Here is a 55,404-nt window from a genome sequence, read left to right as displayed (position 1 = left end):
CCGCACCCATCGTGCTCGCCGCGACCCCGCTCACTGGTCACATCCGGCCGGTCCTGAAACTCGCCCGCCACCTCGTCGCCGCCGGACGGCGCGTCACGGTCGTCAGCGGCAGCCGGTTCGCGCCGCAGGCTGCAGCGGCGGGGGCGGCGTTCGTCCCGCTGGCCGGACCGGCAGACTTCGACGACCGCCACCTCAATGAGCTGCAGCCGTGGCTGCACGAGCTGGCACCGGGTCCGGAGTTCCTGCAGGCCATGTTCGGCTGGTTCACCGACATGGCGCCGACGCAGAACGCGGTGCTGCAGGAGGTGTTGGCGGAGCAGCCGGACGCCGCAGTCGTCCACGAGGCCGCTTTCTACGGGACGTGGCCGCAGCTACTGGGTGCTCCCGGGATCCGACCGCGGCGCACCGTCGGCCTCGGAGTGTTCCCCCTGACCCTCAGCGGCGCTGAGCTGACGATGATGGGGCCTCCTCCGCCGCGCGCCGGGCTCGACGTGCGGGGAGCGGCTGCGGCCTTCAACGCCGAACTCGCCGCGCAACTCGCCAGCGCCACCGCGCACGCCCAGCAGGTCATGTCGGTCCTGGGCGCAACCGCCACGCTGCCGGTGATCAGCGACGCTCAGGTCCTACTCCCCGACGTGTTCGCTCAGCTCACCGTGCCATCCTTCGAGTACCCCCGAGTCGACGCACCCCCGACGCTGCGGCTGGTCGGGGCCCTGCCGCCCGAACCGCTCACCGCATGGGAGCCGCCCTCATGGTGGCCTGAGCTGTCGCAGCGCCGGGTCGTCGCGCTCACTCAGGGCACGGTCGCCAACCACGACCTGACCGACCTCGTCCAACCGACGCTCGACGCGCTGGCCGACGAGGACGTGCTCGTCGTGGCAGCGCTCGGCGGCCGCGAGATCGTCCACAGTGACCTGCGCGTGCCGCCGAACGCGTACATCGAGTCCTTCATCCCGTTCGACGCGCTGTTCCCGCTGGCCGACGCCGTGGTCACCAACGGTGGGTACGGCGGCGTACAGCTCGCTCTCCACCACGGCGTGCCGCTCGTCGTGGCAGGCGGCAGCGAGGACAAGCCCGCGGTGGCCGCCCGGGTTGCGGACTTCGGCGTCGGTGTCGACCTGCGCACCGGCCGACCGGAGACCGCCGCGGTCGGGCAGGCCGTCCGGCGGGTGCTGGACGAGGCGGCGTTCCGACGCCGGGCACGGGAATTGAGCGCGGACTACCAGGCAGCCGAACCGGTGCGCGCCATCCTCGACATCATCGACGGCGCGTGACATCTCCGATCATCCCGGTCTGCCGTGGCTCGTCCGACCTCGTCGACGGTGACTCGCATACCGCTCGCCACGGTCCCGGCAGTGTGGACGCGGGCGCGCACCGCGTAACGGGGCTCTGGCTTCTGAGCACCCTGGGGACCCTGGCTGTCCCATGTCCTTGATCGTTCCCCGGCCGTGCCAAACCACGTTGCCTGGAGCGCTGTCGCGGGAGAGGCACAGTGCGTGGGAGTTCCCCGCGTACATCCCCTGCCCTGCCGCCCAGCAGTGCACTCGATCGCGGAGGACAAAAGTGAGGTCTCCCAAACGAGCTCGTGGATGGTCGGCGTGGCGCGTCGAGACCATGATCGTGATCACAGCGGGGCTGTTGGCGCAGAGCACCGAAACGGTGCTGGATGTCCTGTGTGAGCGCGGCAGTCGTGGTCTGCCATGTGAGGAACGGTAGCGACAGATGTTCAACTCGCAGTCATGTCTGCTGGCCTACGGCCGCATCGCCACGGTCGAGCAGCCGCAGCGCGAGCAGCCCACCGACGCCCGGCACGAGGGCTGCGATGTCGACGGCCGGGGCAGGCTTGAGGCGCCATGTTGCGATCACTACGAACAGGTACGCGCAGCCGTGTGTGGGGCCCATCACGGACGAGATGGGCTTGAGATGGACGGTGAACACGTTGGCCAGCATCACGATCAGGGAGATCAGCTCGGCGTGAGCTGCGATGCGCAGGTGGCGCGGTGAACGCGGATGCATGGTCACGCTCCTGTGGTCGAGCCGGGGCGGATGATCATCAGGACGGTGACAGTCGCCCAGAGGAGGTTGAAGATGCCGGTGGCCAGGGCGAGACGGCCCGCGTCTGCGTGCGCCAGCGACGGCGTCTCGGCCGTGCTCACCGTGTCGGTCAGGGCACGGTCCTGACCGGGCAGGATGAGCAGGATCAGGACGCCGGCGGCCGCTGCGGTCAGCACGATCGAGGTGATCAGCCAGGCGTCGCCGAGGACACCGAGGCTGCTGGCTGTGGCAAGGCCGAACATGGGGACCGCGATGCCGATGCCTGCGTAGACCCTGCAGATGCGGTGCAGCGTCTGCAGGGTCGTGCGGGTGCCGTCCCGGTCGCTGGCCGTACGGCGCAGCGTCCCGGGGAACATGCTGGCAGCAACGGTGACGGGGCCGACGGCCAGGATGGCGGCCAGGACGTGCAGGGACAGCAGAATCTCGGTCACGCCTGGTGCTCCACGGCCGCCCGGCGCTCGCCGGTGACCATCGAGGCCGGGAGGCGACCGGCCTTGGAGGTGCCGTTGAGCGTGTCGCCGTCCACGGTCACGTCGAAGGCCAGGTTGAGCCGCATGGGCATGATGATGGCCTGCTTCCAGGTGAGCCGGCCGCCGTCGAAGGCGATGTCGCTGAGTGGTACCTCCTCGCCGGTTCCGTGAGCGACGCCGGTCAGGGTGCCGTCGTTTTGCCTGCGCAGTTCCACCACGGTCTCGATCTTGCCGATGGGGGTGGAGATGGACAGGTTCCAGGTGCCTTCAACGGGCATGGTGATGCTCTTTCTCGTGATGCGATACAGGCGTGAGGGGCGGGCCCGCGGCGGTGGGTGCGGGCCGGGGGCTCAGAAGGTGGCGGGAGTGGGGCCCTTGGCGCGCCAGATGGTGCCGCGTCGCTCGTAGGCGAAGAGTTCCTCGACGGCGTGCGCGATACGTGGGCCGACCTCGCGTTCCAGCAGGTACAGGCCGAGATCGAGTCCAGAGGTGACGCCGGCGCCGGTGATCAGGTCGCCGTCGTCGACGACACGGGCGCGTACCGCGTGCGCTCCGGTGGCGTCCAGCATGTCCAGGCCCGTGTGGTGCGTGGTGGCGTGTCGCCCCTCCAGCAAGCCGGCCATGGCCAGGACGAGCGAGCCGCCGCAGACGGTGGCGACGGTCACGTCCGGGGCGTCCATCGCCTGCTTCAGGAGCGCGGGCAGCTCGGTGGTCAGCGTGCGGCCGAGCAGCACGGGGATGAACTCGCTCTGCTTCCACTCACCGGTCCCCGCTTCCTCCTCCGGGACCTCGCCGGGTTCGCCGACGCGGCCGGAGGCGCCGGGCACCAGGATCATGTCCGCACGTTCCGGGTCGAGTGCGGCGGTGGCGCGCAGTACCAGCCCCCCGGTACCGCTGATCACCTCGCGAGGCCCCTCCGCGGAGGCCAGTTCCACGGTCACCGCTCCCTCCGAGGCTGTGCCGCCGGCGTACAGCACCTCGTAGGGGGCGATGACATCGAGCGGGTCGAAGCCGTCGAACAGGCTGATCTGGACGTGCATGGGGTCGTTCCTCCGGGATCGGGTTTGCTGCGTCGTGGTGAAGCCAACCGGCTGCGGACTCGATCGCCCAGAGGCAGGAGTGACATGTTTCAACGGAAAATTGCCATACCCTTCTACGGGCATCAAACCTGGTGTCACATGGGCGTACTGGCATCTTGGCCCGGGATTCGTCGTGCTTCGAACAGATAGGTTCCCGCCATGCACACCATCGCCGTTCTCGCGCTGGACCAGGTGATCCCGTTCGACTTGTCCACGCCTATCGAGGTTTTTACCCGGACCCGCCTGCCCGACGGGCGGCCCGGCTACCAGCTGCGGGTCTGCGCAGAACGCAACGAGATCGACGCCGGCGCCTTCACCCTGCGCGCGCCGTGGAACCTGGAGGGCTTGAAGAACGCGGACACGATCGTCGTGCCGGGAATCGCCGACCCCACGGCCCCGCTCCCTCCTGCCGTACGCGACGCTCTGAGGTCGGCCGCCGCGTCCGGGACACGGATCGCCTCGCTGTGCGTGGGCACGTTTCCCCTCGCGGCCACCGGTCTTCTCGACGGGCTGCGCGTCACGACCCACTGGCGTGCGGCAGACCTACTGGCCGCCCTGCACCCCGACGTCACCGTCGACGCGGACGTGCTCTATGTCGACAACGGCCAGTTCCTCACCTCGGCAGGCGCCGCCGCCGGCATGGACCTGTGCCTGCACATGATCCGTCGTGACTACGGCTCGGCCGTCGCCGCCGATGCCGCCCGTCTTTCCGTGATGCCACTCGAACGCGAGGGCGGACAGGCTCAGTTCATCGTCTACGACCATGCCCTCCCCCCGCAGGGGTCCGAGTTGGAGACGCTGCTGACCTGGCTGCGCGAGAACCTCGCCCGCGACCTCACCCTGGGCGACATCGCCGCGCACTGCGGAACCAGCACCCGCACCCTGATCCGACGCTTCCGCACCCAGACGGGCACCACCCCGCTCCAGTGGCTCCACCGGGCCCGCATCCGCCAGGCACAACACCTGCTGGAGACCACCGAGCACTCCGTCGAACGCATCGGCCACCAGGTCGGATTCGGCTCGCCCACCGCCTTCCGCGACCGCTTCAAACGCACCACCGGCGTCAGCCCGCAAACCTACCGACGCACCTTCAGCTGACTCGTGATCATTCTCCTGAATGGTCATCTGTGAGAATCCTTCCGCGGCTTGGGGCGCGCTGTTACCGGGTGGTGGCGCGGAGTGCGGCGTGGGAGGCGGTGGTGCAGATACCCAGGGCCGTGGTGCTGATGTTGGTGAGGGTGTCGCCGGGGGCGTGGTACTGGGGGTCGAAGGGCTGGCCGGCGACGCCGCCGAAGACGGCGGCCTCGTGGTCGTCCTTGAGGCGCGCGGGGGCACTGTTGACGGTGTCGATCCCGGCGACCGGGATGCCGGCGTCCAGGAAGGGTACTTGGTCGGACATGCCGTCGATCGGGCCCTCCAGCCAGGGTCGGCCGACGGCAGCGAGGTGGTCGGTGTAGTGGCGCTGCGGGCCGTCGCCGTAGACACTGATGACGTAGTTGGGGGCAGCGACCATGTCGGTATTGAAGTAGCCGCGGACGAGTCCGAGCGGTTCGGTGGCGACGAAGTGCCGAGAGCCGCGCATCCCGTCCTCCTCGCCGCCCCACCAGCAGAACTGGGCACGGCGTCCGGCGCGGGCGGCCAGGGAGAGGGCGAGGTCGAGCAGGAGCGCGGAGCCGGAGGCATTGTCGTCGATGCCGGGGCCCGCTGGGACACTGTCGAGGTGGGCTCCGAAGAGATGGCGGGGGGCGGTGATGTCGGGCGGCACGGTCAGGACGTTGAAAGTGTCGACCTGGCGCTCTCGCAGTTCGAGATCGACACGCACTGTCGCGCCCCCGGCATCCATGTCCTGCCGCAGTGCGGTGGCGGCACTGGAGTAGACGGCGGCAGCCGGGGGCAGGCTGATGTCCCCGGGGGCGTCGAAGGACAGGCCGATGAGAAAGTCGAATTGGTCGAGGTAGAACAGCACCGCCGAGACGCCGGCGGCGCGGGCGTAGACCAAGGCTTGGCGGGCCATGGCGGTCTGGTCGTCCGCGATCCGCTGGTGGACGGACGGTCCGCCTCCTGTGTGGCAGCCAGTGCGGCGTTCCTGCCGGGCTCCGCGCAGCGTGTTCGGGCGCAGTTGCAGAAGCGCCACCTTCGCGCGGGCGTCGATCCCCTCCCAGCTGTCTGCGGCGTCGCCGAACGGGTTGCGCGGGACGACGAGTTCACCGATGTGTCCGCCGTCGGGCGACGCCGCCAAGCCATGCGCCGGGAAGTGGATCACGTCGCGCCGCCGCGGGCGGATCTGCTCGACGGTGTCGCGTACGAAGTCCGTACGGACGTAGCCGAAGTGCTGACGCCGGGTGCGCAGGCCGGCCGCGTGGAGCCGGTGCTCCACGTAGCGGGCGGAGTACTCGAAGCCGGGCCGGCCGGCCGCCCGGTCGCCGCCGTGCCGGGCGGCGACGGCGTCCAGTACGCGCAGGTGCTGCCGCACCCGCTTGCCCGCGCTCTCCACAGGCGGGCAGGTGGGTGTGGCACCGTACGCCTGCCCGCCGAGGGCCGTCGAGGCCACGAAGCCCGTGGCTATCGCGCCCAGCGCCCCTCTCCGGGATATCCCCTGTGGCTGCTGATGCGAGTGCATCGATGTCATCGGGCGTTCCTTCCGGTCACTGATGGTTCGCTGAGGGATCGGGCGAGGACGGGGGACGCCGGGCGGGCTCCGGGGAACGGGAGTTCCCGGTGAGCCTGCTCGGGGGCAGGAAAGGGGAGGGCCGTGGCGTGTGCCGGGATCAGGCCCCGGACAGCGCCTCGGTCGGGGGCAGTCGGGAGGCCCGTACGGCCGGGTAGAGCCCGGCCAGGGCGCCGATCGCGAGGGTGGCGACAAGGCCGCCGGCCATCGCCCAGACTGGGACGACGGCCGGCCAGCCCTGAGAGAAGGCGTAGACAGCGGTGACGGCCGCCCCGATGACGACTCCGGCGATCCCGCCGATGCCCGCCAGCAGCTGGGACTCCGCGAGGAACTGTGTGCGAATATTGCCGCGCCGTGCGCCGAGAGCGCGGCGTAGGCCGATCTCACCGCGGCGTTCCAGGACGGAGATGACCATGGTGTTGGCCACGCCGACCCCGCCGACGAGGAGGGCGACCCCGCCGAGGCCGAGCATCAGGCCGGTGAAGGCCGCATCGGTGGCGCCCTTGGCGGCGAGAGCGTCCGAGGGGCGGCTGACGAGCACTTCGGTGGGTGCCTCGGGGTTGACGGTGGCGGCGAGGACCTCGCGCACCGCGGTGACGGCGCTGTCGGTGGTGCGGACGTAGAGCGTGGTGGGGTGTCCGTCGAAGGCGAGATGTCGCTTGGCGATGTCCCAGCCGACGAGTGCGCTGTCGTCGAGCTCGGGTGCCAGGGCCACCTCGTCGAGGACGCCGACGACGCTGAACCACTGGCCGCCCAGCCATACCTGGGAGTCGGGGCTGATGCTGCCGATGCCCAGCCGGTCGGCGGCGCCTGCGCCAAGCACAGCGGCCGGATACCTGGAGGTGGCGGAGTTGAGCCAGCTGCCGCGGGCGAGGGTGCCTCCAACGGTGTCCAGGAGGTCGAGGCGGGCGGCCCGGACGCTGATGCTGCCGTTCTCGGCGGCCGGGATGCGGTCGTTGCGGTAGACGTACGCCTTGACCTTGCCGGTGCCGGTCGCGGATTCGACCGGGGCGATACGGCCGACCATGTCGATGGAGCGTTCGGGGAGCTTGGCCTCGCCGCCGCTGAAGGTCCGGCCGGGGGTCGCGGTGAGGAGGTTGGTGCCGAGGCGGTCGAGGGTGCGCTGCAGTTCGGCGTGGCTGGAGGTGGAGATTCCCACGACGCCGATCATCGCCGCGATGCCGATGGCGATGCCGAGCGCGGACAGGAAGACCCGCAGCGGGCGGGCTCGCAGTCCGAAGGCTCCGACGCGGACGATGTCGCGCGTGTTCATGCGAGAGACCTTCAGCACGGCGACACCGCCTGGGCGTCGGCCGCGCCGGTCTGCGTGGCACCGGGCGCGGAGTCGTGCACGATGCGGCCGTCGCGCACGTGGACCTGGCGGGGCAGGGAGGCGGCGATCTCCCGGTCGTGGGTGATGATCACCACAGTGGTGCCCTCGGCGTTCAGGGCACGCAGCAGGTTCATCACGGTGGTTCCTGAACGGGAGTCCAGGGCCCCGGTCGGCTCGTCCGCGAGGAGCAGGCTCGGCTCACCCACCAGGGCGCGGGCGATGGCAACACGCTGCTTCTCGCCGCCGGACAGCTCGTGGGGCCGGTGGTAGACGCGGTGGCCGAGGCCGACCCGTTCCAGGGCTGCCCGGGCGGCGACGCGACGCTGAGCGAGCGGGATGCCCGCGTACAGCAGGCCCTCGGCGACGTTGTCGAGGGCGCGGACACCGGCGGTGAGATGGAAGTGCTGGAAGACGAAGCCGATGTGCAGCGCGCGCAGCGCGGACAGCTCCCGGTCGCCGAGGGTGGCGACGTCGTGGCCGTCTACGGTGACGGTGCCGTGGTCGGGCCGGTCCAGGCTGCCGATCATGTTGAGGAGGGTCGATTTGCCTGACCCGGAGGGGCCGACGATGGCGACCAGTTCGCCGTGGCGGATGTCGAGGCTGACGCCGTCGAGGGCGGTGACGCCCCCGGGGTAGGAGCGGGTGATGCGGTCAAGGCGCACGACGGTGGAGGTCATCGCGGCACCCCGACCTTGTCGCCCGCCTTCAGTCCGTCGCCGGTGATCTCGACCCGGCCGTTGGCGAACATGCCGGTCTTCACCGCGACGGTGGTGGTGACGGAGCCCTTGACGACTTGGACGCCGTAGCCGCCCTCCGACAGGGCGAGGAGTGCGGAGATGGGCACGGTCAGCACGTCCTTCTTCTTCTCGGAGGTGATCTCCACGTCGACGGGCGCGCCGTCGTAGCTGCCGAGCTTGTCCTTGTCCTTGTCGTCGATCCGGACGGTGACCTTGATGACCGTCTTGCCGTCGTCCCCTCCCGGCCCTCCCCCGCCGTTCTCGGTGCTTGCCACCTTGCCGACGGAGGAGACGGTGCCGGCCGCGCGCGCCCCGTCGGGCAGGATGACGGCGACCGCGTCGCCGCGGCGCACGAGGTTCTGCTTCTTGGCGTCGAGGTCGATGACGACCAGCCGGCCGGTGCTGGTGTACGTCAGGACGGGTGAGCCGGGCCGGAGGGGCTCGCCCGGCTTCACCTCGTGTCCGGTGACGCGTATCTTGCCGCCGGCGACGACCAGGTCGGCGGGCTCGACCGTGCCCGTCTGCGGCACGCCGAGGCTCTTCTGCCAGCGCTTGACCGCTGCCGCGGTCTTGTCGGAGTACTCCTCGTCGGCAGTGAAGCCGGTGTAGCCGAGGGCGGCCAGCGCACGCTCCACCTCGGCAACGTCGGGGCCTTTCGCTCCGGGGCGCAGTGCGCGGTAGAGCGGGGTGTCGCCGTAGATGAGAGGGACGGGCTGCCCGTCGACCTTGAAGGCGTTCTGACCCTGCGCAATGGTGGTGCCGGGTTTCGGCATCCAGGTCAGGGTGCCCGATGCGCCGCTCAGCAGTGGCTGCTTGTCGCCGTAGCCGAGGCTGCCGGTGACGGTGTCCTCGCGGGCGAGGTCGGAGCGGGTCACGGTGGCGGTCGCCGGTGGCAGGCCGCTGCCCTTGTCAGTTTTCCCGCCTTCGTCGCCGGCGCCGTACGCCACCACCCCGACGGTCCCCAGGACGACCGCGACGGCAACCGCGACGAGGGCGACGACGGTGCGGGGGCGGCGGGTGCGTGGCGGCCCCTGCCGGGTGTCGTCGAGAGGCGTGTCCGGCGGGTTGTGTGCGGGTGTCTGTGCTGGGTCCGCCGGAGTGGGGAGGTGGTCGGTGCGCTTGGGCCTATCGTCCGCGGTGCCGGTGTCGGGTGTGTGTGTCATGGCGTCGCCGCCCGTCACCGCTGGGAGGCGGGGTTGACGTCCTTGCACTTCTCCGCGGCGGCCCGGAGCTTGTCCATGTCCTTCATGGCGTCCTGGTCGACCGGCATACCACCTGTCTCCGGGTCGGGGTCCGGGGCGTCGTAGCCGTTGGCGCGCAGGCACTTGACGTACTCGCGCATCTGGGCGAGTTGCTTCGCGTCGGGCTTGTCCTGCATGTCCTGCGCGGTGGGTGCGAACTCCTTGCACGCCGCGAGCGCGGCCTCCACTTCCTCGGGCGAGGCGATTTGCTCGGGCGCGTCCTCGCCGGCCTTTCCGCCGGGTGGCGCCACGCCTCGCTCGGAGAGGCAGGCGGTGTACTTCTTGCTCTTCTCGGCGGCGGTGAGTTGCTGTTCGCCCTTCTGCTTGTCACCGCCCGCGGAGGCGACACTGTCGTCGCCGCCGTTGTCGCCCCCGCAGGCGGCGAGCAGGAGGCTCATCAGCGGTATGGCGGCCAGCAGGCCCCAGCGAGTGCGCGATTTGGTACGCATGCGCTCGACAATCCCTTCCGTGCCGGGCGTCTCCCGGCGTCGGGGACCAGTAGAGGTGGGGCCCGGTATCACCGGCGTAACCGGAAGTGTTTACGTTCCGGTTATCCGCGCCTCTGCCATCCTGTGCGGCATGAGAGTGCTGATCGCCGAGGATGAGCGCATGCTGGCCTTCGCCCTCGCCGAGGGGTTGCGCGAGGAGGCGTTCGCCGTCGACCTGGTGCACGACGGCGACTCCGCCCTGGAACACCTCTCCGTGCACGACTACGACGTGCTCCTGCTGGACCGCGATCTGCCGGTGGTGCACGGCGATGAGGTGTGCCGGGCCGTCGTGGAGTCCGGCGGCAGCACCCGGGTGCTGATGATCACCGCAGCCTCCGACGTTCCCTCCCGCATCGACGGTCTCGCCCTGGGCGCCGACGACTACCTCCCCAAGCCGTTCGCCTTCGAGGAACTCGTCGCCCGCGTGCACGCCTTGGCCCGCCGTGCTCGGCCTGCGGGCCCGCCCTCCTACGAGCGAGCAGGTCTGCGAATGGAGACCGCTCGCCGCGAGGTCTACCGCGACGGTCACCACGTGTCCCTGGCACGCAAGGAGTTCGCCGTCCTTCTGGAACTGCTCCGGGCGGACGGCGCGGTCGTCTCGGCCGAGGAGTTATTGGAGCGGGCATGGGACGAGAACATCGACCCCTTCACCAACGTCGTCCGCGTGACGGTGATGAAACTGCGCAAGAAGCTCGGCCAGCCGCAGGTCATCCTGACCGTCCCGGGCGCGGGGTACCGAATCCTGTGAGGCGCCTCGCGCGGTCGATGCGACTGCCGCAGCCGCCCATCCGCATCCGGCTCACGCTCCTGTACGGCACCTTGTTCATGGCCTGCGGGGTGATTCTGCTCGGCGTGACCTACCTGCTGCTCGAAGCAGGGCTGGCCGACCGGTTCCAGGCGGCGGGGGCCCTGTTCGTCACCAGGGAGGACGGGATCACTTGGGTGTCCGAAGCCTCACATGCCCCCCTCGCGCAGGACCTCCGGGCCAGCCCGGCAGCCAGCAGTCCCGGACTGCGTGAGCTGGAGGAGAGCTACCGGGCCGTGGCCCTGCAGTCCCTGCTGCGCCAGGGCGCCCTCGCGCTGGGCGGACTCACGGTCGTGGCGACGTTCTTCGGCTACGTGATGGCCGGCCGGGTGCTGCGTCCCCTGGACCGGATCGCGCAGACCGCGCAGCGCATCGCCTCCCGCGGCGACCTCGCCGAGCGGCTGGCATTCACCGGTTCCCGCGACGAGGTCACCCGGCTCGCCGACACCTTCGACACAATGATGGGTCGCCTGGAGAAGACCTTCCAGGACCAGCAGCGCTTCATCGCCGACGCCTCCCACGAACTGCGCACGCCTCTTGCCATCAACCGCACCCTCATCGAGGTGGCCCTACGCCGCAGGACGGCCACCGAAGACACCCGGCGCCTGGGTCTCTCCCTGCTCACCGTCAACGAACGCAACGAACGCCTGATCAACGGCCTCCTTGCCCTGGCCAAGGGGGAGGCGGGGATCGCCGACTACACGCCCGTCGACCTCGCCGCGCTCGCCCGTCACACCGCCGAATTGCACCAGCCGCAAGCGGACGCGGCAGGCATCGGCCTGCGGCTGGAGATCCGACCGGTCATCGCCTCGGGCAACGCCGTGATGGTGGAACGCATCATCCACAACCTGCTGGAGAATGCCGTCCGCTACAACGGGCCGCATGGCTGGGTACGCCTCACCACCGGCACCGCCCCGGACGGCGGCGCCGCCCTGACGGTTGAGAACACCGGCCCCGTGGTCGCGGGCGACGACGTCGAGGCGCTCTTCCAGCCCTTCCGTCGCCTGGCAGCGGACCGCACCGAATCCGAGCGGGGATCGGGCCTCGGCCTGGCCATCGTCCGGGCCATCGCACGCTCCCACGGCGGCGAGGTCTCGGCGCATCCTCGCAAGCACGGCGGACTCATCGTCACCGCAACCCTCCCCCGTTGGGTCCCGCCCCGCTCCCACGGCGGCCATCGCGGGGCGAGAAGGGGAGACGCAGACGGCGCCCGGTGAAACCGGGCGACGGGCGCGGACGGGGCCACGCACCGCCTACACCGCGGTGGTAGGGCGTGGCCCCCCACGAGCCCAGCGAGATCCGAACCAGAAGTGCCAGGCGGCACAGCACAGTCCCTCTGAGATCGGGCCGGACAGCGCAGCGGCCCTGTCGATCGTAGTCGGCGACACCCCGGAGCGACTGGGCAGCGATGCTTCCTTCGCCGCCCTCTGCTGCGTCAGTCTCGTCGAGCAGTCCTCTCGGGCCAGAGCCGGCATCGACCGCTCAACCGGAGTGGGGACAGACAGACCAACGCCGCCTTGCACCGCATCGCGTCACCCGCATGCGACTGGACGAAGCCACCCGCATCAATGGGGAGCGGCGCGCCACCGAAGGAAAAGGGAAGCGCGAGGCAATGCGCCGCCTGAAACGCTACACGGGGTGAGCATGGAGGTCGTCGCCGATCCGTTCGGTCGGCCACCGTGGCCTTCCCCTCCCCTGCCCGGGGCCCTCCACGACGTCCGCCCGGCCCGCGAGCACCGTGTCATCGACGCTCTCTCAGGGGCCCGCATCGTCTGCTGGGCCGACACGGGATACCAAGGAACCGGGGGCACGGTCCGTGTTCCTCACCCCGGCCGGTGGGAGACGCTGTCCGCAGACCAGCAGGCCGTCAACCGGTCCCGCGCGAAGATCCTGGCGCTGGTCGAGCAGGCCGTCACCACTCTCAAGTCTGGCGGCTTCACCGTAGACTCCGACTCCTCAACATCCCGGATCACAAGCTTCGTCCAAGCTGTCCGGTCCTCCATTCGCCGCCTCAGCCATTGATCCGAAACGGTTTGGGTTCTGGTTCCTTGGTGGGGTGTGAGCGATCCGGTGGGGAGCGCGCGGCATCCGTCGCCGTCGGCACAGGAGGCCCTGCGGCTGCGGGCGGTGGCCGCGTTGGTGGCGGGGCACGACCGTGAGGACGTGGCGGCGGTCTTCGGGGTGTCGCTGAAGGCGGTCGACACCTGGTGGGCGAAGTCGCAGGCCGGCGGCCGTGAGGCGCTCGTCATGCGCCCGCGGGGTGAGCCGGGTCGGGGTGCACCAGGTGCTCGGGGAGGCCGAGCAGGCCGCTGTGCGGCAGGCGGTCCTCGATCACCGGCCCTGTGACGCGGGCTTGAGCGGGCAGTTGTGGACGCGGCGGCTGATCGGTGACCTGATCGCGAAGCTGTACCGGGTACGGCTGACCGACCCGGGGGTGGGCAAGTACCTGCGACGCTTGGGGCTGTTCTTCCAGCGCCCGGACAAACGGACCGTCGAGCAGCCCGAGGCCGTGCGTCGCTGGCACCAGGAGACCTGGCCGAAGATCCACGCGAAGGCGAAGGCCGACGGCGGTGAGATCCTCTTCGCCGACCAGGTCGGCATCCGCTCCGATCAGGTCACCAGCCGCACCTGGGGAGAGAAGGGGAAGACGCCCGTGGTGCGGCGGAGCGGGAACCGTTTCTCCGTGAACGCGATGTCCGCCATCAGCGCCAAGGGCCGGATGCACTTCATGGTCTTCACCGAGAGCTTCACCGCCGAGGTGATGTGCCGCTTCCTGGACCGGCTCGCCGGCCACTTCGACCACAAGATCCACCTCGTTGTCGACGGGCACTCCGCCCACCGTTCCTGGAAGGTCCGCGACTGGCTCGCCGCCCACCCCGAGGCTGTCGAGCTGCACTTCCTGCCGCCGTACTCGCCCGAGCCGAACCCCGACGAGCTGGTCAACGCCGACCTCGAGCACAGCCTGCCCCGGCAGCACCGAGCCCGGGATCAAGCCGAACTCGCTGGCCGAAACCCGCCGCTTCTTCCGCCGACGCCAGCCAGAGCCGATGTGGCAACTGCCGGACATCCATGGGCCCGCACACTCCGAAGCACCATGCGGCCTCCGGCCCCATCACCAGGCTCGGGCCCCACCTCCGGATGTGGCCGTCAGGGGGTGGGCGCGAGGCCAACCTGGAGGATGCCGAGGTAGTTGTCGATCGCTGCACCCTGCCGCTCCGCAGGGTGCTCACTGACAGCGTGAATCAGTCCGCACAGGAGCTTGAGCAGGTTCTCGCCGGTGAGGGCAGCGACCGGGTTGATACGAGCGAGCAGGTGAGAGGTGACTTCCACCAGCTCCGTCTTGGCCCGGTGCAAAGAGTCCGTCTCGTCGGACCCGGTGATCAGAACGTCAGTGAGGCCCGGTTGGGCCATGGCTGCCAGGAGTGCCGTGCGGAGGAAGTCAACAAGGGCCTTGGTGGGGTCGGGGTGTCTGCCGACTGCGTTCGCGGCATCGATGAGTTCTCGGACCGCCTCGGTCAGGACGGACTCCAGCATGGCCCGCTGCGTGGGGAAGACCCGGTAGACCGTCCCCACGCCTACTCCCGCCTTGCGTGCGAGCTCGTTGAGGGTGAGCGTGGTCTCCCCGCGCATGACGGCGCTGTGGGCCTCCTCGAAGATCCTCTGCCTGTTGCGTGCGGCGTCGGCTCTCATGGCCCTCCTCGAAATCAATATGGATAGCCTATCAGGCGGGTGCTAGAGTGAAGTGGATAGATAATCCACTTCACTCTGTCAGGAGCGGTCATGACCGTCGTGTTGATCCATGGAGTGCCCGAGACGCCCTCTGTCTGGAACGAGCTCCGGGAGCGGATCGACCGCCCCACCACAACCGTGCGACTGCCCGGATTCGGCAGCCCTCGCCCGGCTCGCCTGGATGGCAAGGAGGCATACGCCGCCTGGCTGGCGAACGAGCTGCGAGCCCTCGGTGAGCCCGTCGACCTTGTCGGCCACGACTGGGGTGCGCACCTGGTGATGCGGATCGTCTCCGCCTACGAGGTTCCGGTGCGCAGTTGGGTGTCCGACGTCGCCCACGGCTGGCACCCCGACTATCAGTGGCACGAAGCGGCGACCCTCTTCCAGAAGAGCCCGGACGGTGAGGAGTTGCTCGCCTCGTTGCGCACGCAGACTCCTGGCAGTCCCAGCTTCGGCGACTTCCTCCGCCCCCGAGGGATGAGCGCCGATCTGGCCGCAGAGGTCGACAGCGTCCACGACGAGGAGATGAGCACGGCCATCCTGACGCTCTACCGTTCGGCCTGGCCCAACTTCCACACCGACTGGGGCCAGAGCTTCGACCGCCCCGCTCCGGCGCCGGGGCTCGTCCTGATCCCGACTGGCGACCCCATGGCCCAGCCTGCAATGGACCTGGACGTGGCCAGGCGAATCGGGGCGCAGGCAGTGGAACTGGACCACCTCACCCACTACTGGATGCAGCAGGACCCCGATCGGGGCGCGGAGGTGCTGAACCGGTTCTGGGGGACCGCATGACATCCGGGTGGCGTGCGACGTCCCTGCGATGGCAAGGCCGCTCGCACGTGAGGGCGGGACCGTGATGGCGGTGACTCAGTCCGGTCCCAGGCCGAACGGTGGGCCGGCGAGATTGAGGGGGCTCGGCCCCACCCTCCAACTCCTCAGTGCCAGGAAGGATGGCCACCTCCGCAAGGGACGTCCACTCATCGATCTCGCCCTACCCAAGACTGCACGGTCAGTCACCGGTGCCGGGCTGAGACAGCACCAGGAACAGCAACTCAGCCGTGGTCCGGATTCCTGATGGTTCGGAACCGCAGGACCTGTCTCCGCGCGGGCGTCGCCGCCCTTCCCGGCCCTGACCCCGACGCGGGGCCGCGCGCCGCAGACCGCCTCTTCCCTCGCTCTGCAACTCAATGAGCATTCTCAGCGTTGACGCTCCGGAGCAGGGACGGCAACGACGATGACCGTCATGCGGTTGAGGCTGCAGCGAGCTCCGTGGAAGACGCGCCAGGACCCCAGTCTCGCCACGCCTCGTTCGGCCGGTGCTCGTGCCGCTGACAGGGCCCGGTTGAGCGTCCGCTGGCTCGCGGTGAGGCTCTGGTGCGGAGTACGCCTGATCGGCGTGGTCACCCAGGAGCCGGCCCCGATGCACGCGCAGCCGGCGAGGACGGACACGCCCTGGCGTTCGCAGATCCGGATGATGCGGTGGGTGCGGGCCGCAGTGAGATCGTGAGTGCGGCCGGGCAGTGCGGACGAGACCCACAGCCGGCTTGCCCGCGAGGTCGGCAACGACCTGCATGTTCACGCCGTTTGCGGCGCTCGCCGGGATCCGTCTCCGTCACGTTCCTGTACGGTCGCCGCCCTGGCGGGCTGCGCGAGGGGTGTGACGCGGCTCACGGGAACTCGTCCGCTTCGACCGTCAGTTGTAGATGTGACCACAGATATGCGAACCCGGGTGCGAGACGGGAATCCGGATGCCTTCGCGGAGCTCTTCGACGAGTGCGCCCGCGCGGTGTACAACCATGCCTTCCGGCTGACCGCCGACTGGTCGCTGGCCGAGGACGTCATGTCGACGACCTTCATGGAGGCGTGGCGGCGCCGTGCCTCGGTCGAGGCCGAAGGAGGCTCACTGCGGCCGTGGCTGCTGGGTATCGCCACCAACGTCGCCCGCTCCCACTACCGCAGCAACCGCCGTTACCTCAAGGCGGCAAGCGCCGCAGCCGCCGCGAACGCCACCGAGGAACAGGTCGAGGACCACGCCGAGGAGACCGTCGGACGCCTGGACGACCAGCGTCGTATCAACGCCACACTGGCCGCGCTCAGTCTGCTCAACCGTCCTGAGCGCGAGGTCCTGACGCTGTGCATGTGGGAGGGGATGGAGTACGCCGACGCGGCCCGTGCCCTCGGCATTCCGATCGGCACCGTCCGCTCCCGCCTCTCCCGTGCCCGCGCAAAGCTGCGCAGACTCGCCGACACACAACTGCTCGAAGGAAAACGGGAACTCAACCGCGCGAACCGGCAGATAACAGGTGACCGCGGATACGCGGTCCGGTCCGCGCAGGAAGGAAACCGATGAACGCCAGCCCCTCCCACCAGCCTCACCCGGCTGAGTGGACGGAGACGCAGAGCCTTCTGCCCGCCACCGAGCGGGATCTGCCGGCGGGCCGCCACCAGTTCCACAAGGAGCAGATGATGACCCAGATCCAGGAAGACCTCCGCACCGCCGCTGCCGCCCGCGTCGCACCTGCGAAGCGGTCCAACCCGTTCCTGCGACGCACGGTCCTGATGCCCACCGCGGCGCTCGCCCTGGCCGGCGCAGTCGTGGGCGGCCTCGCCTTCACCGGCGGCAAGACGGACGGGAAGACCGCGCTGGCCACCGGCCCCGCACTGACCACCCGGATCGGCGTCGCCAACGCCAAGGGAGCCCCCGAACTCCTCGACCGCATCTCCCTGGCCGCCGCCGGCACCTCCGCGCCCGCCCCGCACGCCGGCCAGTACGTCTACATCGCCTCGAAGGTAGCCGACACCTACGTCAAGACCGTCGACGACAAGTCCCGGGTGGTCAGCGACGAACTGCACTCCCGCCAGGCCTGGAGCTCCCTCGACGGCAAGGACGGCTGGCTGATCGAGGCCGGCCAGACGAGCGACAACGGCATGACCCTGGCGAGCGACGTCCCCCACAGTGGGGCCTACAACGCCCTGGCCAAGCTGCCGACCGACCCCGACGCACTGCTGCGGAAGATCTACAGCGAGTCGGAGACCTACCGGGACCCCGAAGTCCCGCGCGACCAGGCGGCGTTCGTTGCCATCGGTGACCTGCTGACCGAAAGCTACCCGCCCGCCGACGTCAGCGCCGCCCTGTACAAAGCCGCAGCCAGGATCCCGGGGGTCACCGCGGTGGACGACGCGGCCGACGCCACGGGCCGGCACGGAATCGCGATCGCCCGGGAGAACGACGCCGACGGCCAGCGCACCGAGTGGATCTTCGACAAGAAGACCCTGCAGTTCCTCGGCGAGCGTGTCGTGGTGGTCAAGCCCGTGAAGGACAGCGAGTTCACGGTTGGCACGGTCACGCATACCAGCGCGATCACCCAGCGCGCAGTCGTCGACGCCAACAAGCAGGTCCCCGGGCAGACCGGCTGACGCCCCGACAGCACCTGGCCGCCCGATCGTTCCGCCCGTTCCCGCCCGCGCTGCTCGCCCAGGCCCGGCCGGGCGGGACGAACCCGCTCACCTGCCCGGCCGGCTCCAGGAATTCCTGCTGGGCGGCCTTGCTGTCGGCCTCCAGCGACGCTGAAGGTCCCCTCATGTGGAGTCCGTGATACCAGGGGAAGTTGAGGTTCATGGGCTCCAAGCAACATAAGTACGACGCCGAGTTCCGTGAGGGTGCGATACGCATCGTGATCGAGACGGGCAAGCCGATCCCGGAGAGGCTGCTACCGCAGCGGTGGCCAACTGGGCGGAGGAGTCCAACGGCCGCGGCGAGGCCGGAACGTACGAACTGGCGGAACCAGTCGAGGCGGAGGTCCTTCCCGGCCTGTTGGCAGCACTGGGGCTGGAGTCCCTGGGCGGCGTCGGTCCGCCCAATACTCCAGCCGAATCCGAACAGCCTCCGGACGCTCGCCAAGCCTGGCGACAGCGCCGGGCGAACACCTGGTTCCAACTCTCCCGCCCGGACGCCCTGAACCACTACGCGGCCCTACGAAAGCTCCTTCTCCAGCAAGGTGACCTACTCGTCAAGAAGATCGACACCGGGGCGCTACTTGATCAAGTGGGCGGGCGTCTGATCATTTTGAGTCATAGCCCGCCCTGGACGACAGATTGCATGCCGACACGACAGCTAGCCTGCTGAGTCACAATCGAGTGAGGGCGGCGCATCAAGATTTGCCAACTAGCACACTCCATGTGCCAACTACCGTCCTCGGTCACAGCTGGCTTCTTGACCGCCGACGCGGAATGTATGCTTAACTGGTTTTTAAAATCAGCCATCTCCAGAGCTCATCCGACGAGTTGAGCATGTTTAATCGGGCACCTTCACGGGTGCAAGTATGGCTGGTTTCTCCTCTTTTCGGCGTTGGCCCGTAACGGCCGGGCGATGAAGCCGCCGCAGGTGCCGCTTGCGTACGTTGCCGGCTGAGTCGTGGTCCGGCCTGTTGGGGCCTGCCATCGAGAGCGGTGTCGGGTACCGCCCCTGGATGATCTAGAGTTCCGGCGGCGGCAGTCGATCCGCCGTTCGGATACTCGACTCAGGGGTGGGGATTGATCACTGAAAAGTCTGCTGCTGTGCAGCGGAGAATGCCGACGACCGTGCGGCGGGTAGCCGCCACGGCGGTGGCCGGGGGCATGGCGATGGTGGGGGTGGGGCTCACGGCGCCGGCGGCACACGCGGCCGAAGGCGACATCTCGTTCTCGAACGTCGTCCTCAACAACGGCAAGCCCATCGTCGTCGGCCTCAGTGCCGAGGTCGAGGCCCCGCTGACCTACACGGTCAAGAGCAGCGTGTCACTCGACGACTGGTGGGTCGAGGCCTACCGCACCAACGGGACCACTAAGTACCTGCTTGCGATCTCCACGACTCGGTGGAGCTGCAGGACATCCTCCGCAGGGGGCTACACATTCCGCGACTGCGCCGAGACGATGACCATCGACCCGGACGGCATGCCGGGCGGGAACGGCAACCATCTCGTCAACAGTGACGCCGCGGCGTGGAAGACCCTCGGGACGGGCATCAAGAAGAACGGCGGTTACGACACCGACCTGCTCTCCGCGACGGTCCGCCTCCAGCGTGCCTCGCGTATCCAGAAGGCGAACGCGTCCCCCGAACCCGTCGCAAAGGGCAAGCCGATCACCGTCACCGGCACCGTGCAGCGCGCCAACTGGAGTCGGCACCGCTACGACAACTATGGTGACCGGCTGGTGAAACTGCAGTTCAAGCCCGCCGGTTCCAGCAGCTACTCCACGGTCAAGTCGGTGACTTCCAGCAGCACCGGCCACCTGAAGACCACCGTGACAGCCTCCCAGGACGGCACCTGGCGCTGGAGGTACAGCGGCAACACCACCACCGGTGCCAGCAACTCCTCGGGCGACTACGTCGACGTGACCTGACACCCGTACCACGGTCACCAGCCTGACCGCACAGTGAAGACCCCGCTCCGGCGGGGTCTTCACCGTGCCCATGATGGCAGCTCGCGCCGGGGTCTCCGTCAGCCCGGGACGGTAGGGCCGCCGTTACTGATGATCTTCGCCTGGTGTCGCGCCACAGCCATTGGTGGCGGCAGGTCAGGGCAGACCGTCCAGCGACATCACGCGAGGAATCTCAGTAGCGGCGGGACCACCTGCACCAGCGCCCGGTCGTACGGCGCTCGGTGACCAGAAGCAGACCGAGAATCCCAGCTCAGGACCCCCTCCCTCGGCATGATCGATGAGACGAGCGCTCGGCTCCGTCCACGGCTCTCCCGAGACGCCCCGTTCCACCTGCCCTGAGTCTCGACTCAACCTGTCAGCCCGCAGGTCAGCGACCCTGTCTCTGCAAGACCTAATGAGACGGGACAGGGACTGTCGCTGAGGGCTCGATTCTCACGGCACCTGTCGGTTCCGTCACTCGGGAGGGTGAGGATCTCCGCTGCTGCCCGGACGATGTCCATCGAGAAGCCACGATCGATTGATACGCCGCACCCCGGCCGTCTCAGTCACGGTGGCGACGCCGCAGCTCCCAACAAGATCAAGAGACACCTGCATTGCGACAGGACGACTCCGGACGAACCGCCAAGCTGCCCAGGTAGCCCGTCTGGTTCACCCCTGGAGGGTGGCAAGCCAGTCGGTCAGCAGGCGGTTGACCTCATCAGGGCGCTCCTGCTGGATCCAGTGGCCGCAGCCGTCCAAGAGGTGGGAGGCCGACAGGCCGGGGAGAGTGGTGGAGTAGGTGTCGATGGCGTCGGACAGCCAGGTGGTGGAGGCGTCCAGGGCGCCGCCGATGAACAGGGACGGCTGCTTGATCGGGGCTCCGCGGTGCGGGGCGAGGTCTTCCCAGTCTCGGTCCATGTTGCGGTAGCGGTTGAGTGCGCCGGTGATCCCTGTGCGCTCGAACTCCCCGGCGTAGACGTCGAGGTCGTCCTCGCTCAGCCAGGCCGGGAGGACTCCCGTGGGGAAGCGGTCGCGCAGCCGGCCGCCGCCGCGGGCGACGAAGTGCGGGTCGGGCTCGCCCTGGGCGGGCATGGTGTCGGCGGACAGGGCCGTGTAGAAGCCCGCGAGCCAGCCCCGGACGTCGGGCTCGATCTCCGCCTCGGCGCGGCCGGGCTTCTGGAAGTAGGAGACGTAGAACTCCTGCTCGGGGCCGCCGATCTGGCCGAAGATGTCGGTGGGGCGGGGACCGCCGGGCGGCGCGTAGGGGACGCTCAGCAGGCCGACGGCGCGGAAGACCTCGGGGTGGAGCAGGGCGGAGGTGGCGGCGATGTTGGAGCCCCAGTCGTGGCCGACGACCACCGCGTTCTCCTCGCCGAGGGCGCGCACGACGGCGACGTTGTCCTCCACCAGGTCGAGCATGCGGTAGGCGTCGGTCGCCTCCGGCTTGGAGGAGCGGCCGTAGCCGCGCACGTCGATCGCCACTGCCCGGTACCCGGCCGCGGCGAGGGCCGGGAGTTGGCGGCGCCAGGAGTACCAGGACTCGGGGAAGCCGTGCACGAGCAGGACCAGCGGGCCGATGCCCTGCTCCACCAGGTGCAGGCGCCCGGCCGGAGCCTCGACGGTGCGGTGGCGGAGCTCGGCGGTCGGCTCGGGCTGCATGGGCTGCATGGGCTTCTCCTCGGATCGCGGGGGGGGGGAGGGAGGCGGCTACCCATCGATCATGGGGCGCGGCACCCGCCCGACGCGACCAGGCTTGCCATTCTGGCAAACTTGCAGGACAGGGCGATGGAGCGGCACGGCAAGTAAGGAGCGGGAGGGTGGCAGTCGACGACGTGGACGGCACACTGGCCGCGATGGGGCCCCGGCTGCGGGCCGCGCGCGAGCGGCATGGCGCGACGCTCGCCGGTGTCAGCTGTGCGACCGGCATCTCGACCAGCACGCTGTCGCGGATCGAGACCGGCCGGCGCAAGCCCACCCTGGAGGCAGTGCTGCAGCTGTCGAAGGAGTACGGCGTCTCCCTGGACGAGCTGGCCGGCGCCGCACCCGCCCCCGCGGCCGAGCCGCGCGCTACGGCGCCGCTGAGCTTCGGCGACGACAAGGCGGTGCTGCCGCTGACCCGGTACGTCGGCGGCCTGCACGCCCACAAGCACATCCTGCCCGCCCTCGAGGACCCGCCCGCGCGGCCCCGTCAGATCTCCCACGACGGCCACGAGTGGCTGTGCGTCCTGTACGGGCGGCTGTGGCTCGCGCTCGGCGACCAAGACCTCATCCTGACCCCCGGGGACGTCGCCGAGTTCGACACCCGCACCCCGCACGGGGTGGCGAACGCCAGCCCCGGCGGTCCCGTCGAGTACCTGATCATGTTCGGACCGCAGGGCGAGCGCCTACGGCCGCGCACCCCTCCAGCGGCTGGTCGCGGGACTGGTGACAGAAAGGCTGCTGAATGAGCATCTGTGACAAGCCGCGTGCCTTGTTGGTGACAACCACGCTGCGTCGTCCTCATGGGATGCGGTCCTTCGGATGCTGCTCAGCTATCGCGTGCCCAACGGGGCTGCTTTGTCGGTGGCGGCGCGTAACGTGAGCCGACACACCGCACTCGCAGCAGGAATCGCCATGCCACTCACCGGGGAGCAGTCCGCTTCCGTCGCCGTGCCGGCCGCGCGCCGGCGTCGGCCGCGGCGGTCGTCAGTCCGTCACGGCCAGGCATCGTGCGCCGACTACGGCTGTACCCGTGCCGAGTGCCGCCACGCAGCACTGCGTGCCCGCCGCCGGCGCGACCAGGACCGCGCGCGCGGTCTGTCCACCCGTGTCCCACCGCACGCCGCCGCTCGGTGGGCGGTCCGGCTGCGCGAGCACGGCATGTCCGCGCAGGACATCGCCGACCGAGCCGGGCTCTCCGTGACCCTGATCCGCCGCGTGCTCCGGACCCCCACGCAAGGCACCACAGTCCGGAACATCGCCCGCACCACTGCGGACGCCATCCTCGGCATCCCGCTCCCCCACCGTCGCACCCCCGACGCCCCGGGCCTGACCGACTCCGCGGAAGCATCGCGGCTGTTGGCCGACTTGGCACGTGCCGGATGGCCCGCCACCACACTCGCCCTGCGCCTGGGTGTCAACGCCCGTACGATCGCCGAGGTCCGCGATAGGCGCCCCCGCCTCCACCTCGACCTGGCGCTGCGGATACGCCGCCTGCACCGCGACCTGATCGGCCGCGACCCGGCCAGCTACGGCATCCACCCCGCCGACAGCGCCCGCAGCCGCGCCGCAGCCGACCGACGCACCACGGCGACAGCCGCCTTACCCGGGTAGCTCCCACACGATGTCGGACTCTCGTCGTTGACGTGCCGCACAGGGCCATGACCTGCTTCTTCTCGTGAACTGCTGCGCGTGACGAGGTGGTTGGTTGGCTAGGCTGCCCACTGATGTGCGGGGTGTACCCCGCTCTCGTCATCCCCGACAGTCCGCTCACCCGCTGCCAGCTCCGCTGAGAGCAGCGCGTACGAACTGCGTCCGTGGTGGGCGCGCTGCCGGGAGCAGGGCGTCGAGGGTCCGGCGATGGTCGCTGCCCGGCAGGCGCTGAAGCACGCTGAGGGCGCGGTGCCGCTGCGCCAGGACGACGTCGTGCAGACCGCCTGAGCGGCCCTCCCTCCCGCCCACCCGTGCTCGAGCGCACCCTGGCCTTCTTCGCCCTGCCGCTGGCGGTCGGCGCCTGGCTGGTCGGCAAAGACGCCGACGGCCACTCCCGGAACTGCGCGGGCCCGCCGTCGGCATCACCGACCCCGTGACCTGCGTGCCGTACGGCCTCGACACGCGTGTACCCGCACTGACCGTGCCAAAAGCAGCGCCCGCCGGCCGGCCCGTCCACGCAGCGGCCGAGGACGGCTGCGACCTCCTATGAAGCAGCGGTCGCCCTCGCATCGTTCCTGATCTGGGCAAGATCCGTTTGAATACGGACCCTAGATCATGCTGAAGACCGGTCAGATGAGCCAGGCGGGGTGCTCGTAGCCTCGTCGTGCTGACGCCGCCCTGCTCCGGGCCGCCGCAGTCGGCGGTCCAAGGCAGGGCGGCGGTGGTGACCGGTTCGGGGCCGCGGACGGCGGCCGTGCGGTTTGTCAGGCCGGCAGGTGGAACTGCTGGTTGGTGGTGCCTGTGCAGGACCAGATCTGCAGGGCGTTGCCGGGCCTTGCGCTAGAAGGTCAGGTTCCAGGCGTCGATCTTGCCTGTGTCGAAGGCGGCGTTGTCGTTGACGCGCAGTTTCCAGGTGCCGTTCGCGACCTCCGAGGAGGCGTTCACGGTGTAGGTCTGGGCGATGTTGTCGGCGCTGCCGCCTGTGCGGTTGTGCAGCGTGTAGACGGTGCCGTCCGGCGCCACCAGGTCGACCTTCAGGTCACCGATGTAGGTGTGCTTGATGTCCACACCCACCTTGAGGGTGGCCGGGGCGTTGCCGGCCACACCGGTGACGGCGATCGGGCTCTCCACGGTCGCGTTGTCGTTGATGGCGAAGTCCGTGAGGTTCTCGAAGTACGTGCCGGGCGGCGGGGTGGTCCCGACGGCCTTGAGGGCGTCGACCTGGCCTTCGCCGAAGAACGAGTTGTTGGCCGTCGTGCCCGTGCAGCGGCTGTCCGAGGGGCAGGCGATGTCGTTCGCCTGGGCGGCCAGCTTGGCGCGGAGCTGCGCCGGTGTGATGCCCGGGTTGGCGCTGGCGATGAGGGCCGCCACGCCGACCACGTGCGGGGTGGCCATCGAGGTGCCGCTCTTGCTGCCGTAGCCGCCGCCGGGGACCGTGGAGTACACGCTGCTGCCCGGCGCCGCGACGTCGATGACGCCCTGACCGTAGTTGGAGAACGAAGCCTTGGTGACGCCCGTGCCGTTGGCCGCGACCGTGACCACGCCCGGCAGTTCGGTCGGGATGTCGAGGCAGGCGTTGGTGATGGTGCGGGTGACCGGCGTCGAGTCGTTCGGGCTCGCGGAGTCGGTCGTCTTGTGGGCGAGGTCGTAGTTCTCGTTGCCCGCGGCGGCGATCTGGAGGGAGCCCTTGCCCTCGGCGTACTCCTGGGCGCGCTTGACGCCCTCGATGATGGCGGCCTGGTCGATGTTGTCCGGGCAGTTGAACTGCCACGGGTCTGTGTAGTAGCTGTTGTTGGTGACCTTGAAGCCGTGGTCACCGGCCCAGACGAAGCCGCAGATGGTGTTCTCGGCGAAGAAGAAGGAGTTGCCCGGCTCGGCGACCCGGACCGCGGCGATCTTCACCCCGGGTGCCACGCCGACGACGCCCTTGCCGTTCTTGGCCGCGGCGACGGTGCCCGCTACGTGGGTGCCGTGCGTGTCGACGTCCCGCCACGCCCCGGCACGGGTGTCGGGCTTGCCGTAGGCGCAGGAGACAGAGTCGGCCGCGTCGAAGTTGGGCGCCAGGTCCTGGTGCTGGTCGTCCACACCGGTGTCGAGGATGCCGACCGTGACGGAGGCGGAGCCCGGGTTCACGGCCCAGGCCTGGTCGGCCTTGATCTGGCTCATGTCGGCCCGGACCGGTTCTCCGGCAGGGGTCGAGGCCTGGGCCGGATTGGGCGGGAGCGCCGGGTCGTAGGCGGCGGCCGGGACGTCCGAGGTACGGGTGGCGCCGACCTGCTGCACGCCGCCGACGCCGCGCATGGTCGCGGCGAATGAGCTGGACGCCGAGTGGGCGACGATCACGCCGATGGCGTCGAAGTTCGAGAAGACGGTGCCGCCGTTGGACGTGATCGCCGAGCGGACCGCCGAACTGTCGCCGGGGGCGGTGATCACGAGGTAGGCACGGGTCCCGGCCACCCAGGTCGCCGTCTGGGATGCCGGCACGGCGGCCGGAGCGTGGGCCTTGGCGGCCGGTGCGGTGGAGGGGACGACGGGGAGCGTGCCCGCGAGGGCTCCTGGGGCGCCGAACGCGAGGGCGGCGCCGAGCGCGGCGGCCAGCACCAGCGTGCGTCTAGGGCGGCTGGATATGTGGGGTATCAATGCGTCCTCCGAAGACGGCCCGGCCGTGCTGAGGGCACCGGCCGGGCCGTACGAAACGAGTGGTCGTTGCAAGATTGTCAGGTGCATGGCCTTTCGAGGAAGTACCTTTCCGTACACAGACGCGATAAGAGCATGGCTGAAAAGAGGCGCACTCCGAGCGTCGGATGTCGGGACCCACCTCGAACTCGGCGACGTCGAGCGCGCCTCGGCGTACGCCGCCGGCTGGTGCGCGCTGTGCTGCCCGCGCCACAGCCACGGACCCACGCGGCGACCGACACCGCCCGTACCCTGCCGGACGTCGGCGGCGCACTGCTCTCGGCCTTCAAGTGAGGTGAGGCACCGATGGACCAGCACGAGCATTGCGCCTGTCACGAGAGCGCTCTGACCTTGCGTCAAGCCTTTCTGGACTGGGCGCCCGTGATCGTAACGGCCATCACCGTACTGCGGTCTTTCTGGTCGTGACCAGGAAGCCGTATCGCCCCGCCGCAAGGGCTGTGCTCGTCGCACCGGAGATCGTCACCGCCGTGGTGGCCTCCGTCCATGACGCCTTCGCCCTGAGAATCCCGCGCGCTCCAAGGGTGGGAACAGGGCTCGACCAGGACGCGGTCCTGCTCGACCTGCTCAGCCTCCGGCCCTCCTCCCGCCGGATCCGGCGCAGCAACAACGACCCCGTCAACGTCAGACGGTCCTTCGCGCCCCCTGCCACGATCGGCGTAGTCGGCGCCACCAGCCCCTTCGCCGTGCGCGGACCCCAGGCGCCGCCCCGAACCGAACTCTCGGCCATGACCGAACCCGCACCGGAGATGCTCGACCTCGTCGCCGACCGCCCACTGACCGCCCTCGCTGACATCGCCTTCGCACGTCTGGACACCTTTGCCGCCTGGGACCCGGCGACCGAGGCCCCGCCGGAGCTCGTCTTCCTCAGGGCCGAAGGGGCCGACATCAAGGCCCGCCTGGCACCGCTGGTGGATTCGGACTCCGCCGGCGTGCTGTACGCGCTGGGCGTGCCCATCGTGGCGAGCGGCATCATCGCCGGGTTCTTCGCCGGTTTCGTCGGGTCGGAGCTGTGGCAGGACCCGGACATGGTCGACCGCTGGCGCGCGATACTCGGCCGGCTGCGGAGCCTGGCCGAGGACGTCGTCTTCCTCGAGGAACAGGCCGAACTCGACCTGCCGCTGGTGGAACGCCTGTTGTGCGAGTGCCTGGACACCGCCGCCCACCGCCTCGACGCCTGGGTGACCTCGCTGGCCACCGCCCGCCTGGCCGCAACCCGCGACCAGCCGTCCGGGCTGCGGACCGGCGCCTACGGCTGGCTGGTGGACGTGGCACCCGCGGAGCCCGCGCACCGCATCGCCAGCGACGGGTACCTCGTGGCTCCCTCCCTGCACCATGCCACGACGGCGGCGGTGCTCCGCTCGGGCTGGCTCGCCCACAGCAACCAGGACGCCTTCGCCGTCAACCTCACCTCCCGCCGGGTGCGCAGCGCCCTCGCGCTGCTGGACGGCGTACGCTCCGGGCAGGACCTCGCCGCACTGCTGGCTGCCCGCGAGGCACTGGGCAGCGGGCGGTCGGCGGCACGCTCCTGCTGCGTCCTGGCTACCGACGCCGTCACGGGCACCGGATCCACCGCGACCCCCGATCCGCACAGCCTCGCGGGCCTGGTGGTGGACGCCTGGACGGAATCGGTCCCGTGGGAGGGACGTGAACCGGGTACGGCGGAGGAAGTCGCCGCCTTCGCCTTCCACGCGGCTCGACCCGGTGCCCGCGCCCCGCAAGCCCTGCTGCTGGCCGTGCCGCCCGACCGGTCACGGGGCTGGCGGATGCAGGACGTGCACGCTGTCATCGAGGAGACCTTCGACCTCGCCCGGATCCGGGCCCTCGACCTCATCGACCTGCCCGAGATGCGCGGCCCACTGCCGCTCGAGCAGCCCTTCATGGTGGGTTTCGGGGAGCTCTGAGACCAGTGAGCCGCTTCGAACCAGTGCCCCGCGACAACGGCGTCGGCGACGGGGTGGCGCACGCGTCCACGATCCGCTGTGGATGCTGAGCCGCCAGTGGCAGTTCGGCGAGTTCGTCGGCGAGGACGCGGGCTCCGCCGTCCAGGTCGACGTCAACGCCGACACGCACCCTCTGGACGGCTGGCGCCCGGCTACCGAGTTCGCCTTCCGCCCTTACGACCCCGGTGCCGAGCCCCTGGAGCGGCTGGTCGAGGAGGAGCCCGCCGCCCCCGGCACCGATCCGCGGCTGCGGGTCACGGCGGGCGCCCGCTTCGCCCGGCAGCTCGCTGATGCGGCGCTCGCCGCGAAACTGCCCGTCTTTGCCGTCCGCTACGGCTTCACGGGCGGGCATCCCGCATCGCGCGGACTGGCGGCCGCCCTGCACCGTCGGCTGCCGGACGGTGCCGCCCTGGCCACCGGCCTGCGCGTACTGACCGGTCCCGACGGCGCCGCCGCGGCGGCCGAGGCCCAAGCTCTGGGGCTCGATGCGGCCGCCCGGGCCGCCCTCGCCGCGCCGGCGGCCGCGTGGCTCAAGTGGTGGCAGACCAGGGCACCTGCCCCCGCCCAGCCGGAAGGCGCCACCGGACGGCGCCCGGCAGCTTGGAACGACAACCGCCTCGAGTACGCCTTCTCCGTACGGGCCTCCGGACTCGGCGACACCGAACTGGCCGCCTCCGAGTACACCGGCGGGCGCCTGGAGTGGTACGCCCTGGACGCCGTCCCCACGTTCGCGCCCGGCGAGGGCACGGAGCCGCACGATCTCTTCCTGCGCGGGGTACCTGCCCCCGCCCGGTACGGCGGCATGCCCGCCAACCGCTTCTGGGAGATGGAGGACGCCAGGATCGACCTGGGCTCCGTGGACGCCGCCCCGCACGACCTCGGCCGGCTGATGATGGTCGCCTACGCCACCGCGGGCGGCAACGTGCTCGGTGAGCTCGTCGTCCCGGCGCCGACGCGCAGAGGGCCTGCCGGGCCGACGGGCATAGATGGCGGCATCCCTCGACGAGGCCGGAGGCGCCGTCCCGTCCTGCGGACATAGGCCGCGTGTACGGACGCAGGCCTGCCGGACTCCGGCTCCGTAGAGCAAATACAGAAGGCTCACACAATCCTCAAGACGCCCACATCGTCTTGGTGACGCCGCGTAAGCAGATGAGGGTGCAGCAGATGGCGGTGACGGCGAGCCACTTCCTGGCCTTCACCGTGATCTGCTGCTACAAACGCCTCCTCACGCTGACCATGTAGGACACGGTGTCAGGCGCCGTCGACGTACGGTACGCCCATGAGCTGGTGGAGCAGGCGGCGGTCGATGATGATGATCGGCGTGGTCAGGCGGCCGCCGAACTCGACCAGGGCCGTTTCGATGCCGAGCAGCGCAGCAGTGAGCCTGGCCCGACCGATCACCCCGGCCCGCACGGCTGTCTGGCCGATCAGCACACGCATTGCACTGAGCACCCCGGCCAGCTTCGCCGCGGCCTCCCGGCCGTTGAGGGGCAGCTGCCGGATGGAGGTGAGCACGGGCTGGAGGGCGGACTGGGTGGAGGGGATCAGTCGTGGCTCGATATTGCGGGCGGTCAGCTGAGCAGACATGGCGTTCAGCTGGTTGGTGACGAGGGCCTGCGGGGTGCGGCCGATTTCGGGACCGAGGCCGCCCTGCCCGAGCACGACCCCCTGCAGGCGAGTGGGATCGGTCTGCCGCAGCACGGTCGCCGCGTTGTTCGTCTCCCGGGCGATCCTCAAGTAGTCATCCGCAAGCTTGAGGACGGGGTCGCACAGGCTGCGTACGCGCACGCCGAGCGCGGGTCCAACGCCCTGCAAACGGTTCAGGACCAGCTCAGCCACGTCGCGGTTGCTCTGGATGTTACGGGCGGTGTTCAGCACGTCCCCGAGGTGGTTGAACCCGCCGGGGCCGATGACCCCGCCTTGGGCTTCGAACAGCGCGGCCTCGTGCGAACCCTGGTAGATGCCGTGCATCGCGCCGCGTGAGGAGTTGAAGAGCGCGAGAAGGGCCTGGGAAAGCTCCAGGATGAGTTCTTCAGTCGGATCCACGGCCTGCGCTCCTACTCCGCGAAGATCGACTGGACGAGGGTCTGCAGCTCGGCGTCGTCGAGCACCGGGTCCTCCACGACCGGTGGCTCCTCCTCGACCGGCCGGTGAGAAAGCAGCAGCGCGAACATGGTGACGGTGCGCAGCTCGTCGAGCACCCCCACCGTCTGCTCTTCGAGCGCCGTGATGGCCTGCGCTCCGGGATCGATCCGGCCGTCGACGATCCCCGTCACAACGGTCTGGAACTCCTCGATCGCTCCGATGGTTCGGGGGCCGACGAGTCCATCGAGGGCCAGCACCGTCTGACCGCGCTCGGCGCGGAAAATGTTGAGCAGCCCTTGGACGTACTGCACTTCACGCCGCAGATTCGCGCCGTTCCGGCCGACTGACTGACTAATGGGCATGGGGTGGCCTCCACACAGGCTCAACTGGGCGTCAGTCGTACACGGTGGCAGCCCCGCCGTCCGCGCACGGGGGACCACGCCCGGGGGTGTCACCCGGGTTCCCCCGGCCGGAGCACCCCGATCGCGAAGAGCTGAACCGCTGCACAGCCCAGCGGGTAAAGGGGGCAGAGGGTGGCTTCGATGACCGAGGGACTGTAAATCGTTCGGCGTGACTCCCGATCATGGAGGATGCATCGATGACCAGTGAGAATCACCTGCCCACGGTTCGGTCGGCTCCCTCAACTGGCCTGGGAGGGCGCGAACTTCGGAATGAATCTTGCCGAACACGCCCCGGGCCGCGTCCCGGCACCGACGTGTTCCACGTCTGCGAGCTCGTCCCGATCCTGCCGATCGGATCTGAGCGCGCCGCATGGCCTTGTTCACCCGATCTCATGAACAAGGCTATTGCCGCCTCAGCCCACCCGCACCAAGGACACCCTCGTCTCCGCCTGACTCCGGGCGCGCCGCAGCAGCACCGCGGCGGCCGCGCACTGCACGGCCATGGCGAGCCCCAGCGCCAGGCAGACGCCGGGCAGGCCGAGGCCGGACAGGGCGTACGCCAGGGGCAGTTGGACGGCGGTGCCGAGCAGGGTGACCCGGACCAGCGCGGGTGCTCCCCCGCTGCCCTCGAAGACCCCGCCGAGCGCGATGAAGCACGCCATCAGCAGTAGGTAGGGGCCGATGCAGCGCAGGAACAGCACGCCCTGGTGGGCGACGTCGGGTCCGGCGCCGAACGCGGCCATGATCCAGGGTGCGGCGGCGGCGAACAGAGCGGTGGCACCGAGCCCCAGCGTCCCGGAGAGTCGTACCGCCTGCCGGCCGATGTCCCTCCGTGCGTCCTCGCCCGCGCCCCGGGTGTGCGCGGTGTGGATGGCGGCGGCCTGCCGTGCCGCGTAGAAGGCCATGGTGGCGACGTACATCACCTTGTACGCGATGGCGTAGGCGGCCACCGCGGTCACGCCGAGCCGGGCGACGATCGCGACCAGTACCAGTGCCCCTCCTTGCCGCACGGTGAAGTCGGCGGACATGGGCAGCCCGGTGGTGAGCGCGCGGTGCAGGGCGGCGGGGAGCGGGTCGGTGGGACGGGCCTTGGCGGCCGTCCGCAGCAGCGCGTTGCGGCGCAGGGAGCGCAGGCCCACCGCGAGGGCCGCGCAGCGGCACAGCACGGTGGAGGCGGCGGCGCCCAGCACGCCGTAGAGGTGGATGAGGACAGGGTCGCACAGCAGGATCAGCCCGTTGGCCAGGAGGGCGAGCCGCAGGGGGGTGCGCGTGTCGCCGGTGCCCTTGAGGATGCCGTCGATGAGCTGCTGGGCGAAGAAGACAGCCGTGCCGGGCAGGGAGATCGCGAAGTAGGCCGTGGCCAGCCGCAGGGACTCGGGGTCGGCGCTGCCGAGGACCAGCCGGGCCAGGGGCCCACGCAACAGGAACCCGCCCACCGCGACGACCGGGCTGACCAGCCCGCACAGCACCCAACCGCCGCGTACGGCGGCCCGTACAGCGGCCGGGTCGCGGGCGCCCCGGGCGTGCGCCACCAGCACGGTCGTACCGGAGGCGAAGACCAGGGCGACACCGAGCAGCACGTTCTCGGTGTTGGTGGCGACGGCCACGGCGGCGACGGCGGCGCCACCGAGCCGGGAGACCCAGACGGTGTTGACGATCCCGGATGCGACCGAGGCGAGGAGCGAGAAGTAGACGGGGTGGGCGAGCGATATGAGCTGCCTGCGGTGGGGGTTCACGTCCGGCCTCCTCGACCTCACCCAAAGAGCTACCTCGGATCGAGGTAGCCCGAAAAGAGGTATCATGGTGTCCAGGGCACCGCAAGGAGGAGAAGGCGTGCTGGAGTTGTCGATCCTCGGCTTCCTCGCCGAGGCGCCGCTGCACGGTTACGAGCTGAAGGAGCGCATCAAGACGCTGAGCGGGCATGTCCGCCCGGTCAGTGACGGCGCGCTGTACCCGGCCATCAACCGGCTCCTCGCCGCCGGGCTGCTCGACCAGCGCACGGAAGGCGGCGCGAGCGCGGCCCCGCGCCGGGTGCTGACCCTGACCGATGAAGGCCGCGCGCAGTTGCTGGCCCGGTTGCGTACGCCCAAGCAGGCCGAGATCACCGACCATGTCCGGTTCAACACGGTCCTGGCCTTCCTGCGGCACCTGGGCGACCCCGCCGAGCAGGCCGCGGTGCTGCGCCGCCGCCTGGACTTCCTGGAGACTCCATCAAGTTTCTTCTACCGGGAGGGCGAGCCGGTGCGCGCGGAGGAGGCCGGGGACCTGTTCCGGGAAGGCATGCTGCGCGTCGCCCGGGCCACCGGGACAGCGGAGCGACAATGGCTACGCGAGGCCATCGACACGCTCAGCCGAACTGCGCCCTGACGCACTCCTCGACCGCACTGCGCAGGTTCTGGAGGAGGCCGACGCCACCGGCGAGACGGAGCGGACGCGCCTGCGCCAGGAGGCATCGTGGCAGACCCGCTTCGAGTCGCTCCTGGAGAACCTGGAGGACTCCGAGCAGCAGCAGGTCGCGACCGAGCTTCAGGCACTGGTGGCCGAGCAGCAGGAATTCGCGGCCCGCCAAGGCGTAGTCGGCAACACCTTCAATGGCCCCGCCGCTCTGCAGGTCGGAAACCACAACCAGCAGGAGAACCGCTTCCACATCGCGACCTACCTGCCCGCTCCCGTAGGCCCCCGGGTCATCCTCCAGGTCTCCAATTCCATCCCTGTGTACGACCTGCGCGACGGGAGCCAGGACCTGGGCGATCATTTCGTCAGCGTGGAGGCGGTCAACACCGGTGACCAGCCGATCGCCATCACCAGCTGGGGCATCGAGCTCCCCGGTGACCGGCGCATGTTCGTCACGCGAGGCGAGAACTGGGCAACTCCGCTGCCCCACGTGCTCGCTCCCGGCGCCCCTCCCGCACGGTTCCTGATCCGAGCCGATGAGCTGCGACGGGTAGTGCGAGAGCACCGCATCCCGTACACGCAGATGCGGCCCTACGTGGGCCTGGCCGACGGGACGGTCGTGCACGCCGACCGCAGCGTGCCGTTGGCCTGACGGGCGGAGTCGCTGAGGGGCGGGCTGCCAGGGCTGGCAGCCCGCCCCTTCGTCCTGACCAGCAGATGATCGGCGGTTAGCGGCCCGGTCGCCGCCGCGTGAGAGGCGGTGCCGGTTCGGCCGGCCGCTGGACGCGGGGACCGGTGCGGCTCCGCAGAGCGCGGCGAAGGAGGCCCCGGTCCGCATGCGTTCGGGGTTGCGTCCCGCCGTGATCAGCAGCTGGGCCGCGGTGTCGGGTCCGACTCCGTAGGCGGCCCGCAGACCCGGGGTCTGGACGGTGACCTCGCTGTCCAGGGCTTTGGTCAGGGCCTCGTGCTCGCCGGTCGGCTCTTTGACGCGTCGGGCGAGGATCTTGAGCGCGGCTAGGACAGCGGCGTGGACCGCGTCCCCGGCCGACCGCAGCCGGGCCAGGGTGTCGGTGCGGTCCGTTCCTTTGAGCTGCCCGTATTTTGCGCGGATGCTCTCGGGCGCGGTGAAGAGGATGCGGGTGATCTGGTTCACGGCTGCGGTGCGTGCCTTGACGGCGGAGCGGGCGGCGTTGTGCAGAGCGCGTATGCCGGCGACGGTGCCGTCCTTGGGCACGCTGGAGGCCCGTCCGGACAGAGCGGCGCGGGCGGCGGCGTAGGCGTCGATGGGGTCGGACTTGCCGATCAGTCGGCGTTCGGCCCGGTCGGGCCGGTTGGCCTCGACGACCGTGTGCCCGTGTGAGCGGGCGGCGCGGGTGAAGCCGGCACCGTAGGAGGAAGTACCTTCCACCCCGATCGCGATCACGTGGCCGTGGGCATCCAGGAAGGCCAGGGCCGCGGCGTATCCGGCTGCGGTGGTGGTGAACTCTGCGTCTGCGAGGTGGCCGCCGTTGTCGCCTATGACCGCGACGTGGACGGTGTCGGCATGGGAGTCGACCCCGCCGAACACGTCCTGGTCGCCGATGTCCTGCGCAGCCTCTGATGCCATGCTGATGATGCCTTCCCAACCGGAGGTGGGCACCGGCCGGGTGGCGCAGACAGGACATTGAGCCGAAGCACGGTAGTTGTCACCCGCAGAGCCGGTTGAGCTGGTGAATGTGACCGGGCGAAGCAGGCTGGTTGTCACCAGTGAGGCACACGGCTTGTCACAAGTGCTTGTTCGGCAGCCTTCTTGTCACCAGTAGCGAAGATCGCAAGCTGCGGGCTGTCTGGGGCCGATGGACGGTCTGATGGGGGGCTGGTGGGGACGAGGCGTCCGGCTCGGTACAGTGCCTCGTACACGAGCTGGTGCTGTCGGGTGATCCGATGCGCCACTTCACCCGGCGCCAAGCGGCACCGACCTGGCTTGCAGCTTCGGCTGGCGGGACGGCGGTAGGGACTGTCGGACCCACCTGCCGTCCCCGCGCTCAGGAGACGTGTCGGACCGGCTCTGCTCCGGTTTCGATCAGGAAGTCGGTGAGTACTTGGGCGAGTCGTTCGGGCTGGTCCTCGGGGACGAGGGTGGATGAGTCGGCGATCTCGATCAGCCGGCCCTGCGGGTACAACCCAGCCAGCCGGGGGCCATGCTCACGCGGCATCAACCGGTCCTCGGTCGCCCAGACGACCAGTACCGGGCGGTCGAAGTCACGCAGTCGCTCGCTCCAGGCGAGCAAGGTCTTGCGCGCGGGTGCCCCGGTGGCGAATTTGGCGAAGTCTCTGCGGATGGCCCTGCTGTGGGTGGCGGGCGCGAACCAGTCGTCCATGACCTCGTCGGGGACCCCACGCAGGCTCATCCCGCCGTATCCGCCCCGGCTGTGACGGAAGGCGGGAACGCGCATGAGCCGTGTCAGGAGCCAGACGCCGCCGGGAACCCTGCACACCTGAGCCATGGCCTTGGCCGGCCCTGGGGGAAAATTGTCGAAGGCCTCGCAGGTCACCAGCACCAGGCGCGCGATGTGCTGATCCTGCCCTTCCGACACCAGGAACTGGCCCCCGCCCCAGTCATTGAGCACGAGTGTCACCTGGCCCGCACCGAGCCCCTCGATGAAATCGCCCAGGAGCCGGGCGACACCGCGCTGGGACAGGTCGGCATCCGGGTTCATCGGCTGACGGTGACCACCCAGAGGCAGCGTGGGCAGGACGCAGCGGTATCCGTCCAGCAGCGGGACCACCTTGCGCCACTGGGTCTCGTTCATCGGTAGACCGTGGCCGAACACGAGCACAGGCCCCTCACCACCGGTGTCCTGGTAGTCGATCGGTCCGGACGACAACTCGATTCTCGGCATCCCAACCCCCATTTGATAGATCGTTCTACTGTAACCTTGAAAGGAAAAGGGGTGGAAGGCAATGGGACAGACGGACACGCGAGCCAGGATCCAGAGTGCCGCCACGGTGCTGTTCCGCCGACACGGCTACTCGGCCACCGGCCTGAAGCGGATCGCGGCAGAGGCGGACGCACCGTTCGGCTCGATCTACCACTTCTTCCCTGGCGGCAAGCAGCAACTGGCCGAGGACATGATCCGCACGTCCGGAACCGAGTACGGCCGAATGGTCCTGGCGCTGCTGGAAAGCGCGCCGGACCCGATGGAGTCCCTCGTGCACGCATTCGAAGCGGCCGCGGACGACCTTGCAGCGGCCGACTATGCCGACGCGTGCCCGATCGGAACCGTGGCCCTGGAGGTCGCAAGCAGCAATGAGGTGTTGCGGATCGCGACGGCGGAGGTTTTCGAGGAGTGGGTCGGCACGGCGACAGGGTGGTTCGGCCGCTGGGTGACCGAACCGAAGACGGCGCAGTCTCTCGCGTACTCGATGGTCATGATGCTGGAGGGGGCTTTCATGCTCAGCCGGGCTGCCCGTGATCCGGAACCACTGCTGGTGGCCGGCCGATCGATGGCCAAGTTGTTGCGCACAGCCATCACTCAGGCCGACGAGGACTGATCTCGAACAACGAGAAAGACAACCTGTGCATGAGCGGCGCACAGGTTCACGGCTGGCTCCACGCGCCGGAGGACCGCTGCACCGCCGCAGGGGCGTAGCCGCCCCCGTCCAGGTCGGCAAGCGCGGGGAGGCGGAGCGCACACACGGGTGGATGAGCGACTACGGCACGACGCGCCGCTGCCGCTGGGATGGCCGCCCCACCACCCGATGCCTCAAGTGATCCATTGGCCGGTCGGTCAACGTCACACCAGTCGGTGACAACAAGCCTGCCTCGGTGACAACTACCGTGCTTCGGCTCAGACATTGAGGGGGGTTCTGACCAAGCTCCTATCAGGTCATGTTCCGCCCGGCCGGAGCCGTAAGAACAGGTTCCGGCAGCCGGACAGAACAGCGGGAGGACAGCCCAGCAGGGCGTCAGTCAGTGCCCGAGCCACGACCACCGGAACCTGAGTATCAGCATCAATGTCAGTGCCTGACCTTACGATGCGCAGACGTACTTGCCCTGAAGTTGGTTACAACGGCATCCCCGGAGACGGAACACCCCCGCGTCGGCGGGGAGGACGTAACGATGTTCTGTGGACATACGCTGTGCTGCCTCAGATCGTGTTGCGGCTGAGCGAGTCAAGTGGTCTACGAGTGGCGTCTGTTCTGGGTGGGAGCCGGGGGCAGTCCGGCAGAAGGCCGGCCCGTGCCCGGCTGGGAGGACTTGGAGGAGCGCGAGCGGGCGCTCGGGCTGCGCGAGCGGCAGCCGATCCCCATCTCGCCGAATGGCCGGGTTGATCCTCGGCTGAATGAGTGCCTGCGACGCTCGGCGTTCTCTTGCCAAGGCACAGGGCACGCAGGTCACGTACGCCCCGCTCTACCGGCTGTTCTTCACGTTTCTGTGGCAGCGCGGGCTGGACTGGGACGAGGCGTCGGAGGACGACGTCGAGGACTGGGAGGACTGGCGCCGGCGCGGGGCGACGAATCCGGCGCCGGTCGACGGCGGCACGTGGGCGAAGGAGCAGGCCGCGTTGAAGCTGCTGTACGGCATCGCGGCCCAGCGCGGCCTCGTGCCAACGAACCCGGTGACGCTCGCCTCGCCGTCGGACCCCCGCTTGGCGAACTTGGATTGCGCTCCCGTGATCGACGTACTCGGGCGAGACTCACGACAGCAGATGACCGGCGAATGAATTGGACATGACAGTTCCGTTTGCTGATCACATCTGGCTTGAAGCCGCAAGCTGCGGGCCGGAAAGTCCCCGCAGAAAAGCGTCCGTAGCTGTTTACAACGGCTCGCATGCTGGGGTGAAGGCGCGAGGGGTGGTCACTGTGATCCGATAGAGATCTTGTGTCTTCCACCCCCCGTTACCTCTACGAGGAGCTGACCGCTCTGGTGGTTGAGCTTCAGCCCACCCCACTGCCACGGCCCAGCTCACTCAAGCCGTCGACGCGGCCCCGCTCCACTCGCCAAACCGCGCGCTCACTCGCCAACTGAAGCGCTCAGTCACACAACTGTGACTGAGCGCTTCAGTTGGCGAGTGAGCACGTGAGTCGGTGACCGGAACATCCGGTATCGACGGCTTGGTGAGTCGGGGCAAGGGGCCACTCGAATCTGCTGGCCTGAACGCCACCACGGCGGACAAGACCGATGAGCGACGATCAAACTGTCAGTGGCGGCCTCTAGGGTCAGCCTTATGACAGCAGACCTGGTCCAGGCCTCATGGACTCGCATCGACGCGTGGCTGCGCGAGCACGCACCCCGCACTTTTGCCACGCTACGGCCGCCCGCAGGGGACGACGAGATCGCGGCAGCGCAAGAGGAACTCGGTGTCACCTTTCCTCCAGACCTGGTCGCTTCACTCCTCCGGCACAACGGGGCGCTGGAGGGACCTGAGGCTTTCCGGTTCAGCACAGGCGACCGGCTGCTCGGAGTGAGCGGAATCCTCGGGGACACTGGGTTCATGCGCGGCATCGACCAAGGCCTCGACGGGGAGACCGAGGGCTACTGGCTTCACGACTACGTGAAGTTCGGTTCATACGACGTGACGTCGGACGGTCTTCTGACGGATTGCCGTACCGGGCGGGACTTCTTCGGTGCGATCGGGCGGTTCTTCGACGAGACCGGCACCAGTTTCGGGGAGGCCGACTCGCTGGGTGAGTATCTGGCCGAATTGGCCGGCAAGTTTGAGCGCGGCCAGGACGCTGGTGTCGTCACGTTAAACGGCCGGCTGTTCTGGGAGGGGCCTCTGCCTGCCAGGCCGCAGTGCAGTGCCGACGAGCCCCTTCCCGGACCGGATGAGCAGCTGCCAGAGCTGGAGCTGTCCTACAGTCCCACCGACCTGCTCCACGTGAGCCACCTGGACGGGCATGAGGAACTCGGTGCGCTGATCGCGATCCTGCCGCATGAGCGGGTGGTCGACGCCGCGCGGAAGCAGCTGCGCAGACTGGCGGTCGAAACGGGCCTGAACAACTACCCGGAGGTCAAGGCAGCCCTGGACGCTTGGGAGCGCGGTGTGGCCCCGCCACAGCCGGACCAGACCGGCCCGCTCGCCTTGCGACTCCGCGCGGTGCTCGCGCAGGCCGACACCGACCGAGACAGCATTCGTAGGTGGGCCGCAGAGAAGATAGCCCTCGGGATCTGGGGGTCCCCCTACAGGTCCGTGTGCGAGAGCGCGGAGATCCGGAGTCACTTCACTGTCGACTGGCGTGCAGATCTGCATGCGGACCTAGGTAATCCGCCACTGCCACCGATACCTGACGACCGATTCTGGGGGGCGCTGCGCAACCCCGCCATCGACTCCAGTTGGTACGCGGCTCAGTACGCGCAAGACCGGAGCTGACCCTAGGGGTTGCCCTTCCGCGTGAGTGCTTCGTCTGGCGAGTTGAGCAGGGTACTGGTACAGCCCAGTTGTTGATGTTGTTTTGGGCCTTTCCCCGCGTACGGCGCGTGCCCTGCGGTGTGCTCTCGTCCTGGGTGACGTACAGGTCGTCGAGATTCCGGTGCCGGTGTGGTCCCATGCCTGCCGGCTGGACGACCTTGCGCTGCCGTACGCACTGCCCGAGTGGGCCACCGAGTGCCTGGATCTGGGGCCGGGATGGACACGTACGTGGACGGAGACGTGGAAGACCGGGAAGTCCGAGGTCATCGTCCCGGTGAAGGACCTGTCGGCGGGGCCAGCGATGGCGCCGGTGCCGGTTCGGCGGTTCTCTTGGCGGACCGGTCAGCGTCCCCGGCTCGGGCTGGAGTGCCTGGTGACGACCCGTCGGCAGCACGGCTTCGAGAGTCTGGCCGAACGCTGGCTGCTGCTGGTCCTGGACTTCGTCGGCGGGTTCGACGAGGTGCTGTCCCAGCCGTTCCGTCTGCGGTTTTCCTCCTCGGAGGGCAAGGGCTCGCACACTACGGACTTCCTCGTGCTCGCGGCGGGAGCCTCGTGGCTGGTGGACGTGCGTCCTGGGGGCCTGATCGGCGAGGGGGACGAGGTGCGGTTCGCGGTGGCAGCGCAGGTGGCGGCCGCCGCGGGCTGACGCTACATGGTGGTGACCGGCTGGCGCCGGCAGGTGCCGGCGGGGATCGACGCGTTGTCGGTGCGGCGCCGTCCGATGGCCGATCCGCTCGGGCTTGAGCGGCAGCTGCTGGCTGCGGTTGTCCGGCGTCCGTGGCGGTTCGCGGAGCTGGTGGATCAGACGCATGTTCCGGCGGTGGCCCGCACGCACGCGGTCCGTCTCCTCTGGCGCCGGCGGATGGCCGTCGACCTGACTCTGCCGTTCGGGGATGCGGCCTGGGTCTATCCGGCGGGAGGCCATGATGGATGACAAGCAGCAGCCTGCCCGGCTCGAGGACCTGAAGGACGATGACCAGAAGCGGCTCCGGCTGAGGGTGGCCCACTTCCTGGAGGCCGAGAGCGGCTTCCGCGGCGGCAGCCGACACTGGCCCCAGGAGGGTGAGCCCCGGCCCGAGTACGACCAGGAGCGGACCACGCTGGCCGAGCGGCGGCTCGCCAAAGTGGCCGAGCTGAAGGCTCTGCACCCGGACGATGCCCGTCAGCTGGGTCTGGGGCAGGTCAGCGAGCGCACGCTGCAACGGTGGTCTGCAGCCTGGCCTGAACAGGGAATCATGGGGCTGGCGGACGGCCGTCTCACCCCCGTGCTGCGGGGGCACCGCAAGGTCACGTTGCAGGTGGCGGAGGCGATTCACGCGGTCCACGCGGAGTGTCTGCACCGTTCCCGGGTGGTGCTGTCGGCGAGGGCGATGCGAGCTCAGGACAAGGCGGCCTGCGAACGCGCTTTTTTGGGAATCCAGTCACTGCTGCTGGAACTGCTTCTCGGCTACCGCGGGCGGGATGTCGCCGACCGGGGTGCCGACCCGGAGGGCGACGCGGTCTGGACCCTGGACGAGATGGAGCATCTGCTGGCTACCTGGATCGTGTGCGGGTTTACCGACCGCAGGAAGCTCGCGCACCGGTTCTGAACTGCGACGATTCATACACTACATGTCCGCTGACAGCGATTCCTGAAAACGACAAGGGATACTTCTCGCCCCACCCGGTCCGGTTCTCAGCAGACTGGGGAAGCTCACCATGCATCGCTGGCAGAGTTTCAGGCGGTGCCCTCGTCCGGCTTGTCGAGGAGGGCCAATTCCTCTTCGGTCAGACGCAGGCTTCCGGCGGTGATGTTCTCTGCCAGGTGCGCTGGGTTTGTGGTGCCGGGAATGGCCAGCACGTGCGGGCCGCGGTGGAGGGTCCAGGCAAGCCGTATCTGGGCCGGCGTCGCATGGTGGGCGCGGGCGACGGAGTGGACACGGGTGTCGTGCTCCCGGCCTGCGGCCGCCTCGCGCCGCAGGCCGGAGACCGCGAAGAACGGGAAGAAGGCGATGCCCTGCTTCCTGCACAGGTCCACCAGCCCGCTCTCGTCGGCGCGGCGCCAGTCCAGGCTGTAGGAGTTCTGCACGCAGACCACGGGCGCGATCTTCTGGGCCTCGGCCACGTGCTCGGGCAGGACAGCGGAGAGCCCGAGGTGCCGGACCAGGCCGGCCTCGCGCAGCTCAGCGAGGGCGCCGAAGTGCTCGGCGATCGAGGCCGTGCGGGGGCCGCCGGCGCGCAGGTTCACCACGTCCAGGCAGTCCCGGCCGAGCTGGCGCAGGTTCTCCTCGACCTGGCCACGCAACTGGTCGGGGCGGACCATGTAGAGCCACTCGCCGGAGGGATCGCGTCCCGGGCCGACCTTGGTGACCACGACCACGTCGCCGCGCCAGGACGACAGGGCGCGGTTGATGAGTTCGTTGGCGGACCGCAGCGGCGAGAAGTAGAAGGCGGCCGTGTCGACGTGGTTGACCCCCTGCTCGAACGCGCTGTGCAGCAGGCGGACGGCGACATCGCGGTCGATCGGCGGGCCGTCGGAGTTCCCCATCATGCCGTTGCCCGTCAGCCGCATCGCGCCGTAGCCGATGCGGTTCACCTCCAGGTCCCCGAGCTTCCAGGTCCCTGCTGCCGCTGCTGCGCTCACCGTGCTCCTTCGCCCGTCGGTTCGTCAGGTCCTGGAGTATGGGGCCGTCACGGTCTGCTGCGACAGGTCAACGGGCTGGGCGAAACGTCACATCTCTATCGGGAACTAACCATCTTCGCAAGGCCGTTGGAACTGACAAGAGAGCGTCGGCCAGGGCGAAGTTTCAGACCTTGTGCTGCTGTCCCGGCGAGGCGGCAGACGATGGTGGCTGCGTTCAGCGCGGCCGGACAAGGTGATCGCCACTCCATGGGACGGCCCGTCCACCGGGATGGTGGACGGGCCATGGAGTGCCTGGGTGGAAGGGATCAGGACTTTGGCCGTGGTTCGGTGATGCGGACTTCGAGTTCGGCGACGCGTCGGTCCTGGAAGCGCAGGTTCGAGCGGGCGGCCTTGAGCCGCTCGTCGAGAGTGCGGCTGTCGGCGGTGAGCCGGCGGACCCGCTGTTGACCGGCGAACCCATCGCTTTTCCTCGGACGGTCACCGCGGAGTCTCCGCGCGGCTCTTGCATGGCAGGCGTGCCTGCTCCGAGGTACCCCAGGATGGGCTCCAGTAGCGTCACGGAGGGGGATCAGGTGCCTGGCCTTGGGTGGGAAGACTGGACAGCCGCGCAAGTGGACCCGCGCGGGTCAGTCTCCAGCACACAGTGGCCAGGGCAGGTGATCCCGATAACGCGGCCGCGGGAACGGGGTTGGTGACTGGTCTTGTGAGCCATCGCCGCATTTCAGAGGCACACCCGCGGTGTTCTGCCCGCGGCAGAACACCGGCCGGACCGGGCTCGACGATCACTACAGTCCAGTCTCATGACGACGGTTACGACGCATACGGTCGAGTACCCGGCCGACGGATTGACGATGATCGGGCACCTCGCGTTCCCGGCCGGTGTCGACCGCCGGCCCGCGGTGCTGCTCGGACCAGAGGGCATGGGGCTCAGCGACGTCGAGCGCCGCCGAGCCGATGCTCTCGCCGAACTGGGATACGTAGCGTTGGCCTTCGACCTCCACGGCGGGCGCTATTTGCGCGACCCCGAGGAGATGCTGGCCCGTTGCATGCCGCTGCTCTCCGACCCCGACCGGATGCGGGGCATCGGCCACGCGGCTCTCGACGTGTTGCGCACCGAACCGCGGACCGACCGCGACCGGATCGCCGCCGTCGGCTACGGCACCGGGGGCGCCATCGGGCTGGAACTCGGGCGCGACGGCGTCAACCTGCGCGCGATCGCGACAGTCAACGCACTGACCACGGGCCGACCGGGCGAGGCGGCGCGCATTCGCTGCCCGGTGTGGGCCGGGGTCGGGTCGGAAGACCCGATCATGCCGCCCGCGCAACGGAACGCGTTCACCGCTGAGATGCAGGCCGCGGGGGTCGACTGGCGCCTCGCAGTCTACGGCGGCGCCTTGCACGCCTTCCACCACCCGCCGGTCGACCACCCCGTGGTCCCCGGCGTCGGCTACCATCCACGGCACGCACAGCGAGCCTGGCGCGACGTCGTCGACCTGCTCGTCGAGTGCCTGCCCGTGACGGAGTGAGCTGGTCAGTCCAAGCTCGGCCACCCGATTAGCAGCGCGTACCGGTCACCACGGCAGGTTTCTGACCTATTCCGGTCCCACCCCGTGATGACGTCACCGTGAGTGATCGTTTTCAAGTGCAGAGAAGCATCACAGCTTCCTGCGGCCAGGAGGCCTTCTTGGAAGGACACGTCCACGCGTTTCGCACGCTGGGCGGAGTTCCGGGCGCCAGAACCGCTACGACAACCTCTCGCCAGCCGTGTCGAGGGTGATCCGCAAGATCCGGTCGCGAGAAGAGCATCCGCGGTGGAAGGACTTTCGGCATCGCTCCGTTCTACTGCGAGCCGGGACTTCGCGGCGCCCACGAGAAGGGAGGCGTGGAGGGCCAGGTCGATTACTGGCGCCGCAATTGCCTGACCCCGGTGCCGCGGGTCGACTCCCTCGAAGAGCTCAACGCCCGCTTCGCGGAGTTCGAGAGGGCGGAGGAGGCCGGGCGGGTCGGGATGCGAATCCGCACCATCGGCCAGGACTTCGCCCAGGAGGCCCCGCTGCCGCTGCCCGAGGCAGGGTTCGAGACCGGCATCGCGTTCACCCCGCGAGTCGACCGCTCCGGCATGGTCGCAGTCCGGGTCTGCCGCTACTCGGCGCCTGTCCGGTTCATCAGCCGCACCGTCCACGTGATGCTGCGATCCAGCGAGGTGGTGTCTTCCACGGCCGCACCGAGATCGCCCGCCACCGCAGGCTGACCACGAAGGGCGCCGAAGGGCTCGTACTGGACCACTTCCTGGAAGTGCTGCTGGCCAAGCCGGGCGCGCTGGTCGGCTCCGAAGCCTTGGACCAGGCCCGCCGCGAGGGCACCTTCACCCTGGCTCACGAGGCGTTCTGGTCCGCGGCCAAGCACGGCCTGGGCGAGAGCGAGGGGCCCAAGGCCCTGGTTCATGTCCTGCTGCTGCACCGGCACCTGCAGCACCGCGACGTAGTCGCCGGGAATCGAGCCGCCCTCGCGATCAATGCCTGCACCGCGGACGTGGTCGCGGTGCAGGCACGCACGGCCGCCGAGTCCGAGGGCCGCTCGCCGACGGTCACCGTCACCACACCGCTGCCCGACCCGGTCACGCCGCCCGACCAGCGGCTGCCCAGTCCGACTGAACGCCGGGCCAATCGGCTGCCCGCCTCGACCGCTGGGACCAACTGCTGCACCGTCCTGAAGGGAAGCGCCCTGACTGGGCCGCGCCACACCCTGACCGAACCCGCCTCCGACGCCGCGATCGACACCGCTTGCCGGGTGCTGCGGCTGCCGACCATGCGGGCCCAGTTCGCCGACACCGTCGCCCGCGCGGAACGCGAGCACCTGTCCAACCGGCTTTCCTTGTCGAACTGCTGATGGCCGACTGCGAGGACCGCGACCGCCGCCGGTCAGAACGGCGCATCCGCGCGGCTGGCTTTCCCCGCCAGAAGTGGCTGTCCGATTTCGACTACACCGCGAACGCGAGCGTCGCCCCGGCTCTGATCAACAACCTCGCGACCTGTGAATGGGTCAAGAAGGGCGAGAAGGGCGAGCCGCTCGGGTCTGCGGCGGCCGCGACGAGCACGGGCGTCCGGTCCATGTCACGCCGCACCAGTGGCGTCACACCTTCGGCACCCGGTGATCAACAACGAGGTCCCGCAGGAGACCGTCCGCCGCCTGCGTGATCACGACTCGCACGCGATGACCGCCCATTACGCCCGTCTGTCGGACACGACCATCCGCCAGCAGTGGGAACGGGCTCGGAAGCTCAACATCGCTGGTGCACAACTCGCCATCAAATCCAGCCCGTTGGCCGATGCTGTCTGGATGAAGAACAACCTCGCCCGAGCGAAGACGGCACTGCCCAACGGCTACTGCGCTCTTCGGCTGCAGCAGAAGAGCGAGTTCGCCAATGCCTGCTTGACCTGCCCGGTCTTCGTGACCACCGCCGAGTTCCTGCCCCAGCACCGCCACCAGCTCGAGCAGACCCGGGCCTTGATCGCCAAAGCCGACCACAACGGCCATCAACGGCTCGCCGAGATGAACCGCGCGGTCGAGAAGAACCTCCTCGCAATCATCAACGGCGCAGCCACCGCAAGTAGTTGCTGCGGCAGCGGAGGCTCCTGCGTCTGTTCACGAAAACGGGTCTGCTGCACGAGCGCATCAGCCGACTCCGCACCGAGAACCAACAGCTCCGCGATGCCCTCGCCCACGCCCACGGCCAACTCCGCGCAGCCCGCCCGTCTCAACAGCGAAGGCTAGAGGTGTGCCTTGAACGCAGCTTCCGAGCGAACCGGTGAATATGCGGGTCAAAACGATCGACGGGTTCGGACAGCAGCTCATCGAACGACCACCAGCGCGCGCCATCGAACTCGCCAGGATCGAGCCGCAGCCGATGATCGTTGCTCGCAACCTCGATCACGTGCCACAAACTCACGTCCGTGTGCTGCCGCACCGCAAGGCCCTGGGTCTCGGTGACCGTGACGAACAGCGGCTCGGGGCCGAGCCAGGGCACCGCAGACGCAGAGATGCCGAGTTCCTCGACACACTCACGCCGCACCGTCTGCCACGGCAGCTCGCCGACCTCGCAGTGGCCGCCCGGGGGAAGAATCAGACCGGACTTGCGGTGTTCCGTCAGCAACATCGAGCCCGTGGCGTCGTCGAACGGGACGAAGTACGACACCAGGTGCATGGGCGGCTGGTCCGGCGGCACGATCCGGTGCAACCCAGCGCCGGAATCGATCCATTCGAGCGCAGCCTTTTGATGATCCGCCTCCAGAACGTCCGCGGGCTCAATCAAGGCAACGACTCGGGCGATCTTCTCGCGATCCATACTCACGGAGCCAGACCCTACAAAGCCCCTCTGACACCCAGGCCGTGGCAGCAGTCGAAGCCATCCGTCCACGACATGAGCTGCTGCACACCAGCGGGATTCGGAACACGAGGGCGAGATAGCAGCCGCCATCGTCGACCGCCTCACCTGCAACGGCACGATCATCGAGGCCGGCACCAAGTCCTACCGCCTTGCCCGGACCAAAGCCAGGCAGCAAGGTTCGGACAAATGATCCACTGTCATGTCCGCCGTATCCTCAACTGCCGCTCGAGGAAACTGCCGCAGCACGCAGAGCTGCCGAAGCCGATCCCACGATCGCCTCACCGTGGCCGAAGCACGCCACATCCGCATCCAGCCGGCTCAAGGCCCGCAAGGATTCCAGTGCACGAGAGCGGTCGGTGTTGAACACGCCGACCATGGTCTTGCCTCCCACGTTCGCTGCAGCGTCGCCCAGGAAGAGCACCCCGAAGGCAGGGAGATAAAGCGCAGTGCTGCCTGGAGTATGACCCGGCGCAGCCACCACGCGAGCCCCACCGCCAAAGGGAAGCACATCTTGATCACCGACCTCATGGTCCACCGCTACCGGCGGTGCCGGCGGCAGCTTCGGCTTGCTCTCGAACAAGGAGCGTTCCCAGTCCGGAGCATCCGCGAAGACCGGTGGCGGAGCCGGTGACTCCCCCCGGATCACCCCGGCGTCCAAACGGTGCGCGAACACCTCGACCCCACCCCACGCGGCGATCTCGGCAGCACCGCCGGCATGGTCCTCATGGAAGTGGGTGAGCACGATACGCCGCAGGTCCCCGGGCTTCGACCCGAAACTCAGGATGGCATCGGCGACTGCCGGACCGGCCCCCGCAGCTCCAGAATCGATCAACGTGAGCCCGTCCGCGTCACGCCACAGATACGCCTGCCCGACCTCGAAACGAAGCAGACGCAGTTCCGGCAACAGCTCAACGCTCTCCATAGGAACAACCTAGGCACCGTCGAAGCCGTGCACTCGCCGCTTCGCCCTCAGCAGATGAGCGAAAGCACGCTTGATGGCTCGAGTTCCATCGCGAAGTCACGCCAACCGGCGCCAGTACGGACCGGAACCCGGGGCCAGCCCAGCCCGCGCACCAGCTCGGCCACGCCCTCCTGCGGATGCGCCGGCATCTCTCGGTAGACCACTTCCGCCGTGGCGTCGATTCCCAGAGCGTCCAGCATGCACTTCTCCCTCTGCACCTGCGTGCGGTGGCGGGACGAGGGAGTCTGATGGCAACAACGCCCTGCCCTCGTCGTCAGCAGTGCCCGACGGTTGCCGAGCGGCAGCATTCCGAACTCACGAGCAGCACTCCGCGGCGCGGGCCGCGCCGGTGCGACTTCAGCCGGCGCGTATCGGGTCCTGGCGCTTGTTGGCGAGGAAACGCGCCTTCTTCTCGCGGTTCCCGCAGGTGTTCATCTCGCACCATCTGCGCGTGGCACCCCGGCTGGTGTCGAAGAAGGCGGCCCGGCACGTCGGGGACGCGCACAACGCCATCTTCCCCTCACGCGCGCCCGAGACGATGTCGACCGCGTCGGCGGCGATCACGCTGAGGGCGTCCTCGACGGAGGCGGAACCCAGGTGCCACTCCTGTCCGCCCTGGGGCGAAAGGACCGCCGAGGCCCGGCCGCCCGTACTGCAGTCATTGATGACCTGGACGGCCGCGGCGGGAATGGGGACCTGCGTCGCGACGGCGGTAGCGGCTTCATGGATCGCTTCACGCAGTTGCCGAGCATGCTCCAGTTGAGAGTCGCTGCACGAATCGACCTTGAGTCCGTTGACCGCCAACCAGTCGACCAGTCGCTCGGGGACGGGAACGCGTTCGACGGGTTCACCGCACCGTTCCGTGAGGGTCGCAGTGAAGCTGGTCGCCAGCACCTTGCCAAGACGGAACTCGGGGAAATGCTCGACGGGCATGGAACCACCTTAGCCGGTTGCTGTATCGAGGACAAGCAGGAGAACCGCTCCAGGTGGTTCCGCAGTGCTGGAGGGTACGACACCCGGCCCGCACCCCCGCGCCCGCAGCGCGTGGGCGGCGTCTCCGTGGACGGACGGCGCACTTCGCGGTCCTGATTACGTCGAGGGCGATTCAGGACGCTCGTAGGATCTTCCTTGGCCCTCTGCGAGCTTGCAGTATCGAAAGGGCCGGAGGACGAGCCAGTGAGCCGCGAGAAAGCAAGGCCTTGGAATTCCGGCGCCTCGCCCCGCGAGCCGATGAATTGCGCCCCTACAGGGGCAGAAGAGCTGCCGCTCCCCTGAGAAGGAGGACAGCCTATGACTGTCGCTCAGCGTCCCGACCTGCATCCGACCCGAGTCCTCGGTGAGGCCGTTCCTCAGCCGCGGACGAACCCGTCGGTGCGGGGAGGGGCTCTGGGTCCGCTCGACGGCGAGCAGTTGGAGCAGTACGAGCCAGCGGCTACCCGGTCCTCGACGACCTGCCCTCCGCGCAGGAGGTGGACCTCTACCTGTCCGAACTCCGACGCCTCGGTGAGGACCCGGAGCTGCGCGCGGGCGAGCGCATCATCCTGGAACCTGCTGCACGGCTCCAACGGGAACCTCTCGCCGTTCACGCGCTCGAACATCTTCATCGTCTGAACAGCGCGGAGATCACGCGGGGGGGCGCCCTACGCCGCGGACACGCCGCGTCCGCAGTACCTCAGCAACCGCGAATTCCCCTCCCCGCAGGGCATGTAGGGCGCCCACGTTCGTCGCCGTACAGGTGAGGCCTGCTGGCCCCGGCCGTGTCCGCGCCTCCTCTCCGGGCGCCGCACGGGCCGGGGCTCGACTTATGCAGTTCCGGCCGCCGATCCATCGCGGGGTCGGCTCCGGCACGCTACTCGCGCGGCGCCCCGGGCAGGAGTGTGGAACCGGCTTGGCCGATTGCCACGGGAATCACAGGCTGATAGAACCGCCTTAGATGGTTCACCTCGACTCGGAGACTTCATGGCGCCCTCGAAAGCCAGCCCTGAGCGCCCTGCGGCGCACACACGCCCCACCGGGCTCGGAGAGAGAAGACCGACGGCTGATTTAGCAGTCCTGCCGGGCGTCGTCGCAGTGGTCCTTCCCTTGCTGCGCTCGCCGAAGAAGGCCAACCGAGACGAGGTCTGCCATGACCGGAACTGTCGTTGCTCCAGCGCCGTCCACCGCCGTGTCGAAGAAGGTCCTCCTCCCACTGCTGCTGGTCCCCATGTTCCTGGGCGGTGTGGACTCCACACTGTTCAACTCCATCGCCTACGACCTGCCAGTCCTGACCGAGTCATGGCGCCTGTGGTTCATCGACGGATACACGATCGCCCTCGCCTCCAGCGTCGTCCTCGGCTCGCGTCTAGGCGCACGCCTGGGTCCCGGCGTGACGCTGGCGACCGGCCTCTTCGTCTTCGCCCTCGCGGGGGCGAGTCCCGCACTGCTGGACTCGGCGGCGACGTGGACGGCTAGCCGGTTCATCCAGGGCTTCGGCTACGCGCTGATCGTCTCCAGCGTCGCCTCGGTCATCGGCGGACTGCCCGAGACGTCGGAGCGTACCCTCGGCTACTCCCTGTGGATCACCACGTACAGCTTCGGAGCCGGTGCGGGACCTCTGATCGGCCGGGCGTTCGTCGGCATGGACGCGTACGCGATGCTCTTCTGGCTGCCCGCCGCAGTCGCCCTGGTGTGTGGGGTGCTCGCCAGCGGGGTGCGTGGAAGTGGATCCCGGAGGTCAGGCTCGTCAAGTCGCCGCCTTGGGCAACAGGCACCACGATGGCGCGGTGGAGTCGCGATGAACCGGGACGGTTCGCAGGGGGACTGACAAACCATCCGGTTGCTGGTCTGGGACCGGCTTCCCGGCACACCAGTGGACGTCACCGCTCCGGAGGACGTCGCCGCGGCTGCCGCGGCCGCCGATGACGTCAGCATCGTGATCAACAACGCGGGTGTCGGAGGTTTCGACACCGAGCTGCTGGCGGGCTCCTTCGACGGCGCGAGCGGGGCAATGGAGATCAACTACTTTCGGGACCTGGGCCGTGTCCCGTGCTTTCGCCCCAGTCCTGGCCCGCGACGGCGGCGGCGCACTGATCAATATGCTGTCGGTGACCTCCTGGACGTCCCGGCCGGACTACCCCGGTTGTGCGGCCTCCAAGGCAGCCCAGTGGTCCTTGACGGGCGCACTGCGGGAAGGTCTGCGCGAGCAGGGAGCGCTCGTGATCGGCGTCCACGCCGGTTTCGTGGAGACGGATCTCAGCTGCTTTGCGAACGCACCGATGATCAGCGCGGAGGACGTCGCGGAGCAGGCCATGGACGCTCTGGCGGACGACCGGGGTGAAGTCCTGCCGACGAGCGGACCGGGGAGGTCAAGCACGCTCTGTCGCGACCGGTCGAACGGTGAGAAGACGTCGGATCAACCTGGAGGCGCCGCTCGCGGCGGATGGCTGCCTGATTCCCGCGCAGCGCGCGAAGTGCCGGATCACTCCTCGGGGCATCTGGGTGACACCGCGGCACGTCGGTCCATCCCCTGATGACGGTGAGGGTGACGGTCACGATTGTCCACCTCAGTCGACCGCTCAACGGACACGAGGCGGGGATCTCAGGAGAGCCAGTCGGCGTAGTGGGTGGGGGCGAGGCGCGCGTTCTTGTCGGTGAGGACATCACCCTTGACGACGGCGAACATGCCGGCGGTGGGGTCAGTGACGACGGTGCGGCTGTCGCCCCTGTGGGACATGGTCATCCGGCCCAGCTCGTCCAGGGGGAAGACCTCGGGTCCCGCGATGTTGCGGATGCCGTTCAGCGGCGCCCCGACGGCGACTTCCGCCACCGCGTCGGCTACGTCCTTGGAAGCGATGGGCTGAATGGGCGTGGCGGGCAGCCGGACGGTGTCGGCGTCCGCGGTCCAGGACAGGACCGCGTCCATGAAGTCCATGAACTGTGTGGCCCGCACGATCGAGTAGGGGATCGGCCCGGCCATGAGGATCTTCTCCTGGAGCACCTTGGCGCGGTAGTAGTCGAGCTCCGGCACCTGGTCCGCGCCGACGATCGAGAGGATGACGAAGTGGCCGACGCCGCCCTTCTGGGCCGCGGCGAGGAGGTTGTCCATCGAGGTCTGGAAAAAGGCGAGCGAGGCTTCGTCGAAGGTCGGGGAGTTGGTCAGGTTGACGACGGCGTCGGCTCCCGTCACCGCCTCGTCCAGCCCCTGTCCGCCAATGACGTCGACTCCGGTCGACTTCGAGTGTGGTACGGCCTCGTGTCCGGCGGCGCTGAGGTTCCTGACGACCTGCGAACCGATCAGACCGGTACCGCCGATGACTGCGATCTTCATGACGTTCCTCTCCGCGCGACTGCTGCGTGATCCGGCATAGGCAACGCTATGCGGCAGGGGCATGAATCGGCTCGCCGACCGACCGAGTTCATCGGTCGCCGGGTTCGCCGATCGACCGTGCAACAGTCCCGGTTCGCCGCCGCGGCCCGCCGGTGCTCGCTCGGGATACCGAGGGCACCGCAGCGCTGCTCACCTCAGGCGGACCGGGGCTCGCGGTACGGGACCTCCGATCGGGTGAGTACAGCCGCGCGCGGTGTACGTCCAGCGGCTGGGGAAGCCTGCCGCGAGCCGGGTCCCGCCCACTGAGTCTCGTCGCTCGGCGGTCGTGCTCGGCGACGGCTGATCCGGGGCACCGGCCGGTCAGTCGAGGAGCAGGGGATCGGGCAGGGAAGCCACCGGGTGCATGCGCAGCAACGTGTGCACGACGCCCCCGAGCCCTGACATGAGGCTCGGGGAGAAGGCTTCCCGGGCCAGCCCGCCGACCGGGCCGCGCTGTTCCAGGCCGGTGAGGATCTCACCGTCCAGCTCGGCGCGCTCGCCGAACTGCACGGCGGTGAGGAACTGCCACAGCCCGAGGTCCCCGTGGCACAGTGTGTGGCTCCAGCCGAAGCCCTCGGCGGCGCAGGCGGCCGCTGCCCGCCGGGCCATGTCCAGGCGGGCCGGATCGCCGGTGCGCCGGTGGAGGTCGAGCATGCCGATCCCGATCCCGGCGCTGCCGTGGCACCAGCTCGTGAAGAAGTCCTCCTCCGCGCCGACCCTGGCGTCCTGCCAGTTGCCGGCTCCGGGCCGCCACAGGGACTCCTGGTAGGCGAAGGCCCGCTCGGCGAGCCGGCTCCAGTCGCTCCGGTCAGCCGCTGACCCCGCCTCGCTCAGGGAGAGCCGGGCCAGCGCCCAGCCGATGCCGGTCGCGCCGTGGGCGAAGCCCCCGATGCCCTCGGGGTTGAGCCGGGTCGTCCAGCGGGCGCCGCTCTCGTCCACGGTGGCCAGCCCGATCAGCCTGCGCCCGATGTGTGCGGCGGCGGCCAGCCAGCGGTCGTGCCCTGTCGCCTCGGCCAGGTCGAGCAGCGGGACGATGCCGCCGGCCGCCCCGTTCAGCAGGTCGACCTCGATGTCGTCGTCGACGAGCGGGCCCTCCAGCAGCTCAGCCCGGCGGGCCGCCCGCTCCAGCAGCCGGTCCTCGCGCGGCGCCCAGTCCTCGCCCAGCACCCGGTGCAGCGCCAGCCAGGTCCACATCTGCGACGCGGCGCCGCTGAACGCCCCGGCCGAGGGAGTCGGCGTCCGCTCCTCGGTAGCGGCCAGCACCCGCAGCGTGCCCTCGAGCGTCTCGGCGACGCCCGGCACCTCGTCGGCCCGTCCGGCCCGCGCCTCGGTCAGGTACTCGGCCAGGGTCAGGGCGACCCCGCCCTGACCGGTGTACAGGTCGGCGGGCAGCACCCTGATGGACCATCCCGCGGGTGTGAAGACGGGACTGATCCAGGTGACCGTGCCGTCCTCGCCGCGCACCGCGCCGTCGCACAACCGGCGCACCATCCGCGCGGCCAGCTCCCGGCGCCGCCGCTCCGCGTCGCGTGCGTGCGGATCGCGCGCGGCCTCCCGCACCCTCGCGGGCAGCGAGCGCTCGTTGAGGTAGGCACCCACCAGCGCGTCCTGGATCACCGCCTCCTCCAGCGTGAGGTCGGCCGTGCGCCAGTCCTCGACCGTGGCCCGTACGGCCGCCGCGTCGACGGTGAAGGTGAACATGGGGACATCGCCGACCAGGAGTTCCGCGATCTCGCCGTCGATCGTCTCCCGGTCCGTCGGCGCGCCGGGCAGTACCTCGGCGTTGCGCAGCAGGATGTCCCGGGCCCGTTCCACGGCCGCCGGCTCGTCGTGCAGCGACGCCGGGTGCCACAGCATCCGGCCGATGTCGACGTACGCCTGCGTCGGCCGCAGGATCCGGCGCGCCCGGGCGCCCTCGAAACGGCGCAACAGCCGGTAGGGGTCGGTCCCGGGCCGGCGCAGGTGCGCGGTCATCTCCTTGAAGCCCGCCAGGACCCGGTCCCAGTAGGCGCTCAGCACGGGGGTGGGACTGGGGTGGTTGCCCGCACCGGACACGGCCACCAGGTCCACGTGGAAGCGGGCCGCCGCGGTGCCGCCGTCCGCGATCACCGGGTTCGGGATGAGCGGCTGCTGTCCGGGCAGCGCCCCGACTCCGGAGATGTCCACCCCGCCGAGCGCGAAGCCGGTACCGCGCACGGGCAGCAGCCCGGTGCGCAGCACCGTGCGGCGGATCGCCGCGGCCGCCACGTCCACCGCGTCGCCCCGGCCGCTGGGCGGGAAGGGAGCGGGCGCGTCGAAGAGCGTCTCGGCGTCCACGATCACGGGCACCGGGCCCGAGGCGATCATGTTCTCGGCATGCATGTCGGTTCCGCCGGTGAAGCGCAGGACGGCCAGCCAGTGTCCGATGTTGCGGTAGAACGCGGCGAACTCGGTGTCGTCGGCGCAGTGGCGATGGCCGACGAACTCGGCCCAGCCGTAACCGCCGCGCCCCAGCATGCGCGGCACCCGGATGCGTTCCCCGGGCGCCGGGGCGTCGGGGAAGTCCGCGTAGACCTCGTCCAGCAGCCCGCCGAGCGCCACGTCGGTCTCCGGCGGACGCGGCTTGTACATCACGGTCCCGCCGGCGAAGTCGGCCCGGCTGACCGTCAGGCCGCCCCGGTGGCTGTCACCCGCCCCGAAGGTGACGGCGCGCAACTCGCCCGCCTGCGACCCCAGCAGCCGGCGGAGCAGCACCCGGTCATCGGCCAGCCGCCCCGCGAAACCGGTCGTCGCCGCCACCGACAGACGAGCCACCGAGGCGACACGGGCTGCGACGGTCGGGTACCGGCCGGCCAGCCGGTCGAGGTAGCCGTCCTCGCCGGCCTGTTCGATGAACTCGGTCCAGGTCCGTGTGTCGGTCCCCGCCGCTGCGGCCTCGGGCGCGGGTCCGCCCCCGGCCGTCATGCGCAGCGCGTGCAGTTCGATCAGGAACACGCGGGACAGTTTGGCGTGCAGGGACCGAAGCAGCGCGGTGTGACCGGCCTCCAGCACCGTGGCGCGTTCCGCGCGGTCCAGGTCGTCCACGGCGGCCAGCCGCCGGGCCAGCTCGTCCCGCCACGGCCGGGCGATGTTCCGTACGGGCCGGGCGAACCACTCGGTCTCGCCCGTCTCCTGCAGCTGTGCCACCGGTTCGCTCACCGTTCGCCGTCTCCCTCTCCACACCACGTCCATGACCCGCTGGCCCCACCGACGGGAGGAGGGAGCCGCGCCGCCTCGCGCGCGGCTCCCCCGCTCGCACGTTCAGCAGCACCAGCTGCCGTGCGACCCGCTCGGGCTGGAACAGAAGCCGTACAGGGAGTCGCTGGGGTCGTTGAGCGCGGCCTCCGTGGCGGCGCCGCCGACGTACAGCGGGCCGGCAGGGTTGATCTGGCCCTGGGCGCTCTCGGCGCCCGACAGCCAGGCTTCGAGCACGGCGGCGGTGTGAACACTGGACTGCGGCATCGGCGGCCTCCGGAGGGTGAGTCCGGGCGGATTGCCCGGACTCCCGAGTATCGCGACATCCGAACACCCGTCAGATGCCTGATTCGGCCACAGTCCACCGGTAATACTGATGCCCCCTACAGGAATCCGGGGCGGTGCCGCGCGCCCGCCGTCCCGTCCCGGCATGAGGTGCTCGACCAGCGTGTGGTCGAGCAGCCCGGTGGGGAACAGATCGCTGCCGTGGTCGGAATGACGCACTCCGCCACGGGGCACCTCCGAGACGGTCGTGCCACGCGCGGTCCGCCGGACGAACGGCAGCGGCCCCACCGGAACACCGTCCGGCGGGGCCGTTCGTCGCACTGCC

The 55,404-nt window shown here is 69.5% G+C and carries 55 protein-coding genes and 5 pseudogenes (1 of these 60 only partly in view); 32 read left to right on the top strand and 28 right to left on the bottom strand.

Annotated features, from left to right (window positions below):
* On the top strand, positions 1–1,274 hold the 3' portion of the coding sequence (locus MXD57_RS23700) for a nucleotide disphospho-sugar-binding domain-containing protein (RefSeq protein WP_250403782.1). Its footprint begins 7 nt before the window's first position; the window shows 1,274 of its 1,281 coding nt (coding positions 8–1,281); its start codon lies off the left edge, out of view; it ends in the stop codon at positions 1,272–1,274.
* Positions 1,275–1,737: 463 nt separating this feature from the next.
* On the opposite strand, the gene MXD57_RS23695 is transcribed toward MXD57_RS23700, so the two are convergent.
* From MXD57_RS23695 to MXD57_RS23680, 4 genes are all read right to left on the bottom strand, one after another.
* Positions 1,738–2,016, bottom strand: coding sequence for a DUF3817 domain-containing protein (locus MXD57_RS23695; protein WP_250403796.1), 279 nt, complete (start codon positions 2,014–2,016; stop codon positions 1,738–1,740).
* Positions 2,017–2,018: 2 nt separating this feature from the next.
* Entirely contained in the window at positions 2,019–2,486 is a 468-nt protein-coding gene (locus MXD57_RS23690; RefSeq protein ID WP_250403781.1) for a DUF2269 family protein, read from the bottom strand.
* Positions 2,483–2,803, bottom strand: a complete 321-nt coding sequence (locus MXD57_RS23685) for a hypothetical protein (protein WP_250403780.1) — start codon at positions 2,801–2,803, stop codon at positions 2,483–2,485. The genes MXD57_RS23690 and MXD57_RS23685 overlap by 4 nt, the downstream gene beginning before the upstream one ends.
* A gap of 72 nt (positions 2,804–2,875) precedes the next feature.
* Positions 2,876–3,565, bottom strand: coding sequence for a DJ-1/PfpI family protein (locus tag MXD57_RS23680; RefSeq protein WP_250403779.1), 690 nt, complete (start codon positions 3,563–3,565; stop codon positions 2,876–2,878).
* Positions 3,566–3,763: 198 nt separating this feature from the next.
* Between MXD57_RS23680 and MXD57_RS23675 the strand changes: the two genes are divergently transcribed.
* Entirely contained in the window at positions 3,764–4,702 is a 939-nt protein-coding gene (locus MXD57_RS23675; protein WP_250403778.1) for a GlxA family transcriptional regulator, read from the top strand.
* Positions 4,703–4,763: 61 nt separating this feature from the next.
* On the opposite strand, the gene MXD57_RS23670 is transcribed toward MXD57_RS23675, so the two are convergent.
* The 5 genes from MXD57_RS23670 to MXD57_RS23650 all read right to left on the bottom strand — a co-directional run bounded on the left by MXD57_RS23670 (position 4,764) and on the right by MXD57_RS23650 (position 10,032).
* On the bottom strand, positions 4,764–6,233 hold the full coding sequence (locus tag MXD57_RS23670; RefSeq protein ID WP_250403777.1) for a M28 family peptidase: 1,470 nt from the start codon (positions 6,231–6,233) through the stop codon (positions 4,764–4,766).
* Between the two features lie 139 nt (positions 6,234–6,372).
* A complete protein-coding gene (locus MXD57_RS23665) occupies positions 6,373–7,545 on the bottom strand; it encodes an ABC transporter permease (protein WP_250403776.1) in 1,173 nt (390 codons plus the stop codon).
* Positions 7,546–7,556: 11 nt separating this feature from the next.
* Positions 7,557–8,282: an ABC transporter ATP-binding protein gene (locus tag MXD57_RS23660; protein ID WP_250403775.1), complete on the bottom strand. Its 726-nt coding sequence runs from the start codon at positions 8,280–8,282 to the stop codon at positions 7,557–7,559.
* Positions 8,279–9,505 (bottom strand): efflux RND transporter periplasmic adaptor subunit, encoded by a 1,227-nt coding sequence (locus tag MXD57_RS23655; RefSeq protein ID WP_250403774.1) that lies wholly within the window; start codon positions 9,503–9,505, stop codon positions 8,279–8,281. The genes MXD57_RS23660 and MXD57_RS23655 overlap by 4 nt, the downstream gene beginning before the upstream one ends.
* A gap of 14 nt (positions 9,506–9,519) precedes the next feature.
* Positions 9,520–10,032, bottom strand: a complete 513-nt coding sequence (locus MXD57_RS23650) for a hypothetical protein (RefSeq protein ID WP_250403773.1) — start codon at positions 10,030–10,032, stop codon at positions 9,520–9,522.
* A 130-nt stretch (positions 10,033–10,162) separates the two neighbouring features.
* Here MXD57_RS23650 and MXD57_RS23645 point away from each other — a divergent pair, with 130 nt between their 5' ends.
* From MXD57_RS23645 to MXD57_RS23630, 5 genes and pseudogenes are all read left to right on the top strand, one after another.
* Positions 10,163–10,819, top strand: coding sequence for a response regulator transcription factor (locus MXD57_RS23645; RefSeq protein ID WP_250403772.1), 657 nt, complete (start codon positions 10,163–10,165; stop codon positions 10,817–10,819).
* Between the two features lie 17 nt (positions 10,820–10,836).
* A complete protein-coding gene (locus tag MXD57_RS23640) occupies positions 10,837–12,093 on the top strand; it encodes a sensor histidine kinase (protein ID WP_250403771.1) in 1,257 nt (418 codons plus the stop codon).
* A 415-nt stretch (positions 12,094–12,508) separates the two neighbouring features.
* Positions 12,509–12,898 (top strand): annotated as a pseudogene (locus MXD57_RS23635) (transposase family protein); the annotation flags it as partial.
* A gap of 36 nt (positions 12,899–12,934) precedes the next feature.
* A complete protein-coding gene (locus tag MXD57_RS32180; RefSeq protein WP_441350708.1) occupies positions 12,935–13,222 on the top strand; it encodes a helix-turn-helix domain-containing protein in 288 nt (95 codons plus the stop codon).
* Positions 13,137–14,066 carry an IS630 family transposase gene (locus MXD57_RS23630; protein ID WP_441350707.1) on the top strand — a complete coding sequence of 310 codons (930 nt, stop codon included), beginning with the start codon at positions 13,137–13,139 and terminating at the stop codon, positions 14,064–14,066. The genes MXD57_RS32180 and MXD57_RS23630 overlap by 86 nt, the downstream gene beginning before the upstream one ends.
* Here the strand turns inward: MXD57_RS23630 and MXD57_RS23625 are convergent.
* On the bottom strand, positions 14,024–14,566 hold the full coding sequence (locus MXD57_RS23625; RefSeq protein ID WP_250403770.1) for a TetR/AcrR family transcriptional regulator: 543 nt from the start codon (positions 14,564–14,566) through the stop codon (positions 14,024–14,026). The genes MXD57_RS23630 and MXD57_RS23625 overlap by 43 nt on opposite strands.
* Positions 14,567–14,656: 90 nt before the next feature.
* Here MXD57_RS23625 and MXD57_RS23620 point away from each other — a divergent pair, with 90 nt between their 5' ends.
* Positions 14,657–15,397, top strand: coding sequence for an alpha/beta fold hydrolase (locus MXD57_RS23620; protein WP_250403769.1), 741 nt, complete (start codon positions 14,657–14,659; stop codon positions 15,395–15,397).
* A gap of 405 nt (positions 15,398–15,802) precedes the next feature.
* Here the strand turns inward: MXD57_RS23620 and MXD57_RS23615 are convergent.
* Positions 15,803–16,190 (bottom strand): annotated as a pseudogene (locus MXD57_RS23615) (transposase family protein); the annotation flags it as partial.
* Between the two features lie 120 nt (positions 16,191–16,310).
* Between MXD57_RS23615 and MXD57_RS23610 the strand changes: the two are divergent.
* From MXD57_RS23610 to MXD57_RS23595, 4 genes are all read left to right on the top strand, one after another.
* Complete coding sequence (locus MXD57_RS23610) at positions 16,311–16,955, top strand: RNA polymerase sigma factor (RefSeq protein ID WP_250403768.1); 645 nt, start codon at positions 16,311–16,313, stop codon at positions 16,953–16,955.
* On the top strand, positions 16,952–18,022 hold the full coding sequence (locus tag MXD57_RS23605; RefSeq protein ID WP_250403767.1) for a CU044_5270 family protein: 1,071 nt from the start codon (positions 16,952–16,954) through the stop codon (positions 18,020–18,022). Before MXD57_RS23610 ends, MXD57_RS23605 begins: the two co-directional genes overlap by 4 nt.
* Before the next feature lie 304 nt (positions 18,023–18,326).
* Positions 18,327–18,731 carry a DUF6183 family protein gene (locus MXD57_RS23600; protein WP_250403766.1) on the top strand — a complete coding sequence of 135 codons (405 nt, stop codon included), beginning with the start codon at positions 18,327–18,329 and terminating at the stop codon, positions 18,729–18,731.
* A 443-nt stretch (positions 18,732–19,174) separates the two neighbouring features.
* Complete coding sequence (locus MXD57_RS23595; RefSeq protein WP_250403765.1) at positions 19,175–19,984, top strand: hypothetical protein; 810 nt, start codon at positions 19,175–19,177, stop codon at positions 19,982–19,984.
* A gap of 687 nt (positions 19,985–20,671) precedes the next feature.
* Here the strand turns inward: MXD57_RS23595 and MXD57_RS23590 are convergent.
* Positions 20,672–21,661: an alpha/beta fold hydrolase gene (locus MXD57_RS23590; protein ID WP_250403795.1), complete on the bottom strand. Its 990-nt coding sequence runs from the start codon at positions 21,659–21,661 to the stop codon at positions 20,672–20,674.
* Between the two features lie 158 nt (positions 21,662–21,819).
* On the opposite strand from MXD57_RS23590, the gene MXD57_RS23585 reads away from it, so the two are divergent.
* The 3 genes from MXD57_RS23585 to MXD57_RS31595 all read left to right on the top strand — a co-directional run bounded on the left by MXD57_RS23585 (position 21,820) and on the right by MXD57_RS31595 (position 23,790).
* Positions 21,820–22,449: a helix-turn-helix domain-containing protein gene (locus tag MXD57_RS23585; RefSeq protein WP_250403764.1), complete on the top strand. Its 630-nt coding sequence runs from the start codon at positions 21,820–21,822 to the stop codon at positions 22,447–22,449.
* Positions 22,450–22,861: 412 nt separating this feature from the next.
* Complete coding sequence (locus MXD57_RS23580; RefSeq protein ID WP_250403763.1) at positions 22,862–23,314, top strand: hypothetical protein; 453 nt, start codon at positions 22,862–22,864, stop codon at positions 23,312–23,314.
* A gap of 350 nt (positions 23,315–23,664) precedes the next feature.
* On the top strand, positions 23,665–23,790 hold the full coding sequence (locus MXD57_RS31595) for a hypothetical protein (protein ID WP_284505988.1): 126 nt from the start codon (positions 23,665–23,667) through the stop codon (positions 23,788–23,790).
* A 403-nt stretch (positions 23,791–24,193) separates the two neighbouring features.
* On the opposite strand, the gene MXD57_RS23575 is transcribed toward MXD57_RS31595, so the two are convergent.
* Complete coding sequence (locus tag MXD57_RS23575) at positions 24,194–25,954, bottom strand: S8 family peptidase (protein ID WP_250403762.1); 1,761 nt, start codon at positions 25,952–25,954, stop codon at positions 24,194–24,196.
* Positions 25,955–26,451: 497 nt separating this feature from the next.
* Between MXD57_RS23575 and MXD57_RS23570 the strand changes: the two genes are divergently transcribed.
* Both MXD57_RS23570 and MXD57_RS23565 read left to right on the top strand, forming a co-directional pair.
* The gene (locus MXD57_RS23570; protein ID WP_250403761.1) at positions 26,452–27,951 is read left to right on the top strand and encodes a hypothetical protein; all 1,500 of its coding nucleotides are present in this window, start codon (positions 26,452–26,454) and stop codon (positions 27,949–27,951) included.
* A gap of 82 nt (positions 27,952–28,033) precedes the next feature.
* Positions 28,034–29,029 carry a hypothetical protein gene (locus MXD57_RS23565; protein ID WP_250403760.1) on the top strand — a complete coding sequence of 332 codons (996 nt, stop codon included), beginning with the start codon at positions 28,034–28,036 and terminating at the stop codon, positions 29,027–29,029.
* A 212-nt stretch (positions 29,030–29,241) separates the two neighbouring features.
* Here MXD57_RS23565 and MXD57_RS23560 read toward each other — a convergent pair whose 3' ends face one another.
* From MXD57_RS23560 to MXD57_RS23550, 3 genes are all read right to left on the bottom strand, one after another.
* Positions 29,242–30,036: a hypothetical protein gene (locus MXD57_RS23560; protein WP_250403759.1), complete on the bottom strand. Its 795-nt coding sequence runs from the start codon at positions 30,034–30,036 to the stop codon at positions 29,242–29,244.
* An 11-nt stretch (positions 30,037–30,047) separates the two neighbouring features.
* Complete coding sequence (locus MXD57_RS23555; RefSeq protein WP_250403758.1) at positions 30,048–30,437, bottom strand: peptidoglycan-binding domain-containing protein; 390 nt, start codon at positions 30,435–30,437, stop codon at positions 30,048–30,050.
* 452 nt (positions 30,438–30,889) lie between these two features.
* A complete protein-coding gene (locus MXD57_RS23550; protein WP_250403757.1) occupies positions 30,890–32,212 on the bottom strand; it encodes an MATE family efflux transporter in 1,323 nt (440 codons plus the stop codon).
* Between the two features lie 97 nt (positions 32,213–32,309).
* Between MXD57_RS23550 and MXD57_RS23545 the strand changes: the two genes are divergently transcribed.
* Positions 32,310–32,843 (top strand): helix-turn-helix transcriptional regulator, encoded by a 534-nt coding sequence (locus MXD57_RS23545; RefSeq protein WP_250403756.1) that lies wholly within the window; start codon positions 32,310–32,312, stop codon positions 32,841–32,843.
* A gap of 754 nt (positions 32,844–33,597) precedes the next feature.
* Here the strand turns inward: MXD57_RS23545 and MXD57_RS32070 are convergent.
* The 3 genes and pseudogenes from MXD57_RS32070 to MXD57_RS23535 all read right to left on the bottom strand — a co-directional run.
* Positions 33,598–34,023: pseudogene (locus MXD57_RS32070) on the bottom strand (transposase); the annotation flags it as partial.
* Positions 34,024–34,059: 36 nt separating this feature from the next.
* Positions 34,060–34,476: pseudogene (locus MXD57_RS32065) on the bottom strand (IS110 family transposase); the annotation flags it as partial.
* A gap of 418 nt (positions 34,477–34,894) precedes the next feature.
* Entirely contained in the window at positions 34,895–35,752 is an 858-nt protein-coding gene (locus tag MXD57_RS23535; RefSeq protein ID WP_250403794.1) for an alpha/beta fold hydrolase, read from the bottom strand.
* A gap of 61 nt (positions 35,753–35,813) precedes the next feature.
* Here MXD57_RS23535 and MXD57_RS23530 point away from each other — a divergent pair, with 61 nt between their 5' ends.
* From MXD57_RS23530 to MXD57_RS23505, 6 genes are all read left to right on the top strand, one after another.
* Entirely contained in the window at positions 35,814–36,404 is a 591-nt protein-coding gene (locus tag MXD57_RS23530; protein ID WP_250403754.1) for a TetR/AcrR family transcriptional regulator, read from the top strand.
* A 791-nt stretch (positions 36,405–37,195) separates the two neighbouring features.
* A complete protein-coding gene (locus MXD57_RS23525) occupies positions 37,196–37,576 on the top strand; it encodes a site-specific integrase (RefSeq protein ID WP_250403753.1) in 381 nt (126 codons plus the stop codon).
* A 504-nt stretch (positions 37,577–38,080) separates the two neighbouring features.
* On the top strand, positions 38,081–39,226 hold the full coding sequence (locus MXD57_RS23520; RefSeq protein ID WP_250403752.1) for an SMI1/KNR4 family protein: 1,146 nt from the start codon (positions 38,081–38,083) through the stop codon (positions 39,224–39,226).
* A gap of 82 nt (positions 39,227–39,308) precedes the next feature.
* The gene (locus tag MXD57_RS23515) at positions 39,309–39,911 is read left to right on the top strand and encodes a hypothetical protein (protein WP_250403751.1); all 603 of its coding nucleotides are present in this window, start codon (positions 39,309–39,311) and stop codon (positions 39,909–39,911) included.
* A gap of 12 nt (positions 39,912–39,923) precedes the next feature.
* Positions 39,924–40,199, top strand: coding sequence for a hypothetical protein (locus tag MXD57_RS23510; protein ID WP_250403750.1), 276 nt, complete (start codon positions 39,924–39,926; stop codon positions 40,197–40,199).
* Positions 40,192–40,854, top strand: coding sequence for a hypothetical protein (locus MXD57_RS23505; RefSeq protein WP_250403749.1), 663 nt, complete (start codon positions 40,192–40,194; stop codon positions 40,852–40,854). Before MXD57_RS23510 ends, MXD57_RS23505 begins: the two co-directional genes overlap by 8 nt.
* A gap of 128 nt (positions 40,855–40,982) precedes the next feature.
* Here MXD57_RS23505 and MXD57_RS23500 read toward each other — a convergent pair whose 3' ends face one another.
* Positions 40,983–41,888 (bottom strand): oxidoreductase, encoded by a 906-nt coding sequence (locus MXD57_RS23500; protein WP_250403748.1) that lies wholly within the window; start codon positions 41,886–41,888, stop codon positions 40,983–40,985.
* An 800-nt stretch (positions 41,889–42,688) separates the two neighbouring features.
* Here MXD57_RS23500 and MXD57_RS23495 point away from each other — a divergent pair.
* From MXD57_RS23495 to MXD57_RS23480, 5 genes are all read left to right on the top strand, one after another.
* Entirely contained in the window at positions 42,689–43,414 is a 726-nt protein-coding gene (locus MXD57_RS23495; protein ID WP_250403747.1) for a dienelactone hydrolase family protein, read from the top strand.
* A gap of 356 nt (positions 43,415–43,770) precedes the next feature.
* Positions 43,771–44,139, top strand: a complete 369-nt coding sequence (locus tag MXD57_RS23490; RefSeq protein ID WP_250403746.1) for a Mu transposase domain-containing protein — start codon at positions 43,771–43,773, stop codon at positions 44,137–44,139.
* Positions 44,140–44,183: 44 nt separating this feature from the next.
* Positions 44,184–44,777 (top strand): hypothetical protein, encoded by a 594-nt coding sequence (locus MXD57_RS31590; protein ID WP_284505987.1) that lies wholly within the window; start codon positions 44,184–44,186, stop codon positions 44,775–44,777.
* Positions 44,777–45,085, top strand: coding sequence for an ATP-binding protein (locus MXD57_RS31585; RefSeq protein ID WP_284505986.1), 309 nt, complete (start codon positions 44,777–44,779; stop codon positions 45,083–45,085). Before MXD57_RS31590 ends, MXD57_RS31585 begins: the two co-directional genes overlap by 1 nt.
* A complete protein-coding gene (locus MXD57_RS23480) occupies positions 45,039–45,662 on the top strand; it encodes a hypothetical protein (RefSeq protein ID WP_250403745.1) in 624 nt (207 codons plus the stop codon). The genes MXD57_RS31585 and MXD57_RS23480 overlap by 47 nt, the downstream gene beginning before the upstream one ends.
* Here the strand turns inward: MXD57_RS23480 and MXD57_RS23475 are convergent.
* A complete protein-coding gene (locus MXD57_RS23475; RefSeq protein ID WP_250403793.1) occupies positions 45,646–46,233 on the bottom strand; it encodes an NUDIX hydrolase in 588 nt (195 codons plus the stop codon). The two genes, MXD57_RS23480 and MXD57_RS23475, sit on opposite strands and share 17 nt — an antisense overlap.
* A gap of 118 nt (positions 46,234–46,351) precedes the next feature.
* Between MXD57_RS23475 and MXD57_RS23470 the strand changes: the two are divergent.
* Positions 46,352–46,465, top strand: a pseudogene (locus tag MXD57_RS23470) (IS21-like element helper ATPase IstB); the annotation flags it as partial.
* Between the two features lie 24 nt (positions 46,466–46,489).
* Here the strand turns inward: MXD57_RS23470 and MXD57_RS23465 are convergent.
* The 4 genes from MXD57_RS23465 to MXD57_RS23450 form a co-directional block, all read right to left on the bottom strand.
* Positions 46,490–47,197 (bottom strand): MBL fold metallo-hydrolase, encoded by a 708-nt coding sequence (locus MXD57_RS23465; RefSeq protein ID WP_250403744.1) that lies wholly within the window; start codon positions 47,195–47,197, stop codon positions 46,490–46,492.
* 47 nt (positions 47,198–47,244) lie between these two features.
* Positions 47,245–47,436, bottom strand: a complete 192-nt coding sequence (locus MXD57_RS23460; RefSeq protein ID WP_250403743.1) for a hypothetical protein — start codon at positions 47,434–47,436, stop codon at positions 47,245–47,247.
* Positions 47,437–47,593: 157 nt separating this feature from the next.
* A complete protein-coding gene (locus MXD57_RS23455) occupies positions 47,594–48,169 on the bottom strand; it encodes a CGNR zinc finger domain-containing protein (protein WP_250403742.1) in 576 nt (191 codons plus the stop codon).
* Positions 48,170–48,585: 416 nt separating this feature from the next.
* Positions 48,586–48,840, bottom strand: a complete 255-nt coding sequence (locus MXD57_RS23450; protein WP_250403741.1) for a hypothetical protein — start codon at positions 48,838–48,840, stop codon at positions 48,586–48,588.
* 521 nt (positions 48,841–49,361) lie between these two features.
* On the opposite strand from MXD57_RS23450, the gene MXD57_RS23445 reads away from it, so the two are divergent.
* Together MXD57_RS23445 and MXD57_RS23440 are read left to right on the top strand one after the other, a co-directional pair.
* Positions 49,362–50,039: an MFS transporter gene (locus MXD57_RS23445; RefSeq protein ID WP_250403740.1), complete on the top strand. Its 678-nt coding sequence runs from the start codon at positions 49,362–49,364 to the stop codon at positions 50,037–50,039.
* A 214-nt stretch (positions 50,040–50,253) separates the two neighbouring features.
* Positions 50,254–50,745: an SDR family NAD(P)-dependent oxidoreductase gene (locus MXD57_RS23440; RefSeq protein ID WP_250403739.1), complete on the top strand. Its 492-nt coding sequence runs from the start codon at positions 50,254–50,256 to the stop codon at positions 50,743–50,745.
* A 68-nt stretch (positions 50,746–50,813) separates the two neighbouring features.
* Here the strand turns inward: MXD57_RS23440 and MXD57_RS23435 are convergent, their stop codons facing one another.
* The 3 genes from MXD57_RS23435 to MXD57_RS23425 all read right to left on the bottom strand — a co-directional run bounded on the left by MXD57_RS23435 (position 50,814) and on the right by MXD57_RS23425 (position 55,061).
* Positions 50,814–51,542 (bottom strand): SDR family oxidoreductase, encoded by a 729-nt coding sequence (locus tag MXD57_RS23435; protein WP_250403738.1) that lies wholly within the window; start codon positions 51,540–51,542, stop codon positions 50,814–50,816.
* A gap of 360 nt (positions 51,543–51,902) precedes the next feature.
* The gene (locus MXD57_RS23430; RefSeq protein WP_250403737.1) at positions 51,903–54,758 is read right to left on the bottom strand and encodes a type 2 lanthipeptide synthetase LanM family protein; all 2,856 of its coding nucleotides are present in this window, start codon (positions 54,756–54,758) and stop codon (positions 51,903–51,905) included.
* A gap of 102 nt (positions 54,759–54,860) precedes the next feature.
* Positions 54,861–55,061: a DUF6229 family protein gene (locus MXD57_RS23425; RefSeq protein ID WP_250403736.1), complete on the bottom strand. Its 201-nt coding sequence runs from the start codon at positions 55,059–55,061 to the stop codon at positions 54,861–54,863.
* Positions 55,062–55,404: the final 343 nt, after the last annotated feature.

The organism is Streptomyces cellostaticus, from assembly GCF_023630175.1.
Taxonomy (GTDB): Bacteria; Actinomycetota; Actinomycetes; order Streptomycetales; family Streptomycetaceae; genus Streptomyces; species Streptomyces cellostaticus_A.
Note: the sequence above shows the minus strand (reverse complement) of the source record. Positions and strands in the feature narration are given on the sequence as shown.

Excerpts from the sequence above, each read along its gene's own strand:
- MXD57_RS23695 (WP_250403796.1), bottom strand. The coding sequence starts at position 2,016 with ATGCATCCGCGTTCACCGCGCCACCTGCGCATCGCAGCTCACGCCGAG.
- MXD57_RS23685 (WP_250403780.1), bottom strand. The coding sequence starts at position 2,803 with ATGCCCGTTGAAGGCACCTGGAACCTGTCCATCTCCACCCCCATCGGC.
- MXD57_RS23680 (WP_250403779.1), bottom strand. The coding sequence starts at position 3,565 with ATGCACGTCCAGATCAGCCTGTTCGACGGCTTCGACCCGCTCGATGTC.
- MXD57_RS23675 (WP_250403778.1), top strand. The coding sequence starts at position 3,764 with ATGCACACCATCGCCGTTCTCGCGCTGGACCAGGTGATCCCGTTCGAC.
- MXD57_RS23670 (WP_250403777.1), bottom strand. The coding sequence starts at position 6,233 with ATGACATCGATGCACTCGCATCAGCAGCCACAGGGGATATCCCGGAGA.
- MXD57_RS23665 (WP_250403776.1), bottom strand. The coding sequence starts at position 7,545 with ATGAACACGCGCGACATCGTCCGCGTCGGAGCCTTCGGACTGCGAGCC.
- MXD57_RS23660 (WP_250403775.1), bottom strand. The coding sequence starts at position 8,282 with ATGACCTCCACCGTCGTGCGCCTTGACCGCATCACCCGCTCCTACCCC.
- MXD57_RS23655 (WP_250403774.1), bottom strand. The coding sequence starts at position 9,505 with ATGACACACACACCCGACACCGGCACCGCGGACGATAGGCCCAAGCGC.
- MXD57_RS23650 (WP_250403773.1), bottom strand. The coding sequence starts at position 10,032 with ATGCGTACCAAATCGCGCACTCGCTGGGGCCTGCTGGCCGCCATACCG.
- MXD57_RS23645 (WP_250403772.1), top strand. The coding sequence starts at position 10,163 with ATGAGAGTGCTGATCGCCGAGGATGAGCGCATGCTGGCCTTCGCCCTC.
- MXD57_RS23640 (WP_250403771.1), top strand. The coding sequence starts at position 10,837 with ATGCGACTGCCGCAGCCGCCCATCCGCATCCGGCTCACGCTCCTGTAC.
- MXD57_RS23625 (WP_250403770.1), bottom strand. The coding sequence starts at position 14,566 with ATGAGAGCCGACGCCGCACGCAACAGGCAGAGGATCTTCGAGGAGGCC.
- MXD57_RS23620 (WP_250403769.1), top strand. The coding sequence starts at position 14,657 with ATGACCGTCGTGTTGATCCATGGAGTGCCCGAGACGCCCTCTGTCTGG.
- MXD57_RS23605 (WP_250403767.1), top strand. The coding sequence starts at position 16,952 with ATGAACGCCAGCCCCTCCCACCAGCCTCACCCGGCTGAGTGGACGGAG.
- MXD57_RS23595 (WP_250403765.1), top strand. The coding sequence starts at position 19,175 with ATGCCGACGACCGTGCGGCGGGTAGCCGCCACGGCGGTGGCCGGGGGC.
- MXD57_RS23590 (WP_250403795.1), bottom strand. The coding sequence starts at position 21,661 with ATGCAGCCCGAGCCGACCGCCGAGCTCCGCCACCGCACCGTCGAGGCT.
- MXD57_RS23580 (WP_250403763.1), top strand. The coding sequence starts at position 22,862 with ATGTCCGCGCAGGACATCGCCGACCGAGCCGGGCTCTCCGTGACCCTG.
- MXD57_RS23565 (WP_250403760.1), top strand. The coding sequence starts at position 28,034 with ATGCTGAGCCGCCAGTGGCAGTTCGGCGAGTTCGTCGGCGAGGACGCG.
- MXD57_RS23555 (WP_250403758.1), bottom strand. The coding sequence starts at position 30,437 with ATGCCCATTAGTCAGTCAGTCGGCCGGAACGGCGCGAATCTGCGGCGT.
- MXD57_RS23535 (WP_250403794.1), bottom strand. The coding sequence starts at position 35,752 with ATGCCGAGAATCGAGTTGTCGTCCGGACCGATCGACTACCAGGACACC.
- MXD57_RS23530 (WP_250403754.1), top strand. The coding sequence starts at position 35,814 with ATGGGACAGACGGACACGCGAGCCAGGATCCAGAGTGCCGCCACGGTG.
- MXD57_RS23525 (WP_250403753.1), top strand. The coding sequence starts at position 37,196 with ATGAGTGCCTGCGACGCTCGGCGTTCTCTTGCCAAGGCACAGGGCACG.
- MXD57_RS23520 (WP_250403752.1), top strand. The coding sequence starts at position 38,081 with ATGACAGCAGACCTGGTCCAGGCCTCATGGACTCGCATCGACGCGTGG.
- MXD57_RS23505 (WP_250403749.1), top strand. The coding sequence starts at position 40,192 with ATGGATGACAAGCAGCAGCCTGCCCGGCTCGAGGACCTGAAGGACGAT.
- MXD57_RS23495 (WP_250403747.1), top strand. The coding sequence starts at position 42,689 with ATGACGACGGTTACGACGCATACGGTCGAGTACCCGGCCGACGGATTG.
- MXD57_RS31585 (WP_284505986.1), top strand. The coding sequence starts at position 44,777 with ATGGCCGACTGCGAGGACCGCGACCGCCGCCGGTCAGAACGGCGCATC.
- MXD57_RS23475 (WP_250403793.1), bottom strand. The coding sequence starts at position 46,233 with ATGGATCGCGAGAAGATCGCCCGAGTCGTTGCCTTGATTGAGCCCGCG.
- MXD57_RS23465 (WP_250403744.1), bottom strand. The coding sequence starts at position 47,197 with ATGGAGAGCGTTGAGCTGTTGCCGGAACTGCGTCTGCTTCGTTTCGAG.
- MXD57_RS23460 (WP_250403743.1), bottom strand. The coding sequence starts at position 47,436 with ATGCTGGACGCTCTGGGAATCGACGCCACGGCGGAAGTGGTCTACCGA.
- MXD57_RS23455 (WP_250403742.1), bottom strand. The coding sequence starts at position 48,169 with ATGCCCGTCGAGCATTTCCCCGAGTTCCGTCTTGGCAAGGTGCTGGCG.
- MXD57_RS23450 (WP_250403741.1), bottom strand. The coding sequence starts at position 48,840 with ATGAAGATGTTCGAGCGCGTGAACGGCGAGAGGTTCCCGTTGGAGCCG.
- MXD57_RS23445 (WP_250403740.1), top strand. The coding sequence starts at position 49,362 with ATGACCGGAACTGTCGTTGCTCCAGCGCCGTCCACCGCCGTGTCGAAG.
- MXD57_RS23435 (WP_250403738.1), bottom strand. The coding sequence starts at position 51,542 with ATGAAGATCGCAGTCATCGGCGGTACCGGTCTGATCGGTTCGCAGGTC.
- MXD57_RS23425 (WP_250403736.1), bottom strand. The coding sequence starts at position 55,061 with ATGCCGCAGTCCAGTGTTCACACCGCCGCCGTGCTCGAAGCCTGGCTG.